The organism is Rheinheimera soli, from assembly GCF_021290985.1.
In the GTDB taxonomy this organism is placed as follows: Bacteria; Pseudomonadota; Gammaproteobacteria; order Enterobacterales; family Alteromonadaceae; genus Pararheinheimera; species Pararheinheimera soli.
The window spans coordinates 57,672-115,342 of the sequence record NZ_JAJOYU010000013.1 but is presented as its reverse complement, the minus strand read 5'-3'; the positions used below and the strand labels follow the sequence as shown (position 1 = coordinate 115,342).

45 protein-coding genes, 1 tRNA gene and 1 pseudogene (2 of these 47 cut by a window edge) are annotated in these 57,671 nt (G+C 46.7%); 6 read left to right on the top strand and 41 right to left on the bottom strand.

Annotated features, from left to right (window positions below):
* The 5 genes from crcB to lrp form a co-directional block, all read right to left on the bottom strand.
* On the bottom strand, positions 1 to 219 hold the 5' portion of the coding sequence (gene crcB / locus LSG37_RS11065; RefSeq protein ID WP_233079931.1) for a fluoride efflux transporter CrcB. The gene continues 156 nt to the left of window position 1, outside the view; only the first 219 of its 375 coding nucleotides appear in the window; the start codon lies at positions 217 to 219; the stop codon falls past the left edge of the window.
* Entirely contained in the window at positions 219 to 1,544 is a 1,326-nt protein-coding gene (locus LSG37_RS11060; protein WP_233079930.1) for a replication-associated recombination protein A, read from the bottom strand. Before LSG37_RS11060 ends, crcB begins: the two co-directional genes overlap by 1 nt.
* On the bottom strand, positions 1,541 to 2,167 hold the full coding sequence (gene lolA / locus LSG37_RS11055) for an outer membrane lipoprotein periplasmic chaperone LolA (protein ID WP_233079929.1): 627 nt from the start codon (positions 2,165 to 2,167) through the stop codon (positions 1,541 to 1,543). The genes LSG37_RS11060 and lolA overlap by 4 nt, the downstream gene beginning before the upstream one ends.
* A gap of 11 nt (positions 2,168 to 2,178) precedes the next feature.
* Complete coding sequence (locus LSG37_RS11050; RefSeq protein ID WP_366515559.1) at positions 2,179 to 4,827, bottom strand: DNA translocase FtsK; 2,649 nt, start codon at positions 4,825 to 4,827, stop codon at positions 2,179 to 2,181.
* 162 nt (positions 4,828 to 4,989) lie between these two features.
* Positions 4,990 to 5,475 (bottom strand): leucine-responsive transcriptional regulator Lrp, encoded by a 486-nt coding sequence (lrp, locus tag LSG37_RS11045; RefSeq protein WP_046521198.1) that lies wholly within the window; start codon positions 5,473 to 5,475, stop codon positions 4,990 to 4,992.
* Between the two features lie 135 nt (positions 5,476 to 5,610).
* On the opposite strand from lrp, the gene ald reads away from it, so the two are divergent.
* Together ald and LSG37_RS11035 are read left to right on the top strand one after the other, a co-directional pair.
* The gene (gene ald / locus LSG37_RS11040; RefSeq protein WP_233079927.1) at positions 5,611 to 6,732 is read left to right on the top strand and encodes an alanine dehydrogenase; all 1,122 of its coding nucleotides are present in this window, start codon (positions 5,611 to 5,613) and stop codon (positions 6,730 to 6,732) included.
* A 99-nt stretch (positions 6,733 to 6,831) separates the two neighbouring features.
* On the top strand, positions 6,832 to 7,260 hold the full coding sequence (locus LSG37_RS11035) for a DUF192 domain-containing protein (protein WP_233079926.1): 429 nt from the start codon (positions 6,832 to 6,834) through the stop codon (positions 7,258 to 7,260).
* Between the two features lie 105 nt (positions 7,261 to 7,365).
* Here LSG37_RS11035 and LSG37_RS11030 read toward each other — a convergent pair whose 3' ends face one another.
* From LSG37_RS11030 to LSG37_RS10895, 28 genes are all read right to left on the bottom strand, one after another.
* Positions 7,366 to 7,680, bottom strand: a complete 315-nt coding sequence (locus tag LSG37_RS11030) for a CcdB family protein (protein ID WP_233079925.1) — start codon at positions 7,678 to 7,680, stop codon at positions 7,366 to 7,368.
* Complete coding sequence (locus LSG37_RS11025) at positions 7,680 to 7,925, bottom strand: type II toxin-antitoxin system CcdA family antitoxin (RefSeq protein WP_233007285.1); 246 nt, start codon at positions 7,923 to 7,925, stop codon at positions 7,680 to 7,682. The genes LSG37_RS11030 and LSG37_RS11025 overlap by 1 nt, the downstream gene beginning before the upstream one ends.
* A 179-nt stretch (positions 7,926 to 8,104) precedes the next feature.
* Positions 8,105 to 8,365, bottom strand: coding sequence for a DUF2960 domain-containing protein (locus tag LSG37_RS11020; protein ID WP_233079924.1), 261 nt, complete (start codon positions 8,363 to 8,365; stop codon positions 8,105 to 8,107).
* On the bottom strand, positions 8,343 to 9,521 hold the full coding sequence (locus LSG37_RS11015) for a 1-acyl-sn-glycerol-3-phosphate acyltransferase (RefSeq protein WP_233079923.1): 1,179 nt from the start codon (positions 9,519 to 9,521) through the stop codon (positions 8,343 to 8,345). Before LSG37_RS11015 ends, LSG37_RS11020 begins: the two co-directional genes overlap by 23 nt.
* A gap of 98 nt (positions 9,522 to 9,619) precedes the next feature.
* Positions 9,620 to 10,138 (bottom strand): cell division protein ZapC domain-containing protein, encoded by a 519-nt coding sequence (locus tag LSG37_RS11010; protein WP_233079922.1) that lies wholly within the window; start codon positions 10,136 to 10,138, stop codon positions 9,620 to 9,622.
* 109 nt (positions 10,139 to 10,247) lie between these two features.
* Positions 10,248 to 11,261, bottom strand: coding sequence for a quinone-dependent dihydroorotate dehydrogenase (pyrD, locus tag LSG37_RS11005; RefSeq protein WP_233079921.1), 1,014 nt, complete (start codon positions 11,259 to 11,261; stop codon positions 10,248 to 10,250).
* A 101-nt stretch (positions 11,262 to 11,362) separates the two neighbouring features.
* Positions 11,363 to 16,198: an NAD-glutamate dehydrogenase gene (locus LSG37_RS11000; protein ID WP_233079920.1), complete on the bottom strand. Its 4,836-nt coding sequence runs from the start codon at positions 16,196 to 16,198 to the stop codon at positions 11,363 to 11,365.
* 227 nt (positions 16,199 to 16,425) lie between these two features.
* A complete protein-coding gene (locus tag LSG37_RS10995) occupies positions 16,426 to 18,744 on the bottom strand; it encodes an efflux RND transporter permease subunit (protein WP_233079919.1) in 2,319 nt (772 codons plus the stop codon).
* Between the two features lies 1 nt (position 18,745).
* A complete protein-coding gene (locus LSG37_RS10990; RefSeq protein ID WP_233079918.1) occupies positions 18,746 to 19,771 on the bottom strand; it encodes a WD40/YVTN/BNR-like repeat-containing protein in 1,026 nt (341 codons plus the stop codon).
* A gap of 77 nt (positions 19,772 to 19,848) precedes the next feature.
* Positions 19,849 to 21,210 carry a DUF1329 domain-containing protein gene (locus LSG37_RS10985; protein ID WP_233079917.1) on the bottom strand — a complete coding sequence of 454 codons (1,362 nt, stop codon included), beginning with the start codon at positions 21,208 to 21,210 and terminating at the stop codon, positions 19,849 to 19,851.
* Between the two features lie 20 nt (positions 21,211 to 21,230).
* A complete protein-coding gene (locus tag LSG37_RS10980) occupies positions 21,231 to 23,381 on the bottom strand; it encodes a DUF1302 domain-containing protein (protein WP_233079916.1) in 2,151 nt (716 codons plus the stop codon).
* Positions 23,382 to 23,683: 302 nt separating this feature from the next.
* A complete protein-coding gene (locus tag LSG37_RS10975) occupies positions 23,684 to 23,905 on the bottom strand; it encodes a DUF2835 family protein (RefSeq protein ID WP_233079915.1) in 222 nt (73 codons plus the stop codon).
* Position 23,906: 1 nt separating this feature from the next.
* Positions 23,907 to 26,489 carry an aminopeptidase N gene (gene pepN, locus LSG37_RS10970; protein ID WP_233079914.1) on the bottom strand — a complete coding sequence of 861 codons (2,583 nt, stop codon included), beginning with the start codon at positions 26,487 to 26,489 and terminating at the stop codon, positions 23,907 to 23,909.
* 186 nt (positions 26,490 to 26,675) lie between these two features.
* Entirely contained in the window at positions 26,676 to 28,166 is a 1,491-nt protein-coding gene (gene nhaC / locus LSG37_RS10965) for a Na+/H+ antiporter NhaC (protein ID WP_233079913.1), read from the bottom strand.
* A gap of 105 nt (positions 28,167 to 28,271) precedes the next feature.
* Positions 28,272 to 30,290 (bottom strand): carboxy terminal-processing peptidase, encoded by a 2,019-nt coding sequence (gene prc / locus LSG37_RS10960; RefSeq protein WP_233079912.1) that lies wholly within the window; start codon positions 30,288 to 30,290, stop codon positions 28,272 to 28,274.
* Between the two features lie 16 nt (positions 30,291 to 30,306).
* Positions 30,307 to 31,029 carry an RNA chaperone ProQ gene (gene proQ, locus LSG37_RS10955; protein ID WP_233079911.1) on the bottom strand — a complete coding sequence of 241 codons (723 nt, stop codon included), beginning with the start codon at positions 31,027 to 31,029 and terminating at the stop codon, positions 30,307 to 30,309.
* A gap of 6 nt (positions 31,030 to 31,035) precedes the next feature.
* Positions 31,036 to 31,344, bottom strand: a complete 309-nt coding sequence (locus tag LSG37_RS10950; RefSeq protein WP_233079910.1) for a hypothetical protein — start codon at positions 31,342 to 31,344, stop codon at positions 31,036 to 31,038.
* Complete coding sequence (locus LSG37_RS10945) at positions 31,341 to 31,814, bottom strand: GAF domain-containing protein (RefSeq protein ID WP_233079909.1); 474 nt, start codon at positions 31,812 to 31,814, stop codon at positions 31,341 to 31,343. Before LSG37_RS10945 ends, LSG37_RS10950 begins: the two co-directional genes overlap by 4 nt.
* A gap of 107 nt (positions 31,815 to 31,921) precedes the next feature.
* Positions 31,922 to 32,602, bottom strand: a complete 681-nt coding sequence (locus LSG37_RS10940) for an SIMPL domain-containing protein (RefSeq protein WP_233079908.1) — start codon at positions 32,600 to 32,602, stop codon at positions 31,922 to 31,924.
* Between the two features lie 69 nt (positions 32,603 to 32,671).
* Positions 32,672 to 34,498, bottom strand: coding sequence for a M1 family metallopeptidase (locus tag LSG37_RS10935; RefSeq protein WP_233079907.1), 1,827 nt, complete (start codon positions 34,496 to 34,498; stop codon positions 32,672 to 32,674).
* A 15-nt stretch (positions 34,499 to 34,513) separates the two neighbouring features.
* Entirely contained in the window at positions 34,514 to 36,340 is a 1,827-nt protein-coding gene (locus tag LSG37_RS10930) for a protein kinase domain-containing protein (protein ID WP_233079906.1), read from the bottom strand.
* Between the two features lie 104 nt (positions 36,341 to 36,444).
* Positions 36,445 to 38,001 (bottom strand): dihydrolipoyllysine-residue acetyltransferase, encoded by a 1,557-nt coding sequence (locus tag LSG37_RS10925; protein WP_233079905.1) that lies wholly within the window; start codon positions 37,999 to 38,001, stop codon positions 36,445 to 36,447.
* A 10-nt stretch (positions 38,002 to 38,011) separates the two neighbouring features.
* Positions 38,012 to 38,989, bottom strand: coding sequence for an alpha-ketoacid dehydrogenase subunit beta (locus tag LSG37_RS10920; protein WP_233007306.1), 978 nt, complete (start codon positions 38,987 to 38,989; stop codon positions 38,012 to 38,014).
* The gene (locus LSG37_RS10915) at positions 38,989 to 40,173 is read right to left on the bottom strand and encodes a thiamine pyrophosphate-dependent dehydrogenase E1 component subunit alpha (RefSeq protein WP_233079904.1); all 1,185 of its coding nucleotides are present in this window, start codon (positions 40,171 to 40,173) and stop codon (positions 38,989 to 38,991) included. The genes LSG37_RS10920 and LSG37_RS10915 overlap by 1 nt, the downstream gene beginning before the upstream one ends.
* 289 nt (positions 40,174 to 40,462) lie before the next feature.
* The gene (astE, locus tag LSG37_RS10910; protein WP_233079903.1) at positions 40,463 to 41,515 is read right to left on the bottom strand and encodes a succinylglutamate desuccinylase; all 1,053 of its coding nucleotides are present in this window, start codon (positions 41,513 to 41,515) and stop codon (positions 40,463 to 40,465) included.
* A gap of 134 nt (positions 41,516 to 41,649) precedes the next feature.
* Entirely contained in the window at positions 41,650 to 42,918 is a 1,269-nt protein-coding gene (locus tag LSG37_RS10905) for an endonuclease (protein ID WP_233079902.1), read from the bottom strand.
* A 153-nt stretch (positions 42,919 to 43,071) separates the two neighbouring features.
* Positions 43,072 to 43,950, bottom strand: coding sequence for an EamA family transporter (locus LSG37_RS10900; RefSeq protein ID WP_233079901.1), 879 nt, complete (start codon positions 43,948 to 43,950; stop codon positions 43,072 to 43,074).
* A gap of 73 nt (positions 43,951 to 44,023) precedes the next feature.
* Positions 44,024 to 44,986, bottom strand: coding sequence for a LysR family transcriptional regulator (locus LSG37_RS10895; protein ID WP_233079900.1), 963 nt, complete (start codon positions 44,984 to 44,986; stop codon positions 44,024 to 44,026).
* Positions 44,987 to 45,082: 96 nt separating this feature from the next.
* Between LSG37_RS10895 and LSG37_RS10890 the strand changes: the two genes are divergently transcribed.
* From LSG37_RS10890 to LSG37_RS10875, 4 genes and pseudogenes are all read left to right on the top strand, one after another.
* The gene (locus LSG37_RS10890; RefSeq protein WP_233079899.1) at positions 45,083 to 46,018 is read left to right on the top strand and encodes a sodium-dependent bicarbonate transport family permease; all 936 of its coding nucleotides are present in this window, start codon (positions 45,083 to 45,085) and stop codon (positions 46,016 to 46,018) included.
* A 90-nt stretch (positions 46,019 to 46,108) separates the two neighbouring features.
* Positions 46,109 to 46,185: transfer RNA gene (locus LSG37_RS10885), tRNA-Pro, on the top strand.
* Positions 46,186 to 46,631: 446 nt separating this feature from the next.
* Positions 46,632 to 47,492 (top strand): hypothetical protein, encoded by an 861-nt coding sequence (locus LSG37_RS10880; RefSeq protein ID WP_233079898.1) that lies wholly within the window; start codon positions 46,632 to 46,634, stop codon positions 47,490 to 47,492.
* Positions 47,493 to 47,786: 294 nt separating this feature from the next.
* Positions 47,787 to 48,242: pseudogene (locus tag LSG37_RS10875) on the top strand (helix-turn-helix domain-containing protein); the annotation flags it as partial.
* 55 nt (positions 48,243 to 48,297) lie between these two features.
* Here the strand turns inward: LSG37_RS10875 and LSG37_RS10870 are convergent.
* The 8 genes from LSG37_RS10870 to LSG37_RS10835 all read right to left on the bottom strand — a co-directional run.
* Complete coding sequence (locus LSG37_RS10870; RefSeq protein WP_233079897.1) at positions 48,298 to 49,935, bottom strand: eCIS core domain-containing protein; 1,638 nt, start codon at positions 49,933 to 49,935, stop codon at positions 48,298 to 48,300.
* A gap of 178 nt (positions 49,936 to 50,113) precedes the next feature.
* A complete protein-coding gene (locus LSG37_RS10865; protein ID WP_233079896.1) occupies positions 50,114 to 50,896 on the bottom strand; it encodes a hypothetical protein in 783 nt (260 codons plus the stop codon).
* Between the two features lie 260 nt (positions 50,897 to 51,156).
* Positions 51,157 to 52,293: an eCIS core domain-containing protein gene (locus LSG37_RS10860; protein WP_233079895.1), complete on the bottom strand. Its 1,137-nt coding sequence runs from the start codon at positions 52,291 to 52,293 to the stop codon at positions 51,157 to 51,159.
* Positions 52,294 to 52,302: 9 nt separating this feature from the next.
* The gene (locus LSG37_RS10855) at positions 52,303 to 53,658 is read right to left on the bottom strand and encodes an ATP-binding protein (RefSeq protein ID WP_233079894.1); all 1,356 of its coding nucleotides are present in this window, start codon (positions 53,656 to 53,658) and stop codon (positions 52,303 to 52,305) included.
* Between the two features lie 4 nt (positions 53,659 to 53,662).
* Positions 53,663 to 54,538: a hypothetical protein gene (locus LSG37_RS10850; protein ID WP_233079893.1), complete on the bottom strand. Its 876-nt coding sequence runs from the start codon at positions 54,536 to 54,538 to the stop codon at positions 53,663 to 53,665.
* Positions 54,539 to 54,558: 20 nt separating this feature from the next.
* Positions 54,559 to 55,425 (bottom strand): hypothetical protein, encoded by an 867-nt coding sequence (locus tag LSG37_RS10845; RefSeq protein WP_233079892.1) that lies wholly within the window; start codon positions 55,423 to 55,425, stop codon positions 54,559 to 54,561.
* A gap of 33 nt (positions 55,426 to 55,458) precedes the next feature.
* A complete protein-coding gene (locus LSG37_RS10840) occupies positions 55,459 to 57,264 on the bottom strand; it encodes a hypothetical protein (protein WP_233079891.1) in 1,806 nt (601 codons plus the stop codon).
* Between the two features lie 72 nt (positions 57,265 to 57,336).
* Positions 57,337 to 57,671 carry the final stretch of a contractile injection system tape measure protein gene (locus LSG37_RS10835; protein ID WP_233079890.1) on the bottom strand. It continues 3,733 nt past the right edge of the window, so 335 of the gene's 4,068 nt are visible here — the last part of the coding sequence; the start codon falls outside the window, past its right edge; it ends in the stop codon at positions 57,337 to 57,339.

Sequence of the window (57,671 nt, the reverse complement as noted above, 5' to 3'; positions counted from 1 at the left end):
AAAACCTACGCCGATCAAGGTTTTCCACGGATCAACCGTCAGATGTTCGGCTAAAAACAGGCCATAAAGCAGACCTAATACAAAAGACCCGAGAATATTAACCAGCAAAGTGGCAAAAGGGAATGATTTACCAAAAAGATGCAGGATAAATTCGCCTAATCCAAAACGACAACAGGCACCTAAAGCGCCACCAATAGCCACAGCCAGATATGCATGCATCAGTCTTGTCCTTTTGCCTGTTGGTCCAGCATGGCTAAATAAGTCATTTTGTCCTGCAGTTGTTTTTCTAAGCCACGATCAGAAGGCTGATAAAACTTCATGCCTGCCATCTCTGCTGGCAAATACACTTCACCTGCCGCATAAGCACCTGGCTCGTTATGCGCGTATCGATACGCCTTGCCAAAACCTTGTTGTTTAGCCAAAGCCGTCGGGGCATTACGCAAATGATCCGGTACTTCAAAAGACGGATGTTGCTGCACATACTGCCGCATCTGGTTAAAAGCGCTATAGACCGCATTGGATTTTGGCGCGAGCGCCATATAGACAGCAGCCTGAGCTATAGCCCGCTCACCTTCGGCTGGTCCTACGCGGGCAAAAGTATCCCAGGCATCCAAACCAATGGTTAAAGCGCGAGGATCAGCATTGCCTATATCTTCACTGGCGATAGCTAGTAATCGTCGAGCCACATACAAAGGATCGCCACCGCCTTCTAAAATACGGCAATACCAATACAAAGCAGCATCGGGGTTGGAGCCACGCACCGATTTATGAAAAGCAGAAATTAAGTCGTAAAAAATATCGCCCTGCTGATCAAAACCCGGTAATTGCCTTGGTACTAACTGCCGAAATAAGTCAGCCGTTAGTTCAGTCACTGCAGCGCCCTGCTGCGCGGTTTCAACGGCTTGCTCAAACAGGTTTAATAAACGTCTGGCATCACCATCTGCTAATTGCAGTAATAAGGATTGAGCTTCAGCGTTTATCAGAACCTGCTGACCATGTTGCTGGTAATGCACCACAGCACGTTCTGTAACTAAGGTCAGATCCTCTGCCGTCAGCTTTTTTAAAATACAGACACGGGCGCGGGATAACATAGCGTTATTCAGTGCAAACGCAGGGTTTTCTGTGGTGGCGCCAATAAAAATAATGGTGCCATCTTCAATATGGGGTAAAAACGCATCTTGCTGGGCTTTGTTAAAGCGGTGCACTTCATCGACAAATAACAAGGTGCGCTGATTTTGCACTAAACGTTGCTTAGCCGCCTGAATTTCTTCACGTATTTCTTTAACGCCAGCAGTAACAGCAGATAAACGCGCAATGGCGGCTTTGGCATAAATGGCTATCAGCTCTGCCAAAGTGGTTTTGCCTGTGCCTGGAGGGCCCCATAAAATCAAAGAGGAGATGCGCCCTGCTTCTATTGCCTTACGCAGCGGAGTGCCAGGCCCCAGCACTTGCTGCTGCCCAACATAATCCGATAACTTTGTTGGCCTCAGCAGTGCTGCCAGAGGCCTGATATCGTCATGGAATTCAAAGCCGAGGTTGTTCACTTGACGCGTTGATCATCCACTTCAGCTGTGGCAGGAATGGCAAACTGAAACAGCTCTGATGCCAGCGGCGTATTGTATTGCACCAGATTAAATTCAAAAGTGCTGTTCTGGCCATTGCTGTCCACGACCACCATTTGCGACAAGGCTAAGCCAGAGAATTTCAGGCTGAGTTTTTTCACTGCATTGCTTGGATCTTTCGGCGTGATATCAAACTGCTCGTCAGCTCCTGTGACATTGTACTGGGCCCACAACTTAGGATCATGTGAGGTCAGCAGCACAAAAGGGGTTTTCTGCACTTGTTCTTTGGCATCATAAATACTGACCTGATCTAACACTTCAGCATAAAACCACAGCGTTTTGCCATCACCAATAAACAAATTTGGCTCTGGTGTCTGAGTTTCAAAACGAAACAAAGATGGCTGCTTCAACGACAACAGGCCTTCGCCCTGCTGGATCAGCTTATTGCTGGCATCGACGACGGTTTGATCAAAACTGGCCTGAAAGCTGGTTAAACGCGCTAACTTGTTTTGTAAAGCATCAGCTTGATCCGCCACTGCCATAAAAGCAGGCAACATCAGAGACAACACCAGGGCAACAGCTTTATTTGCTACAGTTTTTTTCATATACACCTTAGTTAAAATACTTTAGGAGGAGGAGGCGCTAGTACTTCACGGTTACCGTTGTGGCCTGCACCACTGACAATACCGCTCATTTCCATTTGTTCCACTAAACGGGCGGCGCGATTATAGCCAATACGGAAGCGTCTTTGTACACCTGAAACCGAAGCTTTACGGCTTTCGGTGACAAAAGCCACAGCCTGATCAAACAATGGATCCGACTCGGCATCATCGCCTTCCATACTTTCGCCCGGTAACAAACTATCTTCCGATGGTTCACCATTTAAAATTTCTGAAATGTAATTCGGTTTGCCACGGCGTTTCCAGTCCGATACCACAGCATGTACTTCATGGTCATCGACAAAAGCACCATGCACACGGGTGGGCACACCAGAACCTGGCGGCAGATACAACATATCGCCCTGACCTAATAAGCTCTCGGCGCCCTGCTGATCCAAAATGGTTCTGGAGTCAATTTTTGATGACACCTGAAACGCCATACGGGTTGGGATATTGGCTTTAATCAAACCTGTAATGACATCCACTGACGGACGCTGAGTCGCTAAAATCAGGTGAATACCGGCAGCACGGGCTTTTTGCGCTATACGGGCAATCAGCTCTTCTACCTTTTTACCGACAATCATCATCATGTCAGCGAATTCGTCGATGACCACTACTATAGAAGGCAACTTCTCAAGCTCAGGCGGCATCGTCATCATATTGTCGCTTGGCTTCCAAATTGGGTCACGAATTGGCGTACCAGCTGCTATAGCATCCTGAATTTTCTGGTTGTAGCCTTTTAAATTACGCACACCAAGGGCCGACATCAGCTTATAACGACGTTCCATCTCACCAACACACCAGCGCAAGCCATTGGCCGCTTCTTTCATATCTGTGACTACTTCGGTCAGCAAATGTGGAATGCCCTCATACACTGACAATTCCAGCATCTTGGGGTCAATCATTAAAAAGCGCACATCTTCAGGCGTAGATTTATAGAGTAAACTACAAATCATCACGTTAACGCCGACCGATTTACCGGAACCCGTGGTACCAGCCACCAGCAAGTGCGGCATACGGCCTAAATCGGCCACTACGGATTTACCGGCGATGTCTTTGCCCAGCACCATAGTTAAAGGCGATTTTGACTGAATAAAGATATCGTCGCCTATCACTTCAGATAAACGCACTATTTCACGGAACTGGTTCGGCAGCTCTAAACCTATATAGGATTTACCAGGTATCACTTCCACAACCCGCACGCTGATAGCAGATAAAGAACGGGCTAAGTCTTTGGACAAACCAGTAATTTTACTAACCTTGACACCTGGTGCTAAATCTAGCTCAAAACGAGTGACTACAGGGCCAGGCAATACAGCTACGACTTTGGCATCGACACCAAAATCCAGCAGCTTAGTTTCAACTAAACGGGATACCCGCTCTAAATCTGCTGGATCTATAGGATTCGTGGCTTTGTCTGGTCTGTCTAATAAGGCTAAAGAAGGCAAATCATCAGGGCTGAAGTGAGCAACATCGGGCGTATCGTCTTCTTCGTCTTCTTCAATAATCACAGGCTCTACGATAGCCTGACGTTCAACTTCGGCAAAACTTTGTTCCAGATGCTGCAATTGCTCAGGGTAATAGGCATCGTCCACAGCAGAAAAACTTAAATCGTCGTCAGCCAGTGTATCGACACTAACAAAAGCCACAGCTTCAGTTTTCTCATCCAAAGGTGCAAAAGGCAGAGGCTCTACGCGATCTGGCGCAGGGAAATAAGCCCGGCTAGGCTGAGTTTGCACTTCTTCAATTGCAGGTAAAGGGATTTGTTCTTCTTCAGGTGCAACAAAGGCTGACTCTGTGGCTTCGTTGCGCACAGGGCTTAATCTGATAATTTCTGGCGCTACAGCAGGTTCTGTGTCAGTAAGTTTGGACATGTTAGTGTCCATTTCTGGTTCACGACGCTGTTGCGGTACTGTCGATTCGGTTTGAAAAGATAAAGGCGATGCCGCTTTAGCCGCAGAACGCTGCGCCAGATAATGACCTAAACGGGTTGGCGCCTGATACAAAGCCACCAGCAAACGTATCGTTAAAGCGCCCAGCTCATCTGCCACTGTGACCCAGGAAATACCTGTCGCCAGAGTTAAACCTGTCGATAAACCACAAAGCAGTAACAGTATGGTGCCAATAAAATTAAAGTTTGGCATCAGCATAGAAGTGACGACATCACCCACTACACCGCCGGATGAAAAATAGAAAATATCATTAAAGTTAATGCTGCTGATGGCGCTGGCACAAAGAATCGTTAACACCAAACCTATCAGGCGCAACCCGAGGATCAGAAAGTCCATCTCCATCAGTGCTTTAGCGCGGCGGGTTAACAAATAACCAGCAAAGGCTACCAGTGGCGGTACTAAATAAGCTATCCAGCCAAAAGTAAATAACAAGATATCAGCAATCCAGGCACCTTTAGGCCCTGCGTAATTATGCACGGCGGTTTGATAACCTGCCTGAGACCAGCTTGGGTCGGCCGGATCGAATGACATCAAAGCCAATAACATAAAGGCAGCTAAACCAAAGCTCAGTATTAAACCTACTTCAGATAAACGCTGCATTCCGTTTAAAGAAAACAATAATTTGGCTCGCAACCTTCTGGCTTCACTCAACACAACAAGTCCCATTTATTCTAAGAATTCTACCTACTTAAGATACCAGAGAGACAACTCTGATGCACCCCTTTATAACCAGCAACTCAGGCTATATAAGCTATTGAGCCTGAATGAAAGCTGTACAAAACCTACCATCCTTCCAGCACAACCACATCATGACTATCAATTCACCGCAACAAAAGTAGTTTGTTTCACCTCTTCCATCACTACATAAGTACGGCTTTCACGCACACTGGGCAAACGTAATAAAGTTTCCCCTAACAACTCCCTATAAGCCGCCATATTGGCGACCCGGGTTTTTAATAAAAAGTCGAAACTGCCGGAGACTAAATGGCATTCCTGTATCTCATGCAGCTTCTGTACAGCTTTACTGAATTCGTCAAAGTCCTCAGGCGAGGTTTTACTTAGGGTGATTTCAACAAAAACCAGTAACGCGGAACCTACTTTATTCGGGTCAACCTGCGCTGTATAGCCCAGTATATAGCCCTCAGCTTCTAATTTACGTACCCGCTCCAAACAAGGCGTAGCACTCAACCCTACCCTTTTCGCCAATTCAACATTGGCAATACGACCATCATGCTGTAATTCGGTCAGAATTTTACGGTCAATGCGATCTAATTTTTTAACACTTTTACTGGTTTCGTACATAGCAGATAAAAATTTCACTTTTGAATTTATAACAGGATTTATAACTGCACTTAAGTCAAAAAACAACAGGTAAAACTACAAATCAGTAACTATACTAGGCGAAAATTTTACTCAACCCTACACAGGCGGAATATCATGATTATTGGCGTACCTAAAGAGATTAAAAACCACGAATACCGCGTCGGTATGACCCCTGCCAGCGTGCGTGAGCTGACTGCTCTTGGCCACACTGTTTTTGTTGAACACAATGCAGGTAGCGGCATTGGTTTTGGTGACGACGCTTATCAGGCTGCTGGTGCCACAGTATTAACTACTGCTGCTGAAGTTTTTGCTAAAGCAGACATGATTGTTAAAGTGAAAGAGCCTCAGGCAGTGGAGCGCGCTATGCTGCGTGAAGGCCAAATCCTGTTCACTTACCTGCACTTAGCACCGGATCTGCCACAAACTGAAGACCTGATCAAATCAAAAGCTATTTGTATCGCGTACGAAACAGTCACAGACAACCGTGGTGGCTTGCCTTTATTAGCTCCTATGTCTGAAGTGGCTGGCCGTATGTCTATTCAGGCCGGTGCCCGTGCGTTAGAGAAATCCTGTGCCGGTCGCGGTATGTTATTAGGCGGCGTACCTGGTGTTGAGCCTGCCAAAGTCGTGATTATCGGTGGTGGTATGGTCGGTACCAACGCAGCTCAGATGGCTGTAGGTATGGGTGCTGACGTGGTCGTACTGGACCGCAGCGTGGACGTATTACGTCGTATCGATGCTCAGTTCAACGGCGCAGTGAAAACAGTGTACTCCACTGTAGATGCACTGGAAAAACATGTGTTATCTGCTGACTTAGTCATAGGTGGTGTGTTAATTCCAGGTGCTGCAGCTCCTAAGCTGGTGACTGCGGATCATATCAAACGTATGAAGCCAGGTTCGGCCATTGTTGACGTTGCTATCGACCAGGGCGGTTGTGTAGAGACTTCTAAGGCCACTACTCACGCTGATCCAACTTACATTGTTGATGACGTAGTGCATTACTGTGTGGCCAACATGCCAGGTGCAGTGCCACTGACTTCTACTTTTGCACTGAACAACGCTACTCTGCCGTTTATCATCCGTTTAGCCAACAAAGGCTACAAACAGGCACTGCTGGACGATGCACACCTGTTAAACGGCTTAAACGTGATCAACGGTCATGTGGTGAACAAACACGTAGCAGACGCATTAAACCTGCCATTTGTTGAACCCAAGCAAGTGTTAGCTGCTGTCTAATTTATACAGTACCCTTGATCAGGGCGGCCTTAGGGTCGCCCTTTTTTTTTACTGCAAATTCCGTTAGTCTTTCGGCTTCATTCTCAAAGGTTTCTTATCATGAACTATCTGTTATCTGCGCTTTTTGCTTTAAGTTTTTCTGTCGCCGCTGTTGAGGACATCCAATTTGAAAAAGAATGGATCAAAGTAGGTCATCTTGAATTAGAAGTAGAATTGGCCTTAACCACAGAGCAACGCGCCCGTGGCTTGATGTATCGCGACAAAGTAGAAAACGGTATGTTATTTATTTACGAAGAAGAACGCATTTTGTCATTCTGGATGCGCAATACCAAAGTGCCTTTGGATATCGCCTATATCAAAGCAGACTGGACTATAGAACCGATACAGTATCTATATCCCTATGATGAAAAAGGCAAAAAATCCCAAGGCCCTGCCATAGGCGCTTTGGAAATGCCACAAGGCTGGTTTAAAGCCCAAGGGTTAGCAGCTGGCACTAAGATTATCCGCTGCGGTAAGAAATGTGATTAATCGGATTCAGTTACAGCTGTAGGTTGCAATCGCAGCAAAGCGGCATGCGACACGGGTCTCATCGATATACCCAACTTCAGCTTGCAATTGCAGTTGAGCGACTAATTAAATACCCGTAATCGCAAGATCCAAAGCCGCTACTATCTGCTCTCTGAAATGAGCTAAAGTACCGACGGGATTTTTCAGGTGTTTAACTGGTATCGACGCAATCTGTGGCGTGAGCAACAGCAACTGCTCTCCCTCGAAACTGATCAGCGGTGTCAGCCCCTTCATCGCCCCACCAAAAGCTGAACTCCTACCTAAAGGAATAACGATACGAGTAACAAGGTCAGTAAGCACAGCACTTTGAATATCAACCAGATAGGGATAATGGGTTTTGCTATGACTACTGGGATTAGCATACACATCAAACTGAGCCATTAAAAGCTCCTGAATTCATCACCAAAACAACCATGTTGTTCAACAAATTCGTTATAGCTTTTAATGGCTGCACTATTTTCTTCAACCCATTGAGCCGCTTCGTATTTCGCCAATTCTTCTTTCAGAGCACGCTCTAAAGTGGCGGAGAGATTGATATTTAATGCCCGTGTTTTAAGCAGCAGATCGCTGTTTACAGAAAGATTCGCGGCTTTTTTTGGTGCTGTTACGTCATAAAGATCGGCCATACAAGCTTCCACACTAGTATCTGTGCTATAAAAATAGCATATGCGCATTAATATGCGCAGGAAAAAAATTAGTAGAGATACAGAGAAAGGTCAGATTGGCCACAGATAACGAGACATAAATAGCTAACGAAGATGCCTTAATGGCGTAACTGATCATTACGCCCTGCAGATAACAAGGCTCAGAGATTAAAAGGCTCCTGATCATCCCTTAATAACAGAATTTCGCTAAAACCCATTTTGACAAAGGCGTTTTTACGATAGTCCTTCAGCGCGCCTGTGCCTTTGGCGGTCATTGCCACTTGCTGCTCCATTTTACGAAAGGCGGTTAAGTCTATGCCTTCGGCCGCGGCTACAGCCTCAAAGCTATCGGCGTATTTGTCGTAGCTGAATGGAATTTTTTTCCATTCACCTTTGAATTTATAACTGATATGTCGCGCCATCTTCCAGCTCCTTAGGTTGTGTCGCCAGCTGTTCTTGCTGTTGTAAGGTTTGCTGTTGTTTTAGTGCCGGTGCAGCATACATTTGCTGTACATAAGGCCTTAACTCTTCAGGCAAAGAAGCCATTTTGGTTTGATACCACAGACTGTCTTCACCTGGATCCAGCTCCACATCCATTTTTGCTGCTAAATAATTCACCGGATATAACCTATAACCGGCCCAAATTTGACGGTCAATCTCCGCAGCTAAAGCAGCAGGATCCTGAAAAACAGCCTGAATGGCCTCGCCAAAATGCACATGCACCCGGCCTTTTTGACCTACTATGCCCTGCACTATGCTTTGGATATCTTCCATTTCAGATTTTTTATAATCGCCCGTGCTGGCCAGTTGATAAAGCTCGTTGGCTTTGGCCTGATCCAAAGGGTCAAATTCATAAGATAAACACACAGGCACAATATTTAACGACTGCATATAAGTCGCAAAATCCATACCGCGTTTTTTACCTTCGATATTAAACATTTTTAAAATGGCTTCGTCGGTTTGATCCAAACCATCTTTAGCCCGGCCTTCTTTTTGCGCTATCCAGATGGAGTGGCCGGTCTCAAGAGAATCTTTGATATAAGCCGACAAATGACTCAGGGCTTTAAGCATTTCGCGTGGTGCTTTAATAGAGCGCTTTACGATAAAACTTTTATTCAGCTTCATCAGCTCGGTCGCGCATGGCATTTTCAGCAAGTTATCGCCAATAGCAATGCGTACTGTGTCCATGCCCTTTTGATGCAAGCACCAGTTCAGCAACGCCGGATCCATAGCGATATCTCTATGGTTCGAGATAAATAAATAAGATTTTTTTGGATCCAAATGTTCAAGACCGCTGACGCTTACACCGGCCGAGCTTTTCTGCAGGCTTTGTTGTAAAAAGTCAGCCACCATATGCTGCACGTCAGAAACAGTGCGCAAACCTTTTGCTTTGCGTGCCAGTAACAAGCGCAACACAGGCGTAAACAAATAACGGATAGTTTTAGGCCAGCTGGCCAGGCGGTAATTTAAAATCGCATGCAAAAAATCGGCGTCGTCCAATAAACGACTAATCGCTTGTGGTACTTCATGGTCAAAATAAGAGCGAATATCCTTGAAAGGATCCGTTTGATTTGGCACAGCTTTTAAACCCCAGGTTGAAAATGTTCCCTATTCTACCTGTTGCCAGACGGATCACCAGAGCAATCTGGACTGATCACTTGACGGTTGTTTACTAATTAGGCAGTTAACGCATAAAGCGGGGCAAATTGCAGCGGCATCAGGCGGTTTTGTTGCACCCGAACCAGTTGGCCAGCAACTAACTGCTTGCCATTTAATAGCTCCATAGGCTCGAGTAGCAGACAATCCACCATAGGGTCAGCTTTAGCCACCAGCAACACTTTAGCGCGGCTTAAACCTTCAAGTTTGGCGATACTCATTAAATCAGTACGGCTTTCTATGCTGGAGAAGTTGAACAGGTGACTTTTTTGTACCGGAGCCTTCACAAAACTTAAGGCAGCAACAGCTTGGGCCGAAACTGTCAGTAGCTCACTGTCAGGCAATAAGCCTTCCAAAGCTTCAGCAAAATCCATTAATAGCTGGGCTTGATCCATACATAAGCTTTGCTGTTCTGGTTTAAAAGTTAGCTCTTTGGCGCTAAAGGCCGTTTGAATACGGTGACTAGCCGACAACTGCAACACCAAACGGTCTTGCTCATCGCAATACTGCCAGCACCAGTCAGGGCATAAAGACAACATACTCAATCCTTGTGAATTCAAGATGTTGCCTTTCTACACCTGTTTTTAAGCCCTGTTAAAGATTATTTTGGACTAATAATCAGGGATCCAAAATTGATCGGCATAAGCCTTATTTAAGGCTCTCGACGATCTCTTTGATCAAACTTGGGCCTTTATAAATAAAGTTGGAATAGACCTGAACCAGGTTGGCACCAGCGTCCATTTTTTCCTGTGCTGCTTTGGCTGAATCTATGCCACCCACCCCAATAATTGGCATCTGTGGGCCTAAGGCTGCGCGAAACTGACGGATAATTTCTGTGCTCTTTTGCTGCACGGGTAAGCCACTTAAACCGCCCATTTCATTGCCATATTTCAGATGTTGTACTGAGCTTTTATCCAAAGTCGTGTTAGTAGCAATCACACCATCCATTTTGCTGCGAAGCAAAGTCTCAGCCACTTGCTGCACTGCGACTTCATCCATATCAGGTGCTATTTTTACAAAAACAGGCACGTATTTATCTTGTTGCGCTTGCAGATCCAACTGCTCATTTTTCACCGCCTGCAGCAAATCAAATAACGCATCACCAAATTGCAGATCCCGTAAACCCGGCGTATTTGGTGAAGAAATATTGACGGTAATGTAGCTGGCGTGAGCATAGACTTTGCGCATACATGCGATGTAGTCGTCTTTGCCCTGCTCGTTCGGTGTATCTTTGTTTTTACCGATATTAATACCAAGCACACCTTTGTAGGTCGACTTCTTTACGTTTTCAACCAGGTAATCCACACCTTTGTTATTAAAACCCATGCGGTTAATAATGGCGTTGGCTTCAGGTAAACGGAATAAACGTGGTTTGTCATTCCCGACCTGAGGGCGAGGAGTCACTGTGCCTACTTCAATAAAACCAAAACCCATCTGACCAAAAGCGTCGATGCAATCGGCGTTTTTATCCAAACCTGCGGCTAAACCCACAGGGTTATCAAAATGTATACCAGCGACTGTCACAGGTTTTTTCGGTAAATCCTGACGCCACAGCATGGATGCCGGGGTATTTTTTAAATGCTTTAAGCTGCCAAGGGCCAAGTGATGTGAAAACTCAGCATCTGTACAAAACATTAAAGAACGCGCCAGTGAATAGAACATAACAACCTGCTTTTGTCAGTAAAGGGGAAAGGTAAAATCTTAGTATGCTTTAAAAAGCACCGGCTCTAAAAAGAGCCGGTGTATTCTAGCTGGAACCTGAATTATTTCACAGGGTCACAGTGGTGGCTGAGTAACATCAGTTCACGCAGTGCCACTGAGAATTTAGCAAACTCATGGCTCTTGGTGGTTTTGAACTCAGCAAGCATTAAACGCCAGCGCGCCAGTACAGGTTCATGTTCAGTGATCCAACTGCCGATCACAGCTTCCGCATCACAAGCCCCTGCACAACCGCGTATCACTACGGCCGACAGTGCACGTTGCTGCCAATCCAACTCTTCGCGGTACGAAGCCCGGGCCAGAGCCTGCCAATGGTTCGCCACAGGTTGCTGCGTAATTTGCTCCAAGAACCAGTGCAGATCCAAACGATCGCCCAGCTTGAAGTAAATTTCTGCGCTTAACAGCAGAGAGTTTTTCTCAGCGTCAGCCACCTGTGCAATATCCATCACAGAGAAGCAGGTGCTTAGCTGTGCTAAATACAGGGCTACATCAGCTGGCACACCTTGTTCAATAAAGGCTTGCTCGTTAGCTGCCAGTTGTTCAGCTTCAGCCGGGGCCAGTAATTTCTGCAGATTATTGCTGATTTCAACAAAAGCAGGTTTGAAGAAATCTATCGTCTGCTGAATATCCAGCGCTTTATTACGATGACGTAAGAACCAACGTGTAGTGCGGCGCATAGTACGGCGCAACTGGTGGAATAACTTAATCTGCAATGCTGCAGGAATGACGTTATCCAACTCTTCCAGCTTGTTCCATACGGCTTCCACGTCAAACAAGTCGCGGGCTATGGTGTAACAGACGGCTACTTCAGCAATAGAAGAACCTGTTTCTTCCATCATACGCTGGGCAAAGTTAGCGCCCATATCGTTGACCATCAGGTTAGCCAATTTAGTAGCGATGATCTCAGCCTTTAACGGGTGAGTCTCCATCTCTTTGGCATAACTTTGCTGCAGCACTTTCGGGAATGCAGTAAACAGATGACGTTTGAAGTAACTATTTTCATAAATTTCCGGCAGTACCAACCACTCTTTCATTACCATTTTGCCGTAAGCGGTCAAAATGGCCAGCTCAGGACGGGTTAAACCCTGGCCTTTGGCGGTACGTTCAGCCAGTGCGTCGTCTGAAGGTAAAAACTCCAGTTCACGGTTTAACTTGCCGTCTTTTTCCAAAGCATGGATAAAACGGGTGTATTCCTTCATCTGCTCAGCGCCCAGCACTGAAGAGACAGAAATACTTTGGGTTTGACGGTAACAGTCGTTAATAACGATATCAGCCACATCAGTCGTCATAGCAGCTAACAACTCGTTACGTTGCTTCAGCGTCATATCACCGCTGGCCACCAGAGCGTTTAACAGTATTTTGATGTTTACTTCGTTATCTGAACAATCTACACCACCGACGTTATCGATAAAGTCAGTGTTAATGCGGCCACCGTTGTTCGCGTATTCAATACGGCCACGTTGAGTAGTACCTAAGTTACCACCCTCCCCTATGATTTTGGCTTTGACGTCTTTACCGTTGACGCGAACCGCTTCTGAACCACGGTCACCAACTTCAGCATGAGTTTCATCAGTCGCTTTGACATAAGTCCCTATACCACCGTTCCAAATCAGATCCACGTCCATCATCAATGCGGCGCGGATAAATTCGTTTGGTGTCAGACTGACTGCTGTAGTGCCTAACATCTGCTGAATTTGTGGCGTCAGCTTGATGGACTTAGCGCTGCGCATAAACAAACCACCACCTTCTGAAATCAATGACTTATCAAAGTCATCCCAGGTAGAAGTTGGTAAGTTGAACATACGCTCACGTTCAACAAAGGTTTTTGCTGCATCAGGATTTGGGTCAACAAAAATATGCATATGGTTAAATGCAACCTGCAGACGGATATGTTTGGATAACAGCATACCGTTACCAAATACGTCACCGGCCATGTCACCTATACCAACACAAGTGAAATCTGTGGTCTGGCAGTCGATGCCTACTTCACGGAAGTGACGTTTCACTGACTCCCAACCACCGCGGGCCGTAATACCCATACCTTTGTGGTCATAACCGTTGGAGCCGCCTGATGCAAAAGCATCACCTAACCAGTGGTTGTATTCAGCAGAAATAGCGTTAGCGATGTCTGAGAAAGTTGCAGTGCCTTTATCGGCTGCTACTACTAAATACGGGTCATCTTCATCTAAACGCACTACAGATTTAGGCGGGACTATCTGGCCCTGCACTATGTTATCTGTGATATCCAGCAAACCACGGATAAAGGTGCGGTAACATTCTTTACCTTCGTTTAAGAACGCATCACGGCCACCGGTTTCTGGTAACTTTTTACAAACGAAACCACCTTTCGCACCTACTGGCACTATCACGGTGTTTTTTACTTGCTGAGCTTTGACCAAACCTAAGACTTCGGTACGGAAGTCTTCACGACGGTCGGACCAACGCAGACCACCACGGGCGACTTTACCACCGCGTAAATGCACACCTTCAACACGTGGCGAGTAGACAAAAATCTCAAAGGCTGGCACTGGCAATGGCATATCCGGCACTAAAGAGGATTTCACCTTAAAGGAGATATAGCTCTTCTGCTGGCCTTGAGCATTTGGCTGGAAGTAGTTCGTACGTAAAGTAGCCGACATCATGGCAACAAAACGGCGGATGATACGGTCATCATCCAGGTTTACTACGCTATCCAATTGCTCATTTAACTGCTTTTCAATGGCTTCGATAGCTGCAGCATCACCAGTGTTTTCTGGGTCGAATTTGGTGTTAAACAGCTGTACTAACAAATGCGCCAGTTTTGGATAACGGGCAAAAGCGTTTTCGACGTAAGACTGACTGAAAGTACCGCCGATCTGACGCTTGTATTTAGCATAAGCACGTAATAACGAGGCTTCACGGCCTGTTAAACCTGCACCTAAAATCAGACGGTTAAAACCATCGTCTTCCAGATCGCCTTTCCATACTTTGGCAAAAGAGTCCTGGAAGGATAACTGCGCTTGTTCGAAGTCAGCTGGCATAGCACCATTGACTTCCATCGCGAAGTTTAAGATCCAACTGACAGAACCATCAGGGCAACGCACGGCATAAGGGGTTTCACCTATCACACGTAAACCGAAGTTTTCCAGTATTGGCAATACATCTGATAAATGGATTGGGTGATCTTTGTGGAACAGGTTCAGACGCACGGCTTTACTGTCGTTACGCTCTTCCTGAGGACGATAGAACAGCATATCTAAACGATGTTCGTCGTTTAACGACTCGATTTTTTCAATATCGACCAAGGCATCATTTGGCAACATTTCGTCTTTGTAAGACGATGGGAAAGCGGTCAGGTACTTGCGAGCCAGTTCACGACCGCGAGCTTCACCATAATGGCCTATCAGCGCAGCTTCCAGCTTGTCTTCCCAGGTACGGGCCGCTTCAACTAAATTGCGTTCAATTTCTTTCACATTAAACTCGATATTGTTATCGTTGATCCGAACGAAATAATGGGTACGCGCCAACACAGACTCAGAGAAGTACGTCGTAAATTCAACGGCTTCAGTGCTGCCTAAAGATTGAGCCAGAATTTGTTGCGTGACTTTACGCAGCTGAGTGTTGTAACGCTCACGTGGCACATACACCATAGCCGAGACAAAACGGCCAAAAGCGTCTTTGCGCACAAATAACCGTGTCATGTCACGTTCCTGCATTTGCAGTACGCCGGTCGACACATCTAACAGCTCATCTGTAGTCGCCTGGATCAACTCATCACGTGGATAAGTTTCCAGAATATTCAGCAAGGCTTTGTAGGCGTGAGTGCCATGAGCAAAACCAGACTTCGCCATCACTTTAGCCAGCTTGTTTTTCAGCAGTGGAATATCAGCGGCGCTGTTGTTGTATAAAGAAGATGAATACAAACCAATAAAACGGTCTTCACCTATCACATGGCCTTTGTCGTCAAACCGCTTAATGCCGACATAGTCGATGTAAGCAGGACGGTGTACACGGGATTTATTATTGGTTTTGGTCAGGATCAGCAACGAAGCATTTAAGGCTTGTTTACGAGCCTGCTCTGGTAAATCAGACAACATTAAGTCACGTGAAGTAGAACGGCGCATTAAACCTAAAGCGCTGTCGTTGACGCTTTCAATTTTATGATCGCCTTCCACCGCTTTGATACGGTATTCGCGATAGCCCAACAAAGTGAAGTTGTCTTTGGCCATCCAGTTTAAGAATTCGGTGGCTTGCTCAAGCTCAGTTGGATTCACTGACGCTTGTTTTGGCAAGTCTGCAATCACCTGCAGCAGTTTTGCACGGATAGGTTTCCAGTCCTGCACAGCGAGAGATACATCTTCCATCACAGATTGCAATTCAGAAGTAAGAGCCTCAACGGCTACTTTGTCTGTCATACGATCAATTTCGATATGGAACACAGTCTGTTCTGTGCTGGCTTGCTCTACAGTGCCCAACTTAAAAAAGTCCGTGATGTCGTTTTTATCGTTACGGAGCGTTTGTAAAGGGTAATGCAATAACAAGTGAGTGGTAATGGACTGGCGTGTTAACGCCATACGAACAGAGTCCACTAAAAACGGGCTGTCTTTCACCACTATTTCTACGATAGTGTGTTTGGATTCCCAGCCGTGTTTTGCAATTTCAGGGTTAAATACCCGGATCAGTGCTTTGCCCTCGGTATGACCGTTAAAACTTTGCCATAAGCTCAATGCTGCGCCATACAGATCGCTGTCGTTACGACCAAACAAATCTTCATGGGACATATTGCCATACAAAGTGTGGGCAAATTTCTCGACCAGCTCGACCTGATCTTTAACTTTAGAACGAATAAGCTTACTTACATTTTGTAGTAGTACAGAAGGTTGACCGTCTATCAGTGCCATTTTTGTATCCTTTTTTGAAACCTCGGCCTGTTGATACCGGGTTTACTTACATACAGAGCGTGTCAGGTGCGAAGTTTATTGAGTATTGACGGGCTTTTCGAGCTTTATTTATGTCTTTGCTACTGGTTGTACCAGAATAAAAATAGCTGATTTGACAAGTTATTCATCCGCTGTAAATAGAAAATGGCCTTACGGCCATTTTCATGTTTAAACATGCAGTTTTGTGACTAGTTATTTTTTCGCCAGAAAAAGGCTGCAAGGGCTGGTAACACCAAAATTGCACCTAACATATTCACTAAAAACATAAAGGTCAGCAATATGCCCATATCCACCTGGAATTTCAGCGCTGAAAATACCCAGGTGCTGACGCCGATGGCTAAGGTAATACCGGTAAACAACACTGCACTACCCGTCTCTTTTAACGCCGTGAAATACGCCTGACGCAGTGGTGTGCCATCACGCAGCAATTGCGTCATGTTCGACAGGATATAAATACCGTAGTCGACCCCTATACCTACGCCAAGCGCGATAACAGGTAAGGTAGACACTGTTAAACCTATTTCCAGTTTAGTCATCAGCGCGGTAGCCAATACAGACACCACATAAAGCGGCACTATGACTGCGACTGTGGCTTTTACAGAACGGAAACTAATTAAACACAACACTATCACTGCACCATAGACATACCACATCATAGGGGTCTGAGCTGCATCGACCGCTTCGTTAGTGGCTGCCATTACACCGACAGGGCCAGAAGCTAACTTAAACTTCACTTCATCTGTGCTCAGCTCGGCGCCTGCTTTTTTCGCTGCTGCTACCACAGTTTCAATGGTTTCGGCTTTATGGTCGTTTAAGAACAAGATCACCGGCATCACAGAACAATCACTGTTCAGTAAACCTGTGCTGGTTTCTACCCTGCTGGAAGACTGCACTAAGCTTTCGGTGGTGCGTGGCAACACTTTCCATTTCACATTGCCTTCATTAAAGGCCGCATTAATGGTTTTGGATACGGACGCCAGTGACACCGCAGACTGCACCCCTGGTACGTTTTCCATTTGCCATTGGAACTGGTCAACCCGGTTCATCACATCGTGGAAAGTACAGCCGTTGGCCGGTGTTTCTACCATCACATTAATGTAGTCCACAGAAATGGCATAACGGTCAGTGATCAGGAAGGTATCCTGATTGTAGACAGAATCTTCATGCAAGGCCGGAGCACCAGGGTGCAAATCGCCAATTTTCAGATAACTACTTTGCTGCCAGCCCAAAACAAACAACGCTGCTGTTGCTAATAAAATCACCACCGCATATTTAGGGGTAGCAAAAGCAGATAAGTTGTACCAGAACTTCTCAATACGTGGATGAGGGGTCTGTACTTTTTGCTTGTACTTGTCGCTGAATTTCACATAGGACATCAGTACAGGCAATAAAATAAGGTTGGTCAGGATAATAATACCCACACCTAAGCTTGCCGTGATGGCCAATTCACGAATCACACCTATTTCAATAATCAACAGGGTTAAAAAACCGACAGTGTCGGATAAAAGAGCAATACCGCCTGGGATCAACAGCTTACGGAAACTGGCCTGGGCTGCAGTTTTTGCATCCATACCCAAAGCCACGTTTTTACCTGTAGCATTGATCATCTGCACGCCATGACTAACACCTATCGCAAACACCAGAAATGGCACCAGTATCGACATAGGATCAATGCCAAAACCCAACACCGTCAGCGTACCCATTTGCCAGATCACGGCAATTAACGAACAGGCAATTGGCAATAAGGTCAGCATCACAGAGCCGCTGAACAGATACACCATAATGGCGGTAATGACGATAGCTACAGCAAAAAAGGCCAATACACCTTTGGCGCCGTCTGCCACATCACCCACCATTTTGGCAAAACCTATGATATGTACGGTCAGGTTTTCATTCTGGTACTGAGCTCGCACTTGCTGTTCAAGCTCTGCAGCAAATTTGATGGTATCGAGTTTCTGCTGGGTATCAGGGTCTACTTCTAACAGTTGTGCTGTGACCATAGCGCAGCTGAAATCGTCCGCCACCATACGACCAACAATACCTGCTTTTTCGACGTTGGATTTGACCACTGCCAAGCCTTCTGCTGTAGGCGCAAATTCCGCAGGAATAACAGGGCCACCGGCAAAACCATCTTCAACAACTTCAACAAAACGTGTGCTGGGGCTGTACAGAGATTTGACCAGACTACGGTCTACTCCTGGCAGGTAATAAATTTGATCATGGATTTTTTTAAAAGATGCAAAAAAATCCGGATTAAAAATATCGCCTTTGGCATCACAGACTGACACCAGAATATTATTTGCACCGCCAAAATCTTTGGCGTGTTGCATATAAGTCTGCATATATTCGTGTTGCAGCGGGATATTTTTGGTAAAAGCCGCATCCAGTTTAATCTGTGTGGCTTTAAATAATAAAAACAAAGTGGCGAGTACAAAAAGTACGATGACAGCCATACGATGGCGGAATAATACCGTCTCGCAACTGGTTACAATTCGATTCAGACTCATGTTATTCCGGCTTCTTAATTGCTAAGGTTCTAATTCCAGCTTCGGTGACTAACACCAGCTGTTCCTTGACTGCAACGGCATTTAAAATGGCTTTACTGTCTTCTGTCTTTAAAGGCTCAAAACTGACACCATCGTCGCGACTGACCAGCAAAGTACCGGCATTACCCGTCAAATACACATGGTCTGCGGCATCAGTCAGCACACTGTTTAATGTGGCGGTTTGGTTATGTTGCACTTCTTGCCAGTTTTGGCCCAAGTCAGTGCTTCTGAACACATTGCCACGTAAACCAGCTGCTATCAGGGTATTTTTTGCCGTCATAGCTAAGCCAAACAAAGAACCATTATAAAACTCCGGATGACGGGTCCAGCTTTTGCCAAAATCTGCGCTGGTGGCAAAAAAGCCTGCTTCGCCAATCAGATACAGCACATTGTTGTGCTGATAAATGCGATTAAAATGTGGCAATACTGATGCACGTTCATCCAAATAAGCATCAGGGTCTGTTTCCTGCAGCTCTTTTAAATACTCCTGATCTTCAGCGCCCACCAATTCCAGATGAAATTCATCCGACCAGGTTTTACCGCCGTCTGTGGTGCGGTAAAACATGCCATAAGCACCGAGAGCTATGCCATTGCTGGCATCAGCAAATAAAATATCAAACAGAGGTTTGTCTGTTTCTGGCTTAAATTGCTGCAACTGCCAGCTTTGACCACCATCTTGGGTAGCAATAATAGTGGCGTCGTGCCCCACTGCCCAGCCGTGCTTGTCATCAGAAAAATACACTGAGGTAAACAAGCTTTGCACTGGCGTCTGAATTTGTGTCCAGTGGGTGCTGTCTTTACTGAGCAGCAGATGACCACGATCGCCTACTGCAACATAAAGCTCATCGTTAACGCGGATTAAATCAGTCAGCACAGATTTTTCTGCCAAAGGCATCATATAAGATGGCGTTGGCGCCACTGCAGACTCAGCGTGAATTGGGGTTGTCAGCAGCAAAGCCGCAACAGAGGATAAAAGTTTAACCATCATTAGAGTTTTCACTCAGCATCAATTTAAAAACAAAAACGGTTGGCATCAAGCCAACCGTTTAACTACTTGCTTACAGATTAACGGGTACCTTCACGGCGCAGAGCCGCTGGAGTAAAGTCATTATCTGTTAACGGCACAGAGAAGTCATACATCTTGTCTTCGTTGTCTAAACCAATCGCAATATAACGACGGGTATTCAGATCATGGAAAACTTCCAAAGTACTCCAGTGGGTTGGTACTTCGTAGTAGTTCAGACCATGAGCCACGGCAACACGGTATAACTCGCCTCTGTTGTCATACAGATCGGCTACATGTACTTGCCAGCTGTCTTCGTCGATAAAGAATACACGTTTACCATAGACATGGCTGGTACCGCTTTTCAGGTTAGCTTCAACGACCCAAACACGGTGTTTTTCCCAGCGCACGTATTCCGGATTGATGTGGCCTGGTTTTACCAGATCCGCATACTTCACGTCTTTGCTATGCAGTTTGTAGCTGTTGTAAGGGATAAACAGCTCTTGTTTACCCACTAACTTCCAATCGTAACGGTTTGGTGAACCGTTGAACATATCGAAGTCATCTGTAGTACGCAAACCATCAGAGGCTGTACCTGGTGCATCATAAGCCACGTTTGGCGCACGACGAACCCGGCGTTGTCCTGTGTTATAAGTCCAGGCCTGACGAGGAGTTTTTACCTGGTCCATAGTCTCATGAACCAACAATGCAGTACCGGCCAGACGAGCTGGAGTGGTTACAGCTTGCTTGAAACGGAACAGGATATTTTCTTTTTCCAGAGCCTCTACTGTGGCATCCGGCGCTGAGTATTTGAACATAATTTGTTCATCAAAGCCGATAGTGACGTAGTCACCTGAAGCAGTAGGTGCAACCTGACCACCGTTACGGCTGGCTGCTACACCACGGAAACGTAAAATATGGTTCCAGATGGCTTCCAAACCGTTAGCAGGAATTGGGAAAGGAATACCAATGGCTGCATTAATAATACCGTTACCACCTTCAACCAGCTCTGCGTTTGCTGCAATTTTCTTTGTTGCATCATACACATACTGTGGGTAAGACGCAGTACGGCGGCTTTGGTATACATTCATTTTGTAACTGTCTGGGTAGGCTTCAAACAGTTTAATCTGACCTGGGCTTAACATGTTTTTGTATTGAGCCAGGTTTGATTTATCAATAGTGAACAGTACTTTATCGCCAGCAAATGGATCCGGGTGGTGATCACCTGGTTTATAACCAGCAGGAGCAGCAGTGATACCACCTTCCCATGCCGGAATACTGCCATCTGCATTACCTGCTTTTTCCGCGCCCAGCGGCGTTAAATCAGCACCCAAACGAGCGACCTGATCCGGAGTTAACTTCGCAATAGCACCACAGCTAACGACTAGCGCAATAGTAGATGCAATCAGGGTGAGTTTTTTCATAATGGTTCTCGCCTCGTCCCTTAAATAGAGTATTTAATGTTAAAAGATACAAAATCACGGTCAGCTGTATTGTTGGTAGTACCTACACCACCCCAGAAGGCATTGTAAGATAACTCAGAAGACCAGCGGTTCAGATAATCAAAAGCTACAGTGTAACCCACTGACTTTTTGTCTTTGGAGAACATAAACAGTGGATCAGGTGTAATACCATTCACGTCGTGGGCAAACACCACACGATGCGACATATTGACACCAGCAAACACGTCGTTGAAGTCGGCTTTAGCTAATAAACGGTAACCCCAGGCAGATGCAGTTGGGAACGGGTTGGTTTCAGCACCATTGGATAATGCAGTATGGACACCGTCTTTATTGACCAGCGGACCACCATTGATGGTACCGAGTAAAGGACCACCACTACGGTCTGTATTTGGACCATTTAAGCGTAATACCGACTGATCCGGCATATCGTTAATTTTGATACCACCAACCTCAGCTAACATAGTGAAGTTGTCAGCGATCCACATAGGACCAAACAAATGCGTCACTGTGATTTGAGCCTGAGTGGTGTCTGACAGAATGTAGCCCTGAGCAAATTCGCCTGGTCCTACTTTGTTACCGTCAAAACGTCCTATCTGACTGATGCCTTCCAGTTCACCACGCAAACCTGCGTTAGCTAACTGCTCTGGCATACCAGCGTACAGAATTTCCACGTCATCGATTTGCAAAGGCTCATCCTGACGGTAGGACAATTCACCAGCAACAGAAGTCCCACCTACTGTGGTGTTAAAACTGAAACCATACAGCTTAATATCTTCCGGATACTCGATAAGGCCCTTGGAAAACACTTCCATCTCGCCAATATTTTCTTTGGTAATGCCACCTACGTTCGCCGCCAGATAACTTAACGACTGCACTACGCCGTCTAATCCTGGAGCGCCTGTAACAGGATCTTTAGTACCAAAATTTGATGCTATACCAGAAATCAACGGAGTACGGCTATGGTAGTTCATATGGTACACAGCAAATTCAGTATCATTCAGCTCTGAAGCGAAATATTCCAATTTAAGACCGTATTGACCACCGTCTTCAGGTTCAATTTCACCTGCAGAGCCTTGTGGTCGTAACGTAACTTTTGTGGAGTACGCCAGCATAGCGTTTATAGCAGCTGTTTTGGCTGAAGCTGGTGCAGCCGGATTGGCCAATGCGCCAAGTAAAGCCCCTGCATTCTGCGACAACAAGTTCATCTCAGACACCAGGAAGTCCAGGTCGATATCCGGGTTACCCGCAAAACCTAACTGGATATTTTGGTTGTAACCACCTTCACCAGCAAAATCGTTGGTAGAGAAATAAGAACCAGGCACTGGCAGGTAACTATTTTTCCACTCGTATTGATAAAACACTTCTGCCGTCAGGTTTTCAGTTAAACCTAAAGAAGCCCATGCCATCCCTACAGGAATAAAGGCTTCTTTTAAGTCAGCACCTGGACTACGTAACACGCCCACGTCCACTGGAGTGATGTTAATACCGTGAGGAATAAAGGTACTTTCACCCCAGCTAAGCACTTGGTTACCCACGCGCACTGATAATGGGTTAGCGCCATCATTTAATGCAAAGTTGCCATAGACATAAGCATCTAATAAACGGATATCACGGCAGGCTAAATCACGGGCGTCATCATCAGCACAAGGATCAACCTTGTTCAAGGAAAGAGGGTTAGTGTAAGCACCCTCGTCATCCATTAAGGCTGAATCATAGAAATAAGTGAAACGGCCAAAAAAGCCAAAATCGCCCTTGGCGATAGACAACTCATGAGTACCGCGGAACACTTCGGAGAACATATCTCCTTTATCATAATTCAGGTTACCAGCGTCACCATTACTGGAATACGCACCTGGCTGTGCCCAAATTTGCGAACTTGTGTAAATTGGATTGCTAAATGCGCTGTAATTTGTCCAATCGAATCGTGGATGGTTGACCTTACTGATGGTGTCCCAATCACGATCTTCTGCGCGCCAGCTGGCGCCATAAGAAAATGTAGAGTCAAATACAACTTCTACATCACCGAAATCAAAGGTGGCTGCCTGAGCACTGGTGGCCGACAAGGCCAATAATGCAGAAGCAACACCCAGAGCTAAAGTACTTCTGACGAAGGCACCTGGCTTAGTATTCATTCGTTATCTCCCCCCTGTCCCTGCAGGTATTTTGTTATTTTTTATTTTGAGCCAACCAACTGCTCGGAGGTCAGCTTGTATCGAAGAAATCATTACATCATTTTGATCGTGGCGCAAGGCTTGCGAACAGTCAAATCTGTTGATTTTTATTCAGTTTTTTCCCTTTGCACTGCCTAAACCACCCCAGTTCCACCCAATCCGGTTTGACCAGTTGAGTGAAGATCATCTAACTGAATGAAAATAATAGCTAAAGTGGCAGATTTTGCCTGTTTTGTTTTAAGTTAGCGTTTTAAGTAATAACTCTAATTTATTTTTTCTAAACTGCTGAACTTACCCTGATCGGTTAAGGTTAATACAAAACGGGCATTCACCCCGACATGACTGATGTAAGGCCGGAAATGCCGCAAAGGCAGCTGCACCGTCTGGCCATTTTCGGCCTGCACTACTACGTCAGTGTAAAGGCCCTGATAAAAGGCCAGACATTGATCCACATCCAACATCAGTCTGAATTTATACTGTCGCATATCAGCTTAAGCTCTTACTCACTTTCTCATACAAATCGTTACTCAACTCTTTGCTCAGCATAGTCTGTAACACCGACTTTAACTGCAGCTGGCGCGAACTTTGATAGCGTTTCCACGATAACAGTGGAGTGACTAAACGCGATGCAACCTGAGGATTAATAGCGTCCATTTTCAGCACCACATCGGCCAACAGCTGATAGCCCTGCCCATCCTCTGAGTGAAACATAGCTGGGTTTTGCTGATAAAAAGCGCCAAATACAGCACGCACTCTATTCGGGTTCTGCCAGCTAAATTGTGGATGTGCTGTCAGTTGCTGCACTGTGGCAAAGACGGATGCCTGCGGGTAAGACGCCGATAAGCTAAACCATTTATCCAGCACCAATACGTCTTTATTCCAACGCTGCTCAAAGGCACTCATCAATTCAGTAAATAACGGATGTGAGGCACTGCGGCAGGCGCGCAGCACAGCCAACTGATCAGTCATATTGTCTGAGCTGTTGTATTGCTGACGTAATAATTCATCCTTACCCTCAACAAAAGCCAAATAATGCAAACAGACTGAACGCAAAGCACGTTTTGCAACCTGCTGCTGTTGATACTGGTAGGCTTCTGAATGCAACGACTGATAACAGAGTTGCCACTGCTCTTTCAGCTCAGTCGCCAGTTGCTGCTGAAAACTTTGCAACGCCCACACCAGATCCTGAACTGGTATTTCATCAAACTGCTCCGCCACCATATCGTAAGCTGGCACAGTGAGTAATTCAGCAGTAAAGGCTAAATCATCCAAAGGTTTGATTAATAACTGTCGATAAAACTCAAACAAAGCAGCAGGCAGCTGATACTCAGCTCCTGAGCTTTTTGCTTCAATAGCGGCTTTCACCTGAATTTGCCACAGTTGCTGTATCGCATCCCAACGCGCGACGCCATCTTTGGCATCACGGGCAATCTGTAGCAGCTCATCCATGCTGTATTGATACTGTAATTTTACCGGCGCAGAAAAGTCGGCTAATAACACAGGCACTGGTTTTTGACCAACGGCAAAACTAAACTCCTGCTGCGCTTGTGTCATTTCCAGCAAATAAGGCAGACTCACCCCTTCCACCAGCAACTCAACGCGAACAGGCAGCAGCAGAGGCTCTTTATCGGTCTGATCAGCGGTGGCAGGCGTATGCTGTTGCATTAAAAGCTTAAATTCACGTTTTTTTGCATCAAACTGGCTATGCACTTTCAGTTCAGGCGTGCCGGATTGCTGATACCAACGTCTGAACAGCGTTAAATCGCGTTTATTCGCATCCTGCATCGCATTGACAAAATCATCGCAGGTGACCGCCTGACCGTCGTGACGTTTAAAGTATAAATCCATCCCCTTTCTGAAGCCGTCCTGCCCCAACAAGGTATGCAGCATACGAATGACTTCTGCGCCTTTGTCGTACACTGTGACTGTATAGAAGTTATTCATTTCCAACACTTGCTGTGGCCGGATAGGATGGGCCATAGGACCGGCATCTTCAGCAAACTGTGCTGTGCGAATGGTTTTCACCGCATCAATACGATTTAAGGTAGCTGAGCCCATATCAGCACTGAACTGCTGATCCCGAAATACCGTTAAGCCTTCTTTTAAACTCAGCTGAAACCAGTCACGGCAGGTCACTCTGTTGCCTGTCCAGTTATGGAAATACTCGTGACCAATAATAGATTCGATGTTAAAAAAGTCGGTGTCTGTGGCTGAGGCCTGATCGGCAAGTACATATTTGCTGTTAAAGACATTTAAGCCTTTGTTTTCCATAGCGCCCATATTAAAGAAGTCGACTGCTACCACCATGTAGATGTCAAGATCGTACTCCAGGCCAAAGGTTTGCTCGTCCCATAACATAGCGCGCTGCAGCGATTCCAACGCAAATTGCGCTCGGTTTTTGTTGCCTTTATCAACATAAAACTCCAGCGCTACTTCGCGGCCAGAGCCCGTGGTGTAACTGCCTTTTAAGCAATCAAAATCCCCTGCGACTAAAGCAAATAAATAACTTGGTTTTGGAAACGGATCGACCCAGGTTACATGCCGACGACCGTCAGGCAACAAAGTTGAGCTGACCAGATTGCCGTTACTCAGTAGCGCCGGATAAGTGTTGTCATCAGCAATAATATGAGTGGTAAAACGGGCTAATACATCAGGTCGGTCGAGGTAATAGCTGATGCGGCGAAAGCCCTCCGCTTCACACTGAGTGCAATAGGCACCATTGGATAAATACAAACCTTCCAGCGCTGTATTGGCTTTTGGATTTAACTCAATTTTAAGTTCGAGCTGTGCTTTGGCTGGCATGCAAGGCAGGATCAACTGCTCAGCAGTAACCTGATAACAATCAGCATTTAGTACCTGTCCATCTAATGACACAGACAACAACTTCAGTTCTTGTCCATCCAGAATTAAAGTCCCTGCTTTGTCACTGGCTGATGCCACCTGATAAACAGCAGTCAGCACCGTCGCTTCAGGGGTTAACTCAAAACTCAGCTCCACGTCGGTAATAGTAAATTCTGGTGCTTTGTAGTCACTTAGTTTTTTTGCCTGACGGCTGGATACCTGGCTCATCACAAACTCTCTTTTTGTTAATGCTAACGTCGAAAATTGTGCTCCTGCATTTCCGACGTACCCTACATCCTGTACATAAAAAATTACCCGGAGCAATTTTTAACGACGCGAAGCGTTGGCCCGGGAGGGTGAGCGCCATGAATGGCTGCGAATAAAACAAAGGCCAGTCTGAACTGGCCTTTTCTGTTATTTACCTTGAACGGCCGCTGTAATTGGCGTGTCTGGTGGTGTCAGTTTTAACACCTTAATGCCCATGTAAGCGTAGATCACAGCCAGAACCGGATTAATCAGGTTAAAAAATGCATACATAGCGTAATCCAGCGGATTCACATTCAATACGCCATGCATATAAGCACCACAGGTGTTCCACGGAATTAATGGACTGGTAATAGTACCGCCGTCTTCTAAGGTGCGGGACAAATTCACCGGGGCTAAACCACGGCGCTCATACTCTTCTTTAAACATCCGGCCTGGCATCACAATGGCCATATACTGGTCGGCTGTTAAAATATTAGTCGCAATACAAGTAGCAATAGTGCTGGTAATTAATGAGCCTGTGCTGTGCGCTTTATGCAAAATAGCTTCAACAAACTTACGCAATAACCCTACATGCTCCAGCACAGCGCCAAACATCATGGCTGAAAAAATCAGCCAGCAGGTGTTGAGCATTTTTACCATACCACCACCATTCAACAGTTTATCCAACTGCGCATTCTGGGTTTCAATGACAAAACCACCATGCAAGGTGCTCCAGACCACTTTTAAAGTAGCAAGAAACGCATTTAAGGCCGGATCTGCCATTTTAGCCACCAACTCCGGCTGGAATAACACAGCCCAGACGCCACCTAACAAAGCGCCGATAAACACAGTTGGAAAAGCCGGTACTTTTTTCACAGCCATCGCCATTAATACCAATAAAGGCACTAACATCACAGGGCTGATATTAAAGTGTTGTTGCAAAGATTCACTGATAGCACGGATTTGAGAGTCATCTGCCGCAGCGTCAGCGTTGAATCCCATCACAGCAAAAATAATCAGGGCCAGGACCAGACTCGGCACAGTAGTCCAGGTCATATGGCGAATATGCTCAAATAATTCAGACCCCGCCACAGCCGGAGCCAGGTTGGTGGTTTCACTGACAGGAGACATTTTATCGCCAAAATAAGCGCCTGAAACTATAGCACCAGCTGTGACTGCTGGTGACATCCCAAGGCCCGCAGCCACACCTATTAAAGCTACACCTATGGTCGCCGCTGTAGTCCAACTGCTACCAATACTTAAGGCTACTACAGCACACAATAAACAACTAGCCGCATAAAACCAGGACGGGTCTAATAACTGTAAGCCGTAGTAAATTAATGAAGGCACAGTACCAGCTAACAGCCAGGTGCCAATTAAAGCGCCTACAGAAAACAGGATTAACAAGGCACCTAAAGACAAGGAAATGCCTTTGACCATAGCTTGTTCAATGTCAGCCCAACCATAACCATTCTTCAGGCCTATCACAACGCCGACAAAAGCTGCTACAAACAAAGCGATTTGATTGGCACCATAAGAAGAATCACTGCCATAGAGGTAAACGGACAAACTGAGTAAAACGACTAAAACAATAAGCGGTATGCTGGCATCTAAAAAACTGGGCGCTTTAATAAGGCGTGGTGCAGGTTGTTGTTCCATGGTGCTTCTCTTCACGACTGGCTTTAGCCAGTTTCTGTTGTAATGAGCAAAGGGCCAGAGTCATGGGTTGCTTGCAACCAATCACTCTGACCCCTTCGTTTGATTTTAATTAGCGCGTTTTGCCAGATGACCCAGACTTAGCATGTCTACAGTGATCTGCGCTGTTTCTTCCAACAATGGATCCAGCTTTTCCAGCACTTCAGGTAAATCATCCAGATTTTTTACAGCTGGTAACTTCAGTCGTGCTAAACGTTCATTCACGCGTTGTAAATCACGGGCAGTGTTTTCGTCTTTTTTCTTCAGACGTTCCTGCTCGTTTAATGAAATAGTTTTTTCATCTTTTTCTTTGGTATACAAAGCGATATCGTCCATCAGGTATTTGTATTCAGTTTCTTTGCTGAAACGTTCCTGATGTTTTTTCTGCAATACAGGTAACGCCTTTTTAATTTCATCTGACGATTCGTACTGAGCCGGAGGAATGCTATCCCAAGGCAAGGCGTTTTCTTCTTTGCTTTCGCCCCACTCACCAGGTTCTATAGGTGACGGGAACAAAATATCAGGAGTCACGCCTTTGTGCTGAGTACTGCCACCGTCGATACGATAAAACTTAGCAATAGTAAATTGTACAGAACCTAAGGACTCTTCAAACATATCGTAGACACGGCCTAAAGTACGGTGCTGCTGCACAGTACCTTTACCAAAGGTATGCTCACCGACAATCAAAGCACGGCCATAATCCTGTAAAGCTGCCGCAAAAATTTCAGAGGCAGAAGCACTGTATCTATCAACCATCACAGTTAAAGGGCCGTTATAAAATACGCTGCCATCCTGATCCTGGCTGATGCCTATGCGGTTGCCTGCTTCGCGGATTTGTACTACTGGGCCTTTATCTATAAACAAACCTGTTAAAGACACCGCTTCAGGTAAAGAACCACCGCCGTTGCCACGCAAGTCGACGATAATACCGTCCACATTCTGCTGCTTTAAGCTGGCAATTTCTTTTTTCACATCTTCGGTCAGGTTGTTGTAAAAGCTTGGAATATTAATCACGCCAATCTTTTTACCTAAAGGACTCAGTTTAGGCTCCAGTACTTCAGCTTTTGCTGCCCTGTCTTCTAAGCGGATTTTATCCCGTACTATAGAAATTTGAGTAGGAACACCTTTGGATGCATCGCCGCCCACTAACACCTGTAAACGCACAGTGGAACCTTTAGGGCCTTTGATCAGATCCACTACGTCATCAAGACGCCAGCCGACCACATCCACAAATTCTTCTTCGCCCTGAGCCACACCAATGATTTTATCTTTGGGTTTGATCTTTTTTGTCATATCAGCAGGGCCACCTGGCACCAGACTCATAATGACAGTAAAGTCATCATCACTTTGCAGCACAGCGCCTATGCCTTCCAGCGACAGATTCATTTCCTGCTGGAAACGTTCAGCGTTACGTGGCGATAAATAGGAGGTATGAGCTTCAATGCTGCGGGCATAGGAGTTCATCACAATCTGAAACACATCTTCACTTTCGGTTTGTAATAAACGTTTTTTCGCGTTCTCATAGCGTTTTTTCAGCAGTTTTGTCGTCTCTTCTGCTGTTTTACCGGCTAACTTCAGATTCAGCGCATCAAATTTCACCTTTTGACGCCACAGCTCATTCAACTGAGCTACATCAGCAGCCCAAGGCGCATCTTCACGCTCAAACTCGTAGCTGTCTTTTTGAGTGAAATCAAAAGGCTTGTCCAGCAGGCTGATGGCGTAATCAAAACGCTCTAAACGGCGGGTCAGACTTAAATTAAACATTTGATAAGCAAAATCAAACTGGCCTTTCGCCAGGCCGTTATCAAATTCGTGGCGATATTTTTCAAAGCCGTCTACGTCTGATTTGAGTAAAACGTTACGGAAAAAATCCAGACTTTTCAGGTAGCGGTCAAAGACTTTTGACGATAACTCGTCGTCAATGCGTAAGCCTAAATAATGCTCTCGGGTAAAGTAATTGGTAACTCGTTTACTGGCCGTTGCATGCTGTGGTTCCTGCACCAGGTTTGGCACAGGAGAAATAACCGGCGCAGCCACACTGCTGCCGATCACCAGAAAAAACGCCGCTAAGCTGGAAATTTTTTTCATTGAACACTCATCTTTGTTAAGCCTGGAACAGCTTATCCCCTTGGGTCTTAATCACCATACCTGAGGCAAGCTGCACCACAACATCATTTTTAACTACTTCAAGCACAGTTGCCGGCACAGGTTTTAGGCCAACTTTTAACTGCACAGTACTGCCAACCTTTAATGTGGCTGTATTTAATGCAATAAGTTCAACTGCTTGCTCTGAAACCACTTTTTCTGTGGCTTGAGGCTTAGAGTGAAGTCTGGCTGCTTTTGCTGCAACTGTGGCCTTGTTTGGCTGAGATTTTTTGTAAGCCGGTTTGTCGGAAGTTTGAGTTTTTGGCTGGTCTTTCTGCAGCTCTTTTTGTTTAGCACGTTCTGCTGCAGCTTTCGTTTTGCGCACTTCAGCCGCTTTGGCTTTGCTTTGCTCTAAGGTTTCAGCTGCATGAGCGGCTTGCTGCTCATCAATCAGTTCACCTGCAAGACCATCCAAATCAACGCGGGCAACACCCACTTTGACGCCAGCAAGGTAACGCCAGCTAGACGTATACAAACGTAAGGCATGACGAATTTGCGTTTTGCTGATGCCATCTTCTTCAGACAACCGCTGGGCTAAGTCCTGAAAAATACCAATTTTCAGAGGTTTAGCTTCGCCGCTTTGGCTAAAACACAGAGGAAACTTTTCGCTAAGTTCGGCGAGGATTTGTTTCACATCTTTGCCTGCGGGTTGAGCTTGAATTTGTTCAGTTGGGGTTGTCATGCAAAATTACTCTTCTTCATCAGCGGCATCGTTTAACTTAATGCCTTCTTCTAATTGGTTATTAACGTAACAGATAGCCCAGTCGACCAGTTCATCTTCATCTGCTTCTAATAAAACTAAACTACCTCGTAGTTCGTTCCAAATCGCAGTCAGTAAATGGTCTATTTCGGCTGGTAAAATATCATCTGGAAAACGGCGCCAGACTGCATGGTAAATAGCGTTGATGCGATCGGCGACGATCTCTTCTTCGCCTTCCCAGTCGCCTACATCGGCAACCTGGAATAAATAATCCTGAATATTGACTAAATCTTTCATAAAGTCCGGGCCAAATGCTGCTCAAACAGCTGAACTAATCCAGCCAGACCTTGCTGGTCGTCCAGATCAAAACGGGCCAGACTTGGACTGTCGATATCCAGCACAGCGATAATCTTGCCATTATGTCGCACTGGTAACACAATTTCTGAATTACTGGCTGCATCACAGGCAATATGACCAGGAAACTCGTGTACATCTTTGACCAGCTGAATGTCACCTGTTGCCACAGCTGTGCCACAGACGCCCTTGCCCACTGGTATACGGACACAAGCCACTTTACCCTGAAAAGGCCCCAGCACTAAAACATCGTCCCTTAAAATATAAAAGCCTGACCAATTCAGATCAGGCATTTCATTAAAGAGCAACGCACTCAGATTTGCCATGTTAGCAATCAGGTCTGTTTCGTCTTCGATCAGAGACTGAGCTTGCTGTTGCAGCAGCTGATAAAATTCTGGTTTTTGCTCACGCATGAAATATAGGTTCTACCATTACTACGAAGGCCCCTACATTACTTGTTTTGTCGCTAAATTTAAACCTCTGCCACAAAAAGATTTAACCCCTTTTGTTCAATAAACAATCAATGGCTGTTCATTTCAAACTCAACTGACACTTCTGCTCTGATATCGGTCTGGCCAAAGCTGACTTCAGCACTGTCAGTCATGGCTCTTGCCATCTTCATTACAGGTGCCGGAGCATAACCTTGTTCATTGATTTTTTGTGCTGAACCCAGCTTTAAGCCATTGGCCTGAGCCAATAACGATGCTTTGGTTTTGGCATGAGCAAAAGCCTGTTGCAGCGCTTTTTGATACAACTCATCCGACTCGCTGACTAAAAATTCAGCCTGATTCATCTGAGTTACACCTAAATCTGCTGCTTGTTGCAATACGGTGCTGTACAGCGATAAGTCATTTAAAGACACCACGATATCGCGGCTGACCTGATAACGCTGTGGCAATTTGCGTTCAGGGTCGTGCTGATAATCCTGCTGAATACGCAAAGGCGCATTGTTCAGTTGATCATCTTTTACACCCAGCTTACGCAAAGCTTTGGTTAATGCAACCACCTGCTCATCAACTTTTTGTTTGGCGTCACTGACCTTTTCAGCTGTCTGCTGAATTTGCATGCTCAAACGTACTGCATCAGGTTTGGCTTGCATGATGGCTGAGCCTGATACGGTGACAGTTTTCACAGCCGGAGTATCTGCTAAAGCTACAAAACTCAAACTACAAACCATCAAAGCTACTAATTTCGTTTTCATTTTTTAATCCTGTTAAACACTATCTGTTCAGTACAGACTACCCGGCTAAGCTGAACGGCCACTTAAAATTCAATTCAGCTTCAGTACCTTATCAACAGCAGACTGAGTTAAAGGGTGATAACCCGGCCTTGCTTTCTGATACAGATTTTTAGCCCATTCTAAATATTCAGGGTTCTGACTGAGCTGCTGATACAAAGGCACCACAAATTTACGCCGCCCTACTTTTAGTAAAAACTGCTCCAGCGCTGGCAACACTGCCTGATAGTTTTTCGCCAGCGTCACTTTAAACCAGGCGGTTGCCACTTCTGCATTCTGACTTTGGCTTAAATGAAAAGCCTCGTCCAGTTGCGTCAACTGAGCTGTGTCGACAGTAGCAGTCAACTGACCAATAAAATGTAACCAATGGTGAATACTCCAGCTGTTTGTCTGTAATTCGGTCAGATTGCCGGTTTTTTGCCATAAAGCCAGTTGTTGATCCACTTGTTTAAAGGCATCAGAGGAAGGTTCAACAAAAGTGCTGGCCAGGCCGGGTTGATACAACCATTCCAGTACTTCGCCCATAGAGACAATATCAGGGTCATTCAGCAAGGTTTTACGCATATAACGTAAGAATTTTTCAGTGTCCATACTTTGAAAAGCAAAGGTTTGAAAATAGTTTTTCAAGAAAGGGTCAAATACGGCTCGGCCAAAACGTTGCTCTAAAAACTGCAGGAACAACATGCCTTTGACGTAAGGCACCTGAGTAAAGGCCTCATCTGGGTCCCGGCCTGTGTAATCGGTGAGCAGCAAGGTATCTTTGGCATCGAGCTGCAGCAAATCATTCTCCAGATCCTGAACCGACAGCTGGCGTTCTAATAAAGCACGTTCTGGCCCAAAAACTTGTTCCATAATGCGGTTTTCAACATAGTTGGTAAAACCTTCGTTGAGCCACAATTCGTGCCAACTGCCATTGGTAACTAAATTACCGGACCAGGAATGCGCCAGCTCGTGCGCTATTAAACTGACCAGACTTTTATCACCCGCTATCACTGTAGGGGTAATAAAAGATAAACGCGGATTCTCCATACCGCCAAAAGGAAAACTGGCCGGTAAAATCAACAAATCATAACGACCCCACGGGTAGTCGCCGTACATGGCAGTCGCGACCTGCATCATTTGCTCAGTATCAGAAAATTCAGCCACAGCTTTATCCAGCCAGACTTTTTCGGCGTAAACGCCAGTGCGCTCCGACATGGCTTCAAATTCTAAATCCCCTATCGCCAAGGCGATCAGATAAGCAGGAATAGCCTGAGGCATACGGAAAAAGTAATCGCCGTCTTTTTCGGTATTCGCACTATTATCCGCTCCCATCACCGCTAACAACTGCTTAGGAGTGCGAATACGAGCCTGATAATTCAACCGCACTGCTGGCGTGTCTTGCAATGGGATCCAGCTACGGGCGTGAATAGACTGCGATTGGCTGTACATAAAAGGCTGCTGTTTTTCGCTGCTTTGCTCTTTAGTCAGCCACTGTAAGCCTGAAGCTTGTGGGCTGGTGTGGTAATAAATACGCACAATAGGAAACTGTGCCGGGAATTCAATCAACAACGCCTGACCATGATGAGGAGATTTGTCACCAAAACTATGGCTCAGTCTGTGCCAACGGCCTTCGGCAGATTGCCCCATTACTTTTTCAATGCTCAGATCACGACTATCCAACACCAGTTGCCTTGTGTCCGGATGGTGCCAGTCCAGTTTCAGCTCAACAAAACCCTGTAGTTGCTGCTTATCAAAATCAGCAGTTAAATCAAGCTTCAACTCCGGGTGGCTGACTAAAGTAAAGTTGCTGAAACTATGGGGATCCGTCGCCTGAACTCTGGCGCAAAATAGAACCAGCAACAGCAGCACAACACGCATTTTCTTTCTCCGAAACTAATTCTTACTGTAATTCATAGGATTGGCAGGATAATAACAAAGTTCCTGCTGGCTCTGGTGACTGAAATGCCGGGTATCTTTGTGCGGCAATTTCATAAAACCACCGACGCCTTCGCCACTAATTAAAGACACTTTTGCCAAAATGCTCTGCAGCAAAGCGGCAAATTCAGCTTCAGCTGCTGGCTCAAGCAACCGGTAATAATTATGTATTTTCATATACAAGGGCGTGACTTCAAAAATAATGCAGCCGGTATGACGAATTAAATTCAGTGCGGCTAAGTCATCCATAATGCTGTCCGGCAACACCAGTTGTTCGTCGGGATCTTTACCATCTTCAAAGTAACTGTGCTGCGCGCTGCTGTCGTCCAGCTGGCTTTGGCCCAACTCATATTTTAGCGCTGTACCTTGTGGCACCACAAAAGGCACATCTGTGCTGTCCCGTGCTATGTGAATAGTCTGGCGTGCATCAAATAAACAGGCTTTAAAAATACCCACCTTGCCGATACAACGTGCCAGTTGCACCACGTTGTTCACAGCAACAGCAAAAGCTTTTTGCAGGCGCTCGTCAAACAGATTCAGACTGGAATCGATATAGACACCACTGCTTTGCCAATGAATAGCAATACCGCCGACCACTGGATAACGACCTAAACGACTGACCGCAGCGACAAAAGCTTTTTCCGTTTCGCCCATGCCCTCGAGGTAGTTTTTGTAGTAGCGTTCCAGCTGCACATCGTCAATGTACTGAATGCCTTCTTCGTCGCTGTGCTCCCGCAAAAAGGATTTACGCGACGAATAGACCACAGTATCCAATTCCTGCGCTTTGTCGCTGATCCAGACCGGTAATACTGACTCTGTAGTTAAAATTGGCAAGTCAGGCGTGACCAGATGATGTAAGCGTGGCATAGATTTTAAGAAATAATCGCCTGCTTGCTGACGCAGTACCAAATCATCAGACAGCATACTGTCGAGCATAGTGGCAAATTCCATCGGCAAAGCTAAGCTACGCGCTGGGATCGCCTTACGACCAAAACGACAGGACTGACCGGACGCCAAGGCATACAAGGTACTGGCCACGCCCTGTTCATCAAAGCGTGGGCTGGATAAAGCACCGGTGCGCTGCTCTGGACCAATAAAATACACATCACCTAAACGGGCGTTGGATGTCTGTAAATCCGACGACATCAGTTGCATCACGTTGGTACCAATGTAATGACCTTCACTATCAAGCTGGGCAAACACCGAAGAGCCCCAATCCACCAGACTAATTTGATTAGTGCTTTCGTCGTAGACAATATTTGACGGCTTAATATCGCCATGCACTATAGGCGCTATTTCACCGTCTTTTTTATGCTGACGCAGCGCTACTAACAAACTGGCTAACTGAGTGGCGATATCCAGTAATAAACGAACAGGCACCCGGCCATGTTTCAGGCTGTATTGTTCCAGATCCACGCCTTTAGCGCGGCCCATCATTAAAATGCCCTGCTTTTTTACCAGCTGATAAGTAAAAAACGGCGGCACATTTGGATGAGCGGCCTGTGACAGCATATAGCCTTCGTCGGCTAATCGTTCTTGAATATGAGGAGGTAAATTAATGCGGGAGAATTTAAACACCACATCCTGCTGCTTTTGATCAAGGCCAGCAAAAACAAAACCGTAAGCGCCCTTGCCCACCAGCTCAATTTGACGGTAACCTAGTTTTTCCAATTCAGAGATACAAAGCGCCACCCAGTCTTTGAGCTTTTTAGCATCATTGGCATTGAGCAGGTAAACCGACTGCTCTTCGGGGATGTAGAAGTTACGAAGCTGATGTTTATCCATATGGCCTTAGACAAATACCCTTAAAACGAAAAACCCGGATTACTTTCGATCATCCGGGTTTTGTAGCAAAGAACGAAGCCAATTACCAGTGCTTCTTCAATGGTTTAGACCATCGACAACAACATGGATGATGGCTGTTCCAGATAGCTTTTCCACAGGTTAGTGAAACGCGCTATGGTGCCGCCGTCTATCACGCGGTGATCACCAGACCAGCTGATTTGCATCAGAGAACGGCCTTCTACTTCACCTTTGGCATTAAAACGTGGCAACAGCTGGGTTTTGCCCAGCGCTACTATCGCCACTTCCGGCTTATTGATAATAGGAGTCGCCACAGTGCCACCAATGGCGCCAATGTTGGAAATAGTGATAGTGCCACCTTTGAGCTCAGCCGGGCTAACACGGCCTTCACGGGCGGCGTCAGTCAGTTTTGTCAATTCCTGAGCAATTTGAACTATCGACTTGTTCTGACAACCTTTGATATTCGGCACCAGTAAACCCACTTTGGAGTCAACGGCTATACCAATATTGTGATCGTCAAAATAGGTCAGCTCTGAACAATCGCTATTGACCTGGCTGTTCATAATAGGGAACTGTTTAATGGCCAGCGACATGGCTTTCATAAAAAATGGCATCAGAGTCAGCTTAATACCCTGCTTAGCGTATTGATCTTTCAATTGACCACGAAGTGCAATTAGCTCTGTTAAATCAATTTCTTCACAGTAGGTAAAATGCGGAATAGTAGATACCGAATCCTGCATCTGACGCGCCATCGCTGCTTTAATGCCTTTGATGGGCTCAACACGACTGCCGCCAGCGCTGGTCACAAGAGCGGTTTTGACTGGAGTTGCAGCTGCTTTGGCTACACCAGAAGTAGCTCCACCATTGGCATAAGCTTTAACATCCTCTTTATAAACCCGGCCTTTGTCACCAGAACCTGATACTAAAGATAAATCGATGCTCAGCTCACGAGCTAAACGACGTACGGCCGGGCTGGCTAAGGCTTTGCCATTGCCAACAGGAGCAGCTGTTGCAGCAGCGGCAACAGAAGCTGCTTTTGCAGCGCAAACCGGAGCAGAGACTGATGCTGCAACAGCTGCCGGAGCAGAAGTTGAAGTACCTGCAATTTCCTGCTGAAACAGCGGGCTATGTACTTTAGCAATCTCACCTTTGGCGTAATGCAGCTTGACTACTTTACCGGCGTATTTAGCAGGTATTTGCACTAAAGCTTTGTCGGTCATCACATCACAAACTGGTTGGTCTTCGGCCAACACATCGCCTTCTTTGATCAGCCACTCAACAATCTCACACTCAACGATACCTTCACCTATATCAGGCAGAATAAAGTCTTCCAGCTGTTTGCCAGAGGTTACGGCTGCAGGAGTTTGGGCTGGAGCAGACACAGCTGCAACAGCTGGCGCAGCGCCCTCTGTGTCCATTTCAAATAAAGGTGCATGCACTTTGGCAATATCACCTTTGGCGTAATAGAGTTTGGTGACCACACCGTCGTACACAGCTGGAATTTGCACTAAAGCTTTGTCGGTCATCACATCACAAACCGGCTGATCTTCAGCGATACGATCGCCTTCTTTCACCAGCCACTCGACGATTTCACACTCGACTATGCCTTCGCCAATATCCGGCAGAATAAAATCTTTTTTCATCTGGCTATCCTTAGAAATTAACCGAGCGTTTAATCGCTTCGTAAGTTTTCAGATGATCGGGCACATATTCTTTTTCCAGTGCCAGCGGGTACGGAATGTCTAAACCACAAACCCGTTCAATCGGGCTTTCCAGATGCAGGAAGCATTTTTTCTGGATGGTGGATGCAATCTCAGCCGCAAAGCCACCTGTCAATGGCGCTTCATGGTTAATGACTAAACGGCCGGTTTTCATCACCGACTCTGCCACAGTATCGACATCCCAAGGCTGAATGCTGCGAAGGTCAATCACTTCACAGGAAATGCCTTCAGCTTGTGCCATATCCACAGCTTTTTGGATAATTTCCATCTGCGCGCCCCAGGCTAACACAGTGACGTCTTTGCCCTGTTGCAGCACTTCGGCTTTACCTAATGGAATTTCGTAATACTCTTCAGACACTTCGCCGACAGAAGCGCGGTACAGTTTCTTAGGTTCAAAGAAAATCACTGGGTCCGGGCAGTTAATGGCGGCTAATAACAAGCCTTTGGCCTGAGCTGGATCGCGTGGCACCACAATTTTTAAACCAGGCGTATGGGCAAAATAAGCTTCAGGCGACTGGCTGTGGTAATGACCACCGGCTATACCACCACCGTATGGCGTGCGGAACACTAAACCACCGACATTAAACTCGTTGCCTGAGCGGTAACGGAACTTAGCTGTTTCATTGACGATTTGGTCAAAGGCCGGGAATATATAATCAGCAAACTGAATTTCAGCCACAGGTTTCATGCCCTGAGCCGCCATACCGTTGGCAAAACCAGCGATGCCTTGCTCCGTTAAAGGCGTATTGAAACAACGGGCTTTACCGTATTTTTCCTGCAACTTGCTGGTGGCACGAAATACGCCCCCAAAGTGGCCAACGTCTTCACCAAAACACAACACACCATCGTCTTTGGCCATGGCTAAATCTAAGGCGTTATTGATCGCCTGTAACATATTCATCTTAGCCATTATTCAAATCTCCCCGCCGTCACCGGATAGGCATCCGGGTACTTTCTGATATGTGCTTTTAGCTCTTCTAATTGTTCGTTTAAAAGTGGAATTGGTGTTTCGTACACATCACTCATCAGATGTTCGATACCAGGCTTAGCCACTTTTTCTGCTACTTTTAACGCATCCAGAATTTCCTGACGCAGTGCATCGGACTTGGCTTTGTCTTCGTCTTCATTCAGCCAGCCTTGCTTCACCAGCCATAAACGGTAACGGGAAATCGGATCATTTTTACGCCACAGCTCTTCTTCTTCTTTTGAACGGTAACCACTTGGGTCATCTGACGACGAGTGTGCGCCTAAACGGTAAGCGATAGATTCAATTAAAATCGGCTCTTCGTGTTCTAAAGCATAGTCGCGTGCCATTTGGGTGGCTTTGTAGACAGCCAGAATATCAGCACCGTCGACACGAATAGCTTTCATGCCATAACCCACACCACGACAGGCAATACCATCGCCTTTAAACTGTTCGTTGGCAGGCGTTGAAATGGCATAACCGTTATTACGACAGAAGAAAATCACCGGTGCTTTATGCACAGCCGCCATATTTAAACCGGCGTGGAAGTCACCTTCAGAAGCTGCACCTTCACCAAAATAACAAATGGTGGTGTTTTTCAGTCCGCGTAACTTTTGCGCATAAGCGTAACCACTGGCCTGAGGAATTTGCGTACCCAGCGGTGATGAAATCGTCATGTAGTAAATGTCTTTGCTACCGTAATGCACTGGCATCTGGCGGCCTTTGCCTAAATCTTTTTCGTTAGAGAACAGCTGATTCATAAACTGTTCCAGACTAAAACCACGATAACGCAAAGCGCCTTGTTCACGGTACTGCGCCATAATCATGTCTTTATCATCCAGCGCAGCAGCGCTGCCGACAGTGGCGGCTTCTTCGCCTAAACACTGCATGTAAAAACTGATACGGCCCTGACGTTGCGCGGCCAGCATACGTTCGTCCAGTATGCGGATAAACTGCATACTGTCGTACATTTTAAGGGCTGTGGCTTGGTCGAGCTGCGGTACTTCTGCACCAGGGTAGATAGAGCCGTCATCCTGCAGGATACGCAGCGTAGGAATTTGTAACGCGTGACCGCTGGTAAACTCAGCTGTGTGCACTGTAGAGATGGTTGCGTTATTGGGGTTAGTCATAGGTGTCTCTTTTGGTTGTATCCGTCAGACTGTGACAAACATCGGCGCAATACGGTGGCTTGGTGACCACTCTTGGTAACTAAATTGCGTTTCCCCGTTTGCCCTGACCATTATTTTTGTTTTACGTGTTTTAATCAGTATCGCTATTTTCTTCTATTTTTCGGCCGCAACTTTACCTTTACGTAAACTGCATTGCAACCAGAGGCACAAATAAAAACAGCTGGTCCATGCACTAAAGCCTGGCCAGCTGTCAGATATTTTGTACTCTGTAAGGCTATTGAGCTCTGGATTAACTCACTTTGCCAGTCACTGAAACAGGCTTCACCATCAACATAGCACGCTGGCCAACGGCCACTTTAGGGTTAGGGAAAATAATGGCTTCGCCTTCCACTTCCACTCTGTACTCGACACCCTGGTCACTGGCAAGCACTGTACCGAGGTCAAAAGTGGTGAAGTTCTCAATGTTATCGGCAAAATGCAGCTTGAAGGCTTCTGTGGTTTTATCGATAGAGCGGCGCACTTCATAGAGATTAAAGTCCGCTTCATTAAACTCAGTTGTGGCAAGTTCGCCGCCTGAGATCAGGGCGCGGAATGCCGCCGCTGCGTCGGCAAAACGGCTCATATCGTTTTGGCCAAAAGGTCTTGCCTTGCCAAGCTCAATGGTAAAACCATGCGCCTTGCAGCTTTGAGCGGCAAAATAACTAAAAGTACTGGCTGGCGTTTGCATCAGAAGCACAGTGTTGGCACCACAGGCCTTTAAAAATTCAAACTGGTTTTTACTCCAGTTTTTGCCATGCAAAAACGGATAGACCACAAACTTCTCAAAACGTGAACCCCGGATCGCTGTATGTAAATCATAAAGCTTACGCTCACGTAAACCTTGCGGCGCTTCGTCGAAAAACTTCAGCACATAGCTCTCTAACTTTTTCGCGCGCTCGCGCTCAGCGCTTTGTACACCAGGTTCTTTGCTGTGATGGCCTGAAAATAAGCGGTTTAAATTATCCTGAATTTCACGCACACCTGCATTCATAGCAGGTGGGTTACCAAATAAAAACAACACGCGCTCTGTCAGCAGCAACTTGCCTGCCAAAACCTTATTTAAAAGCTCTGAACACAGCTCAACAGGTGCAGTTTCGTTGCCGTGCACACCGCTTGATAGCACTATGTCTTGCTGGCCGAATTGCTTTGGCTGGCAATAGATCACACCTGTGTCCCAGATTTGAATATCTGTGCCGTTTTCAAGCTGGTAGCTGGCAAAAGGTAAAAAATCAGGATGGGCTAAGGTAAGTTTTAAAAAATCAGGGGCTTGCTGCAATTGCTGCAGCAACTCTTCAGGCTTCATAGATGCTCCATAGGCTAGCGCTTAAACGCTTTTTTAAGTTGCCTCATTCTAGCTTGTGGCCTGAAACAGTCCAAGCTGCTTTTCTTCTGAAAAGCAGCTTGAAACGATTTTTGACGTGAAATTATAACCAGCTATTACAAACCGCAGCTGGCGCCATAAATTGACTGAGCCCAGTGTGGGTTGTCGATAAAGGGATTGCGGTTTTGTTGCCATTCGTAAATACGATTATTACGACGAATTTCAAAACTATCCACCGGATCCTGGATATGCCATTGCAACAGTACACAGAGTTTGCCCATTTCAGGCGCTGAACTGCCGGTAGGTGCAAAGTTACGTAAAATCAGGTTAGGCGTGCCTGTTTCATCACCCCCTTCATAGCGTACATCCATATAAAACATCATACGGGCGACATCGCCTTTAACCGCATTACGTGGCTCGAAGCTGTCGCTGTCGGTTTTATTTTCCGGCGCTTCAGTTAAGGGTGTGCCACCTATATCAAAGTCTTTATTGCCACGACTGGAGTTAATAGATACATCTGCAGGCCGTAAATGATGGATATCGGTATAGGCATATTGGCTTTCACTGGGGAAACCATGGCTTTTCGCCCAGACATGCTCACGATTCCAGGCATCCAGTGAATTGGTTTGGCCTGCGCGGAATGTTTTGGCAACCGAACGTCCGGCATACAACATAATGACGTTGTTGGTATTGTTTACATCTTCATCTGTGTAAGAAAGCGCATCCCACACCTGACTATAAGTTAACCGCACATGACCACGTAAAATTGAGTTCAGTGCTGTTTTCAGTGCGCTGCCAGTTTTCCCCGCAGCAGCTGCATAATAGGTGGGCTGATTGATCACAGGGCCTGTGCCACCGCCCCCGCTGCAGGTTGCGGTAAAGACACCACTACCAGGATTGCCATAGTTACTCGAGACAACCCAATCAGACACAAGATTATTATCCGTGGTTTTATTTCGGCTAATGGATTTATCCACAGCATTAATAGACCAACCGGATAAGCCATTTTCCCAGCCTACCGCATCAATTTCTGTGCTGCCATTTCTCAGCCTGACGTAGTCGCCGCTATTGCCAAAAGCCAGAGTCAAACCCGATAAATGCGGCGTGACACCGTACAAGGCTTGCATAGCCGCGGTATTTTTTGCCACCAGGAAATAGCTGCGTGGCGCTACAGTGCCGGATAAATTAAAACTACCACCGTTGTCCTGCAGGCTATAGCCTTGCAGGTTAATGGCTGTGCAGCTGTTGTTGTAGAGCTCAACAAACTCTTCAGTGTTGTCGTTATTAGGGGCGTCGTACAGTACTTCGGTAATGAGCAAACTGGCAAAACTGCTGCTGCAATAAAGCGCTGCAGCAAGCAGCGATAAAGTTGTGATCTGTTTCATTAGTAATCCTGTGAGTTCTTGTTATGGTGTGAGGATCTGCTTCCTGCCCCCAAATTGACTCTGCTTCTCCGTCAGAGCACACAAGATTAGCTCAGCTATATGACAAATTGCTTAAATTCAACACAAAATGTTTACTTTTTGATCATCAACGCACTAAGCCCACATCACCAGTACAGCAGCCAGCACAATCAACCCCAGACCCAACAGATCCTGACGTTTTAGTTTTTCTTTTAATACGAAGACAGAGATCAGCAGTGTAACAAGTACCTCAACCTGCCCCAGCGTTTTGACATAAGCCACTGCTTGCAGGCTCATCGCCGTAAACCAGCCCAATGATCCTAAACAGCTGGTAAAACTGGTAGCCAGAGTCAGTTGTGGTCTTTGCCATAACTTCACTAAGGTGGTTTTGTCGTTCAGAGCCAGATAAACCGATAAAACTATGGTTTGGGTGGTGATCACAAAAAACAGTACCCAGGCTGCTGCTGGTAAAAAAGGCAATCCCAGAGTCAGGCTGGCTTCGCGTACCCAGAGCGATGTCAGTGCAAAAGCCAAACCACTGCCCAGACCTAAAGCGAGGGTTTTGGCAGATAAAGAACGAATGCTGGTAGCTCCGGTAAGCAAAAACACCGCGATGCCACCGATAAAGACTCCTACCCAGCCCAGCGGACTGATGTAGGTACCAAAAAACATTACCCCAACAATAGCCGCTAAAATAGCCTCGCTTTTGGCAAGACCTACCCCAATCGCATAGTTTTTTAGCCTGAATAACTCCACCATCAACGCTGTTGCCAGAATTTGCATCGCCGACGCAGCCAGCACATAAAACACAAACCAGAAATTAAAATGGGGTATGGCGTAATCTTGCCACTGGTAAAGCCCAATTAAATACAACAGCGCTAAAGGCCCGGCATAAATAAAGCGGGCTAAGGTTACGCCCATCACTGGTACGTCTTTACTCAATTGTTTTTGCAAAGCGTTACGCATTGCCTGCATAAAAGCAGCCAGCAGCGTAAAAGGGATCCATAAAGACATGTAGACTTCCAAAAATCAGTAAAACAAAATGATGCATTGTTCAGAGAATGAAGGCAAAGCTTTTACCCGCTGTTTAGCTGAAATGCTCATCTAACAAAGCGATATCGTCAACCACCCACTGCGCTTCAATGCAATCAGTCAGATGCTGTGCAATAAACTGGATTAAACGTCGTGCTGAAGCGCTCAGCCTTTTATCTTTACGCGCCACCAGATACCAATGGCTATTCAGCGGAAAACCTTTCACCTTCAACACCTTAAACTGGTCACTGCTTTGGCCCAAGGTGTAAGCAGATAACACCGCAAGGCCGAGACCACTGGCAACACTAAGTCGGATAGCTTCGTTGCTTTCAATCTGCATGGTTTTAGACAATTCAACGCCCTGACTACTCAACCAGGATTCAAATTGCATACGGGTGGCAGAGCCAGGTTCTCGCATTAAAAAGCGCTCGTTTTTAAGTGCAGCAAAATCAAGTTCGCCGCCTTCTTCACAATAACGGGATGCCCAATGATCCGCTGGTGCTATCAGTTGCAGCGGGTTTTTAATAATACGGCACGCCTGCACCTGCTCACCGCTTGGTGGCTGACTAAACAGATATAAATCGTCATCCTGATGGGCAAATCGGTTCAGAATATGCGCCCTGTTGCCCACGTTTAAGGTCACTTCAATTTTGGGATTGGTTTTATCAAAAGCCCCCAGAATAATGGGCATGACATATTTGGCTGTAGTGACTATGCCTAAACTCAAAGTGCCGCTGCGCCCGCCTTTGGCTTCCTCTAACAAAGAAGAAAAGTCATCAAAACGGCTTAATACATCGGACGCCGCCTGAAACAACGCATCGCCAATATAAGTGGTATGCACTTTTCCTTCCCGGTATTCCAGCAAAGGCTGCCCTACTTCATCTGCCAGCTTTTTCAGCTGTAAGGACACAGTAGGCTGGGTTAAATGCAATAAGCGCGCTGCCGCCGATACTGAAGCCAAACGCACCACCTGCACATAAACCTGCAGTAATCTGAAACTTAAATGCCGCACATCCATAGATATTTATCAATACTTAACTAGCAAACAATTAATTATCCAATATACCCAAAGGCAGGCACAATCGCCAGCCAATAACAGCTACGGAGTTGGGTTATGCCGGATATTGTCATCGCGTTTTTTGCTTTTGGCCTTGTGGCAGGCTTATTAAAGTCAGATTTAAAAGTTCCTCAGTCTATTTACGAAACCTTATCTATTTTGCTGATGCTGGTGCTGGGCCTTAAAGGCGGTATGGCGCTGCATGGTCAGGCTCACAGCGGCATGGTGCCCGATCTGTTGGCTGTAGGGGCTTTAGGTTTAATTATTCCGCTTTTGTGTTACCCGCTGTTACGTTATCTGGTGCAACTGAATAATTCAGATTCTGTCAGTATTGCCGCTCATTATGGCTCTGTTAGCGCCGGTACTTTTGCGGTGGTGTTGGCACTGGCGGAAAAATCCGGCATGCCTTTGTTACCTGAAACCACTTTATATCTGGTGATGCTGGAATTACCGGCCATTGTCATTATGTTAGGTTTGTATGGCGCATTAAAAGGTCAGGGTAAACAAGCTCATATCTGGCGCGAAGCCTTAACCAGCCGGGGTGTGCTGTTATTGGGTGGCGGCGTATTGATTGGTTATCTGTATGGACCTGAAGGGTTGGAGCCTATAGCTCCTGCCCTTATTGGTGGTTTTAAAACTATGCTGGCGCTATTTTTACTGGAAATGGGCCTGTGCACTGCCAAAGTATGTAACCCGCTGCCGCTGCAACACTGGCGCTTAATGCTATTTGCAGCAATTTCTCCCTTTGCTTTGGGAGCATTAGGTTTAGCTTTTGGTTTAATGTTGGATGTACCTGCAGGCACATTGCTAGTGCTCACCACTTTAGCCGCCAGTGCTTCTTACATAGCAGCACCAGCTGCGGTGCGGGCCAGTATACCGGACGCCAATATAGGCCTTGCCATGCTGGCATCCTTAGGTATTACCTTTCCGGTCAATGTACTTTTGGCTATCCCTGTGTATCAGCATTGGGTGGAATTGGCGGTAGGAAAATAACCTAAGACACTGTAAAACGTACAAAAAAAACGCAGTCACACCAAGGGGCATTGCATTTGTGGGTTAAAGCAGTACTATAAGGCCCAATGTCGGTACGTAGCGCAGCTTGGTAGCGCACTTCGCTGGGGGTGAAGGGGTCGGAGGTTCAAATCCTCTCGTACCGACCATTAAATTAACCTGCTTTTACAGCAGGTTTTTTTATGCCTGAAATTCTCCGATTTTAAGCGCCCCAATGTACTACCGCATTGATTATGTTGTAGCATATCACCCGCTTTGATAGACACCTGACGCATGTCCCCTTTCCTTCTAAAAAAACCGCTATTTAATCTAAATGCAAGAGCCAGGATCAGCCGCAGATTTCCTAAGGCAGAGTATCAAAGCTTAGTTCCGATAATAGTAGAAAAAATTTCAATTTTCAGTTGACAAATACAAGAGGTAATCTTTAATTAGGTCTCCAAAATAGGGATTTCATCTTTTAGTTAAAACTGGATGAGTTTGAAGGTTAGATCTGCGCCGTAATCATATTCTGACTCCAACAATCAATTACTGACGGGATCAAAAACGTGGTGGCATATTTACGACCAGACACCAAGGGCATGGAAAGGGATCAACCTTGAAAAAACAAAACTTTCGAACACCGATCTCCCCGGCAGAGTCTCAGGCAGCCTGTAAAGCTGTTTTGGCGAGCGATAAATTTGTTCATGCACCGCGCATGTGCCGTTTGTTGCATTTTCTGGTTGAGAGCGCAATTTGTGGCAACAGCCGCAATACGAGCGAATACGCTATCGGCATTGAGGTTTTTGATCGTAATGTTGCAACCTATTCGACCACAGAAGACCCTGCGGTGCGGGTGCAGGTGGGTCGCTTGCGGGAAAAACTCAAGGACTACTACGCCGCAGTGCCTTCCGAGATTGAAATATCCATTCCTCTGGGTAGCTACATGCCTATTTTCAGGCGATCATCAGATGCCAACATATACCCCGATGATACGCTGCTTTTCAGACCGATCAGGGCTATTTCAGAATGCACCAAGGGACAGTGTTTTGCTCTGGGCTTACATGAGGAACTGCTGCATCAGCTATTTCTGGCCTTTAACAGTATTACCTTAATCCAACACTCAGAAGATGACTTCAAGGTTCGTCATAGCAACGAGTCGAAAAAAGCGTCCAACGCAGCGGCCAAACACTTGTTTGAAGGATTCGTTCGCATCGATTCACAACGCGTCAGGACTTCCGTTCACCTGCTCGATCTTGAACATAATCAAATACGTTGGTCGAAACAATTTGATCGCAATAATTGCTACGACATATCACTGCAGGAAGAGCTGGCGTTTTCCATCTGCCAGGAATTAAAACTGTTTATGCTCGAAAATGGGCTGGATCATTTCGGACAAGATTCGCCACTATCAGAGCAAGCGCAGCAAGAAAACCGCATCACTCACATAGGTCAAGGCCGCAGACTCACAAGCCAATAGGTGAACAGTCCGTTTTGCGCAAATATTATCCGCCTTAACGACGGCTAGACATAGGCGAAAGAAGCCGAAGGATCCAAAGCATCGGGCAAAAGCCAATAGATTCTGACAAGGCTGAGCCTTACTTGGCAGCTTGGGCCTCTTTTGGTTTGGTCACCTCGTCCTAATTCAGGATGGGAGGCGAGTCATCACATTAGACCTGACCCCCTTCCTGCAGCCACATCTGTGTGATTCGTAGACATCATTTCAATATACTGGGTGTTTATGAACAGAGAAATACAGCAACGCTTACATTGAATAAAGCTATACGAAGAGACCAACGATGCAGGGTTGGTCTGTCGTCGCTGTGGCGTATCCAGACCGACCTTAAGAAAATGGTGGCGGCGCTATCAACAAGACGGTGTGAACGGTTTGGTAAGCCAAAGCAGACGACCTAAAAACTCACCTTCCACTAAAGTTAGTCAAACTGAAGAGCAATTAATTTTATCTTTGAGGCGCTCTCGAAACCTTTGTGCCAGACGTATTCAAAGTGAACTCAGTCGCTTGCATGGGATTGAGCTGGAAATCGCGACTATTTATAAGGTCCTAACGAGAAATGAAGTAAAGCCTGTTGTTATCTATCGCAGAATACCGGATTACATCAGGTATGTGCGTCCAATACCTGGCTATAAAGTGCAAATGGATACCTGCAAAATTGGGCCGAATATCTATCAGTACACATCTATTGATGATTACACTCGCTATCGGATCTTATGAATCATCTCAGCCATGTCCCATCCCCTCTATCTTGCAAGAACCCGATTCATTTTTAAGCTGGCAAAGAAATCGCAGGCCAGTTTTTATAGTTAACTTGTTGATTCCAATCTAACATGGCGTTGGACACTTTGTTGGTACCGTCTTCCAGAATCGCCGCAAGTTTTGCAATCGTGCCATCATAGGTTCTTCTTTGCAATTCAATCGGCTCACTGATCGCGGCCTTTCGCATATTTTCCCAAGATTTAGTCATTTCAGGTTGCCGGGTAAAAAATTCACTGCCGGATAACTCATACTCCTTTTTGGGAGCGATAGGCTTGCGATCCCCGATTGGGCCAGATTTGCTCAGCGTATGAAATACGACCATCCAGTCATAAACCTGTTCTTGCCAATACATTTCCAGATGTTCATGCCACAATTCATGCTTCATCGTTTCCATCAGCCGTTTTCCTGTGCTGATCATCAATTTCCAGTTCTGTTCGACACGGTTCTTGAATAATGCATTGAGCGCTTCTTGACTAGCTGCTCCAATAGCGTCAGCGGCCCCCCCCGGCCCGGCCACAATTTTCTTTTTGAGCGTAATCTGCCCGCTGATGTCATCACCTGAATTGGTGAAAAAATCAATCGTGTTGCCCGGATTGACCATCGTTTCTACCGGAATATAGCTGAGCGTATCGAGCGTTTCATTCAACTCTTCCTTGCTCCACCCGCCACTTTCACCCCATCCTGCTTCCTGTTGAAAATCTGTGGCTGCTCTTTTGGCAAACTGCGCACTGGTAGCAAAAGGCCAGGTCCACTCTCCATTTGGGCCTAGCTGCCCTCTACTTTGCAGAAACGCATGGTACGACTGGATTTTCGCTTGGTAGCCGCCTTCATATGCTGAGAACCGACTTTCGGCTTGCGCGCTCCAAGCAACGACGTTATCGCGCACATCGGCGCCGCCTAATTCGGCCTTTAATAAATGCCCACCGATCAGGTCGGCACTGGTTTCGATCACTTTTTCTGCTCTCAGCTTGTTAATGGTCTGCGCTGCGTGCGGGTTTCGCTCTCCTTTATAGCCGTCAAATTTCAATCCTTTGAAAGGCAATTGATAAGTACGATAAAAATTCCCCGGCATTAATTGCACCACATCGGCTTTCATTTGTACCGTCTTCAATTGTCGCGCGTCAACAGCATTACTGACATTGTCGCCAGGCACTACCCTGGCACCATAGTTGAGTGCCTTAGCACCCATGCTATCGGCCTCATGCTCCAGCCCTTGATCATCATTGACTGCCACGCCCGCCTTCATTTGGATCATCGGTTTTACCCGCCCTTGCGCCTGTTGCACCACATGCCAGGCTTCGTGCGGCAGATGTTTTTCCTGCCCCGGCGCAAGATGAATATTGCTGCCCTGTGCATAGGCGTGGGCGTTGAGTTGAGCGGGTTGCGATGAGTTATAGTGCACTTTGACATGATCCATGCTCATTCCAGACAGCGATTCAATACCTGCTTTAAGCTGGTTCGGCAGACCGGTATTGTTCGGTTTTGCCGTGATGTCTGACACCAACTGCGCAGTGCGATTATCTGTTAAAGCACGAGCCTGGCTCACCTGGCCACGATTGTCTGGTAACACAGTTTCGCCTTTACGTTGGCTCACGGTGCCATCTTCGGACGACTGCTGTTTTTTGTGTTCAACCTTAAACTCAGCCATGTTATGCCCCTAATTAAATTGCACTTTCATGTTGTTTTTGCGAAATTCGCATTTAATGCTCTGGATCACATCGTCTTGCGTCAGCTGTTTTTTCCCCATGTTTACCGCGTTCAATACACTGTAGCCTTGCACGTGGTGATGGCACGCCCCGGCAAAATCCGACCCCATTTTCTCTATTTCAATAGGAGTTATAGCCTTTCGAACCATGTTCGCTCGTGCTAATTGCCCCCGCTTTTTTTCTGGCATCTTGTTCCTGAGTATTCATGCTTCCTAAAGCTGTGTGCGGGTGCAGTGCCAGACCCTTTGCCATCGCGGCTTTGAGGGTTCCGGCTGAGTAAGTTTCCAGGTCATCCCCATTCGCACCGTCATAGTCACGCGGATCGCCCATATTCGAAGTAATAGACCCCTGGATCGCGGCGGCGTGTTTTATATTTTTCTTCATGTCCCAATACCCCAGGCTTACATCGAACTGGTGGGTATGTTGATTCGCATTTGGGCTGCCGCTTACTTCAACGGTGTACCAAATAGGTGACTGATGAGTCCACAATTGCGTTTTCGCATAATTTTCCGTTGTCATCAAGTGCTGCTTATTGGCTGCCCGCGTGATCGGAAAAAGATTATTGTTTAAGGCTTTGCCACCCAGATTGTCATTCAATAGATGACCTTTTACCAAATCGCCGCCATTGATGACGTAGTGCGCCCTCAATGCATCCATCATCGGTGTCTGATCTGCATTGATATTCGCGCTTTCGCCTCGCACCGGATCAGCCGGATCGAGTAACGCTTCCATCTTCTTGCCGACAATCGTCTTATGTTTACCCCAGGTAAAATTTTGCCCTTCGTTCTTTACATAGGATTTAGCTTGCACTACGACACGGTTATCCTGTAGCGCCGGCCCACGTTTGCATTGCACACCCGCGGGTCCGCTGGCGAGGTTTTTCTTGAATATCATTTCAGTCATTGCTGTCTCTCCAAGTTGATCATGTTGTCGGTGGTACATGACATTACTCATGTATCGCAGCAGGCCGACATAGACTTTATAGTCACCGGAAATAGTGTAAATTTTTTGCAAATTTAATCATCCCAGCGAGTACGAAAATTACCGAAAATGCCACCTTACCCCCTGACGCTGCGGCAGTAATGCCGTATCCCCGCATGAACCATGCGCCCCAATTAGTGTATTGAGGTTCGCTGCATAAAAAATAAATCTGTATTTATGTATCAGGGTAGCTGCACATGCCACACGCCGAAGCCGCCGGGTCCAAGTGCCGCAACGCCCGCGTTGAAAGCATTTTCATGTGCGCGCCATATGCCGAAGGTCCCGCCCCAGCCACGGTTGACGATGGCATCTTGTGGAAACACCCAGTTGTTAAGGTCTCCTCGCCCTCCGTTCTGACGCCCCAGTGAATGCCCAGCATCATAATTGCCAGCGCCGGGCGGAGGATTGGGAATGTTGGCGAGCGGGCCAGGTGCAGCACCTGCAACAGGGGCGGCGGCGCCTGGTGGATAGAATGCATACGAGAAAGACACCGTAGGAAATTTTGGTGTTGCAGGATTGTTGACGTAGGTGCGCGTGCCCGGTGTGGTGACTGTGCCGGTTCCTAAATCTGCGGGTACCACCATAAAGGTATAAGGGTTGTTCAGGCTAATAGGGGCATTCACCAGGCGCTGTACTACCTCCCCCGTATCAGGATTCGTTCGCGGATTTTTCTTTTTTTGGGCTGTGTGGGTGGTAGGACCCTCGCTGTTTTTTTCTTTCCCTTTTTTTATTTTTTCAGCGATTTTCATCGCGTCAGACACTGTGGCTGCGCGTTGCAGCGGTGTGGTTCGCAGCGCAGGTGTCGTAAGTTTTGGAATACCTGCATTGCTAGTTTTTCGCTGCAACGCTTTCGCTCCCATCACATCCGCTTCTTTTTCCAACCCTACATCATCATTAACCCCCACCCCAGCTTTCATCTGCATGGTAGGCTTCACCCGCCCCTGCGCCTGCTGCACCACATGCCAAGCCTCATGTGGCAAATGTTTCTCCTGCCCCGCCCCCAAGTGAATCTCACTACCCTGTGCATAAGCATGCGCATTCAACTGCGCCGGTTTAGCCGAGTTATAGTGCACCTTCACATGGTCCATACTCAAACCAGATAGCGATTCAATCCCCGCCTTCAACTGGTTCGGCAGCCCCGTATTATTCGGTTTTGGCGAAGGATTTTGCACCAACTGCACGGCGCGATTATCGCTTAAAGCATGAGCCTGACTGACCTGACTACGATGATCAGGTAACACAGTTGTACCCTTGCGTTGGCTCACTGTGCCATGTTCAGAGGACTGCTGCTTTTTGTGTTCCACCTTAAACTCAGCCATGTTATGCCCCTAGTTAAATTGCACCGTCAGGTTGTCTTTGCGAAATTCGCGTTTAATGCCCTGGATCAGATCGTCGCGCTCTACCTGTTTTTTACCCCGGCTTACCGCGTTTAATGCGCAGTAACGCAACACGTTGATAATAGCGCCGCCCGCCAGTTCGTGATCTTGCGCGAGCTTCGTCAGGTCAATATCCCCGGCCAACTCACACACCCCTTCAAACGCTTTCTGCCATAGCTGTAAGCGCTGCGTCGCGCCCGGCATCTTAAAGTGGATCATCGATTGGAAACGGCGGGTGAAGGCCTCGTCCATATTCGCTTTGAGGTTTGTGGCGAGAATAACGGTGCCTGGAAAGTCCTCAATGCGTTGCAATAAATAACCGGTTTGCTGGTTGGCATGCCGGTCGTTAGAACTGGTGGCAGCCGTGCGCTTGCCGAACAACGCATCAGCCTCGTCAAAAAATAAAATCCAGTCTTTGTAACTGGCTGCATCAAATACTTTGCCGAGGTTTTTCTCTGTTTCGCCTATGTACTTCGATACGATCATCGACAAATCTACCCGATACACCTCACGCCCGGTCGATTTGCCCAGCAAGGCCGCCGTCAGGGTTTTTCCCGTACCAGGAGGGCCGTAAAACACAGCGCGAAAACCTGGCTTGACCTTACGGGCCAGGCCCCAATCACGCATCAGGCTATGACCATGGGTGATCCAGGCACGTATCTCCTGCACTTGCGACATCACATGGTGATCCAGCACTAAATCACTCCATGTCAGTGGGGTGACAATTGGGCTGGCGGGAAAGGCCGGGCTTAACTCTGGGCGGATTTTTTCTCCGGTCAACAGCAGCTGCAGCCATTGCTGCGACAAACTCCATACTCCGGATAACAGTGGTAGTTTGTCGTCCGATTGCTCCAGTGTAATCACCATTTCTGCAGCAAAGCGATGGCTGGGCGCGAGAATGCGCATGGCCTCCAGCCGCAACTCTGGGTTGTTGGCGCTCAGCAGAAATGCCAGCGTCTGCCCTGTAGGTAAAAAGCCGCTGAAGGCTTTATCGCTGTATCCGCCAAATTCACTAAAGCTACGATCGGTTGTACCGTTTACACTTAAAAAAACATCCAGATATTCAGGCCGAACATGGGGAGCCAACGCCAGCGCTAAGGCCAGGCGTTCAAAGGTATCGAGCTGCCAGTCCAAGGCCTGCCGCTCATATTCACTCTGCTCGGGCATCAGTTCGGGCGGCCTTATATCCAACCAGTGGTCTTGGTGCCCCTCGTGTTTCAGATAGCTGGCAATCACCTGCTGGATCACGGCATAGAGCCAGTCGAGCTCGCGATACAGCGCTTGTAGATTTTGTTCAGGCGTTGGCATAAGGCTAATCACTCAATAGGGCTACATCGTCAAGCGACATATCCACCCAGTTAAAAAAACCTATGCTGGTGGTCAGATTCAGCTCGTTGACTTTGACCAGATCAAGCAAATCGGCCTGCAGCCAGTTGGCTATTTCTCCTCCCCCCAATTCAGCTTTGTTTTCGACAACCAGACTCAGGTAGCGGTCAGTCATCGCATCACTCATCACCAATTTTTTGGCCTTAAAAAAATACGCAGCCTGGTCCTTGGTTTTTTCGTAGCAGGCTATGCCGGTGCATCGATCTGCTCTGGCCGAATTGTGACTGAGCAGGCTAAAGCTATTGCTTTCACAAAGTGCTGCCGACATTTCCAGGCGAGCATCGGCCTGCCCCGCCACAGCCAGCCCCCAGTCTTCCGCCGTCGCCACGCCGGTAATAACGTAAACCTGCCTGAAGCCATAATGCAGCTGAGTCAACTTTAAGGTCAGGTCATCTTTGATTTGGGCCCAGTTCAGTAGCAGGTTTGCTTTTGGCTTTCTTGCATGAAAGATAAAATCGCCTGGTTGCGAGAAATCGAGTACCTGCCTGGTCCAATAATAATCTTCACTATCACCTCCCTGTTCAGTCTGGGTCTCGCACAGAAGTTGCTTTACCCCACTGCTTAATTCCCAGCCGTTCTGATCCAGCGGGATCTCTCGGCTCACCAGCAAATTTTCTACTAAATGGGCATCGCCAATATTAAGCAAAGGCTGAAAGCGTCCCTGCCTCAGCTGACACAGGTCACCCAGCGCCAGCCTACGCGTGAAAGGGTGCATCGGCAGCCAGGCCGTCTGCTGATAGCAATGGCTGTAAAACTCTTTTTTAGACATGATTACCCCTCCAGTTGCAAGGCAGGCCAGCACAAGCCAGCCATCCCATACCTTTATGCTGCGTAAGCTGCAGCTGTTGCAGCTGCCAAGCCTGCTTTGTACGAATTCAGGCTGGTGGTAGCGGTCACCAACTCACTTTGAGCATAAGCCAGTTGCTGGTTTACTATATTAACGTTAGCCAGAGCCTGGTTATATTTTTCGCTCGCCTTGTCGTACGCTTGACGCACCAAGGCCAAAACACCGGTGCAATCTGCTGTAAAGCCAACGATAAAGTTGCCATCGACAACCAAACCAGTCACATCCTGCAGTCCGGAGACCTGTGCCTGCCGTTCAATTGTGCTTTTAAGCGTTGTAACCTGCTCGTTTTCAAGTGTGATGATCTGCTGAGATCGTAAGGAAGTCGCCTCGGCCACATAACAACTTTGCAATGCTACAAGCGTAAGAGCTACAGCATTGTTAGCGTCAGCTGTCGCCTTCGCCATAAAGCTAATCAAAGTATCAGGTATCAGTGGATTACTTAATTTTTGCTTGTTCACCAGTTGGCCAAACCTGTCTATCAGCTCAACCGTAAAAATCAATTTATTGATGAGTGTCGCCATTTCGCCTGACACCTGCTTGATTTCCGTGGTCGCAGTTCCGGTTTGTTTCAGTGCCAAGCCAGTGCTGGTGCACAAGGCCTTAACACTGGAATCGATGTCGATGGCCAGATTGAGGTTGGTCAAAGCTGCGGTTTTATTGGCCTCAGCTGCCGTTAAATAATCATTAAACTGGGCGGACTTGGCGGTCTCAGCATCAACAATAGCCTGGTATTGATCGACCTCGTATTGGGCTTCTGCCACTTGCATCGCCAACCAGTCGAGCGTGGCTTTTTCTTTGTAAACAATGCCGACTGCGAGTGAATTAATAGTCATGTTATTCATTTTTACTCTCCATAGAGTCGTGGTGTTTTATTGTTAAGCTTGAGTGCAGACAGTGATAGCTGGCAAGGTATTCGCCAATACATTGGCATACTGGGCCTGATCGCTTGGATCCCCAGTGGCTACCGTCAGTATGTAAGGCTGATACATTGTGTTTGGCTTGATCACGTTGCCGAAGTTGTCTGTGGTACTCGGCAGAAAACTGAATTCATAGTCACCGGATGCTGCTGACACTGCGATGTAATTCGCTGGTGAAACCTGCCCGGCAATGGACTGATTAAAATAGATGGGAGGCAAATTCCGGTTCTCAGGACAACGCAATAGATTGAGATCCGGCGTTCCGCCTTGCTCAACAAGAATGCACCGGAATTCATAATTAGATCCGGCAGTGGTCGATGTGGCCCCCGCAATCTGTGTTACGGCAGGTGCTGCAGAAGTCGCAGCAGGTTGTTGCACAGTGGCAGTGGCAGCTGCATCAGCCTGCGCCGCAACAGATTTCGCCTTACCTTTAGTTGAGGAGGCGGTAGCAGCATTTGGCTGCGCTGTCGCAGTGTCTGCAGATGAGCCCAATGGTGTAAATGTGAAATTGGCCGTCGACCAGGTCACGCCAGTTGCATCCGGGGTGCTATTTGGAGTAACTACCAGATTTTGCGCCAATGGCAAAGTGGTAGCCGGAGTAAAAGGCTGGCTTGGTGCAGACAATAACTCCGAATAATTACTGATGTATTGTTTGTATTCTTTGGAGAGCTCGATATACAAAAAGGCAACGTAGCTTGAACCGGCCTGAATAGAATTGCCAAACGCATCAGAGGTCAGCTGTATACTGGTCGGTGATCTCTGTACACCTGTGGCAGCGACGCTTGCATCTGGAGTAACACTCACAAAAAGGCTGTTGTCGCCCTTAGGTCGTTGTGAAAATAATTGCTCAACCTGATCAATCGAAAAGGTAGTCTGATTTTGCGCCGGCACCAGCGTCAAGTAGTACACAGGATCCGCATCTGGAATGCTCACAGCACCAGCTTGTTGCGAGTAAAAAGTGGGTAACGGCAGCGCCGCAAAGGACGCCGTGATTTCAGACCCTGACACTACGCTGATACTCAGGCACTGATTGAGTTGGTTGTTGCTGTTGTCGTATGCCGTATTAATGGCAGTCACTTCCCTTCTGGCGTCAGCAAGTTCTCCCTCGGCCTGCCGCTCCGCTTTGCTGGCTTTGGTTATTTGTGCATTTTCTGCAATGGCCAGTTTGGCAAATTTATCCAATTCCGCCTGGGTCGATGTAAACAAGTTATCTATTTTCGATTTCACACCAGTGGTTTGAGCTAAAACCTCGCTGATGGTAATTTCAGAGGTAGAGCCAGAGGCGTTCATCGCACTTTTTGAGATCCGTTTTGCTTCATTCGCCACTTCATTGATCAGGCTATTGGCGCTCTGAATTTTTTCGTACACATCTGTTTGGTATAAGGCTGCAGTTGCAATATTAAATGCGGCGCCTATATCTGAAGCCAGTAACGAAATCGCGTTGGATGCGATCTGCACGTTAGCAGCAGCAGTAGCCGTATTGGTGATGCTCACCGCTACATCGGTATTTGCCTCAGTGGCAGATGTGAGCAAATTGAACACCTGATTCGCGTTGATCAAGCTTTGATTATTGACGTTTTGCCAGGTGGTGACGTCAGCTTCTGTCCCCTCCAATTTGTCCCTTGCGCTGATTTCCGTTCCTTGCGCATAGTAAAGTGTGTATTCAGCCACAGTTTTTAATGAATCCAAATTGGACTGATTAAGCGCCAGAGCCGACAAGGTATTGACGACTGTCTGTTGAAGGTTTTCATTGTAGGTATTCATAAGTTCCTCATTTTTATTTGATTATTCAAACATTAATAACGTTGTTTCATTGCTCCATAAGCCGGACATCCGTTAGGTTGGCCATGTCACATAAATCGCTTTTTCCATCCAGGGCAATTTGATCACGGAATATGAAAAAGGCGCTCGCGCCAGCAGCACGTCATAGGCACGCCTGTCTACCACCACATCCCAGTGATCCTTTGCATCCGTTAACGACCCCTCTCTCACTAACCAATCCCCCCGGCATCCATCCACCGAACTACTACCTATGGCCTCCCAATGGCCAATCACGGAATTCAGCAGGCCGTGACAAAGGTCGGCCTCATCGGTGGAAATATCGATGCCGATTTCTACAGGCTCATGCAGTGCTAAACCGCAGAGCAATTTATTGAGCAGCAAGTGCTGTT

Coding starts and splice junctions, on each gene's coding strand:
- lolA (WP_233079929.1), bottom strand. CDS start 2,167: ATGAAAAAAACTGTAGCAAATAAAGCTGTTGCCCTGGTGTTGTCTCTG.
- lrp (WP_046521198.1), bottom strand. CDS start 5,475: ATGTACGAAACCAGTAAAAGTGTTAAAAAATTAGATCGCATTGACCGT.
- ald (WP_233079927.1), top strand. CDS start 5,611: ATGATTATTGGCGTACCTAAAGAGATTAAAAACCACGAATACCGCGTC.
- LSG37_RS11035 (WP_233079926.1), top strand. CDS start 6,832: ATGAACTATCTGTTATCTGCGCTTTTTGCTTTAAGTTTTTCTGTCGCC.
- LSG37_RS11030 (WP_233079925.1), bottom strand. CDS start 7,680: ATGGCTCAGTTTGATGTGTATGCTAATCCCAGTAGTCATAGCAAAACC.
- LSG37_RS11025 (WP_233007285.1), bottom strand. CDS start 7,925: ATGGCCGATCTTTATGACGTAACAGCACCAAAAAAAGCCGCGAATCTT.
- LSG37_RS11020 (WP_233079924.1), bottom strand. CDS start 8,365: ATGGCGCGACATATCAGTTATAAATTCAAAGGTGAATGGAAAAAAATT.
- LSG37_RS11010 (WP_233079922.1), bottom strand. CDS start 10,138: ATGTTGTCTTTATGCCCTGACTGGTGCTGGCAGTATTGCGATGAGCAA.
- pyrD (WP_233079921.1), bottom strand. CDS start 11,261: ATGTTCTATTCACTGGCGCGTTCTTTAATGTTTTGTACAGATGCTGAG.
- LSG37_RS11000 (WP_233079920.1), bottom strand. CDS start 16,198: ATGGCACTGATAGACGGTCAACCTTCTGTACTACTACAAAATGTAAGT.
- LSG37_RS10995 (WP_233079919.1), bottom strand. CDS start 18,744: ATGAGTCTGAATCGAATTGTAACCAGTTGCGAGACGGTATTATTCCGC.
- LSG37_RS10990 (WP_233079918.1), bottom strand. CDS start 19,771: ATGATGGTTAAACTTTTATCCTCTGTTGCGGCTTTGCTGCTGACAACC.
- LSG37_RS10985 (WP_233079917.1), bottom strand. CDS start 21,210: ATGAAAAAACTCACCCTGATTGCATCTACTATTGCGCTAGTCGTTAGC.
- LSG37_RS10980 (WP_233079916.1), bottom strand. CDS start 23,381: ATGAATACTAAGCCAGGTGCCTTCGTCAGAAGTACTTTAGCTCTGGGT.
- LSG37_RS10975 (WP_233079915.1), bottom strand. CDS start 23,905: ATGCGACAGTATAAATTCAGACTGATGTTGGATGTGGATCAATGTCTG.
- pepN (WP_233079914.1), bottom strand. CDS start 26,489: ATGAGCCAGGTATCCAGCCGTCAGGCAAAAAAACTAAGTGACTACAAA.
- nhaC (WP_233079913.1), bottom strand. CDS start 28,166: ATGGAACAACAACCTGCACCACGCCTTATTAAAGCGCCCAGTTTTTTA.
- prc (WP_233079912.1), bottom strand. CDS start 30,290: ATGAAAAAAATTTCCAGCTTAGCGGCGTTTTTTCTGGTGATCGGCAGC.
- proQ (WP_233079911.1), bottom strand. CDS start 31,029: ATGACAACCCCAACTGAACAAATTCAAGCTCAACCCGCAGGCAAAGAT.
- LSG37_RS10950 (WP_233079910.1), bottom strand. CDS start 31,344: ATGAAAGATTTAGTCAATATTCAGGATTATTTATTCCAGGTTGCCGAT.
- LSG37_RS10945 (WP_233079909.1), bottom strand. CDS start 31,814: ATGCGTGAGCAAAAACCAGAATTTTATCAGCTGCTGCAACAGCAAGCT.
- LSG37_RS10940 (WP_233079908.1), bottom strand. CDS start 32,602: ATGAAAACGAAATTAGTAGCTTTGATGGTTTGTAGTTTGAGTTTTGTA.
- LSG37_RS10935 (WP_233079907.1), bottom strand. CDS start 34,498: ATGCGTGTTGTGCTGCTGTTGCTGGTTCTATTTTGCGCCAGAGTTCAG.
- LSG37_RS10930 (WP_233079906.1), bottom strand. CDS start 36,340: ATGGATAAACATCAGCTTCGTAACTTCTACATCCCCGAAGAGCAGTCG.
- LSG37_RS10925 (WP_233079905.1), bottom strand. CDS start 38,001: ATGAAAAAAGATTTTATTCTGCCGGATATTGGCGAAGGCATAGTCGAG.
- LSG37_RS10920 (WP_233007306.1), bottom strand. CDS start 38,989: ATGGCTAAGATGAATATGTTACAGGCGATCAATAACGCCTTAGATTTA.
- LSG37_RS10915 (WP_233079904.1), bottom strand. CDS start 40,173: ATGACTAACCCCAATAACGCAACCATCTCTACAGTGCACACAGCTGAG.
- astE (WP_233079903.1), bottom strand. CDS start 41,515: ATGAAGCCTGAAGAGTTGCTGCAGCAATTGCAGCAAGCCCCTGATTTT.
- LSG37_RS10905 (WP_233079902.1), bottom strand. CDS start 42,918: ATGAAACAGATCACAACTTTATCGCTGCTTGCTGCAGCGCTTTATTGC.
- LSG37_RS10900 (WP_233079901.1), bottom strand. CDS start 43,950: ATGTCTTTATGGATCCCTTTTACGCTGCTGGCTGCTTTTATGCAGGCA.
- LSG37_RS10895 (WP_233079900.1), bottom strand. CDS start 44,986: ATGGATGTGCGGCATTTAAGTTTCAGATTACTGCAGGTTTATGTGCAG.
- LSG37_RS10890 (WP_233079899.1), top strand. CDS start 45,083: ATGCCGGATATTGTCATCGCGTTTTTTGCTTTTGGCCTTGTGGCAGGC.
- LSG37_RS10870 (WP_233079897.1), bottom strand. CDS start 49,935: ATGGCTGAGTTTAAGGTTGAACACAAAAAACAGCAGTCGTCCGAAGAT.
- LSG37_RS10865 (WP_233079896.1), bottom strand. CDS start 50,896: ATGACTGAAATGATATTCAAGAAAAACCTCGCCAGCGGACCCGCGGGT.
- LSG37_RS10860 (WP_233079895.1), bottom strand. CDS start 52,293: ATGGCTGAGTTTAAGGTGGAACACAAAAAGCAGCAGTCCTCTGAACAT.
- LSG37_RS10855 (WP_233079894.1), bottom strand. CDS start 53,658: ATGCCAACGCCTGAACAAAATCTACAAGCGCTGTATCGCGAGCTCGAC.
- LSG37_RS10845 (WP_233079892.1), bottom strand. CDS start 55,425: ATGAATAACATGACTATTAATTCACTCGCAGTCGGCATTGTTTACAAA.
- LSG37_RS10840 (WP_233079891.1), bottom strand. CDS start 57,264: ATGAATACCTACAATGAAAACCTTCAACAGACAGTCGTCAATACCTTG.